This is a genomic window from Pantoea sp. Nvir (assembly GCF_009829915.1).
Taxonomy (GTDB): Bacteria; Pseudomonadota; Gammaproteobacteria; order Enterobacterales; family Enterobacteriaceae; genus Pantoea.
The window spans coordinates 230,685-288,355 of record NZ_SZZW01000001.1; the positions used below are offsets into that span (position 1 = coordinate 230,685).

At 41.2% G+C, this 57,671-nt stretch carries 41 protein-coding genes, 5 tRNA genes and 2 pseudogenes (1 of these 48 only partly in view); 30 read left to right on the forward strand and 18 right to left on the reverse strand.

Annotation, left to right across the window (positions count from 1 at the left end; translation table 11 throughout):
• Window positions 1-72: 72 nt before the first annotated feature.
• From odhB to sdhC, 6 genes are all read right to left on the reverse strand, one after another.
• A complete protein-coding gene (odhB, locus tag FD729_RS00830) occupies window positions 73-1,299 on the reverse strand; it encodes a 2-oxoglutarate dehydrogenase complex dihydrolipoyllysine-residue succinyltransferase (RefSeq protein WP_159931407.1) in 1,227 nt (408 codons plus the stop codon).
• 16 nt (window positions 1,300-1,315) lie between these two features.
• Window positions 1,316-4,123: a 2-oxoglutarate dehydrogenase E1 component gene (gene sucA, locus FD729_RS00835; protein ID WP_159931408.1), complete on the reverse strand. Its 2,808-nt coding sequence runs from the start codon at window positions 4,121-4,123 to the stop codon at window positions 1,316-1,318.
• Between the two features lie 165 nt (window positions 4,124-4,288).
• The gene (locus FD729_RS00840) at window positions 4,289-5,005 is read right to left on the reverse strand and encodes a succinate dehydrogenase iron-sulfur subunit (protein WP_159931409.1); all 717 of its coding nucleotides are present in this window, start codon (window positions 5,003-5,005) and stop codon (window positions 4,289-4,291) included.
• A 14-nt stretch (window positions 5,006-5,019) separates the two neighbouring features.
• Window positions 5,020-6,786 carry a succinate dehydrogenase flavoprotein subunit gene (gene sdhA, locus FD729_RS00845; RefSeq protein WP_159931410.1) on the reverse strand — a complete coding sequence of 589 codons (1,767 nt, stop codon included), beginning with the start codon at window positions 6,784-6,786 and terminating at the stop codon, window positions 5,020-5,022.
• Complete coding sequence (gene sdhD / locus FD729_RS00850; protein ID WP_159931411.1) at window positions 6,787-7,134, reverse strand: succinate dehydrogenase membrane anchor subunit; 348 nt, start codon at window positions 7,132-7,134, stop codon at window positions 6,787-6,789.
• On the reverse strand, window positions 7,128-7,517 hold the full coding sequence (gene sdhC, locus FD729_RS00855; RefSeq protein WP_159931412.1) for a succinate dehydrogenase cytochrome b556 subunit: 390 nt from the start codon (window positions 7,515-7,517) through the stop codon (window positions 7,128-7,130). The genes sdhD and sdhC overlap by 7 nt, the downstream gene beginning before the upstream one ends.
• A gap of 571 nt (window positions 7,518-8,088) precedes the next feature.
• Here sdhC and FD729_RS00860 point away from each other — a divergent pair.
• Window positions 8,089-9,372, forward strand: coding sequence for a citrate synthase (locus FD729_RS00860; protein WP_159931413.1), 1,284 nt, complete (start codon window positions 8,089-8,091; stop codon window positions 9,370-9,372).
• Window positions 9,373-9,822: 450 nt separating this feature from the next.
• On the opposite strand, the gene pgm is transcribed toward FD729_RS00860, so the two are convergent.
• Window positions 9,823-11,466, reverse strand: a complete 1,644-nt coding sequence (pgm, locus tag FD729_RS00865) for a phosphoglucomutase (alpha-D-glucose-1,6-bisphosphate-dependent) (RefSeq protein WP_159931414.1) — start codon at window positions 11,464-11,466, stop codon at window positions 9,823-9,825.
• A 1,225-nt stretch (window positions 11,467-12,691) separates the two neighbouring features.
• Between pgm and fldA the strand changes: the two genes are divergently transcribed.
• A complete protein-coding gene (gene fldA, locus FD729_RS00870; protein WP_159931415.1) occupies window positions 12,692-13,222 on the forward strand; it encodes a flavodoxin FldA in 531 nt (176 codons plus the stop codon).
• Window positions 13,223-13,478: 256 nt separating this feature from the next.
• Window positions 13,479-13,932 (forward strand): annotated as a pseudogene (fur, locus tag FD729_RS05250) (ferric iron uptake transcriptional regulator).
• Between the two features lie 455 nt (window positions 13,933-14,387).
• Here the strand turns inward: fur and glnS are convergent.
• Complete coding sequence (glnS, locus tag FD729_RS00875) at window positions 14,388-16,061, reverse strand: glutamine--tRNA ligase (RefSeq protein WP_159931416.1); 1,674 nt, start codon at window positions 16,059-16,061, stop codon at window positions 14,388-14,390.
• A 1,004-nt stretch (window positions 16,062-17,065) separates the two neighbouring features.
• Between glnS and nagB the strand changes: the two genes are divergently transcribed.
• The 21 genes and pseudogenes from nagB (at window position 17,066) to lipA (ending at window position 40,854) form a co-directional block, all read left to right on the forward strand.
• Window positions 17,066-17,866 (forward strand): glucosamine-6-phosphate deaminase, encoded by an 801-nt coding sequence (gene nagB / locus FD729_RS00880; RefSeq protein ID WP_159931417.1) that lies wholly within the window; start codon window positions 17,066-17,068, stop codon window positions 17,864-17,866.
• Window positions 17,867-17,926: 60 nt separating this feature from the next.
• Window positions 17,927-19,081: an N-acetylglucosamine-6-phosphate deacetylase gene (gene nagA, locus FD729_RS00885; RefSeq protein WP_159931418.1), complete on the forward strand. Its 1,155-nt coding sequence runs from the start codon at window positions 17,927-17,929 to the stop codon at window positions 19,079-19,081.
• A gap of 519 nt (window positions 19,082-19,600) precedes the next feature.
• Window positions 19,601-21,268, forward strand: a complete 1,668-nt coding sequence (gene asnB, locus FD729_RS00890) for an asparagine synthase B (protein WP_159931419.1) — start codon at window positions 19,601-19,603, stop codon at window positions 21,266-21,268.
• A gap of 203 nt (window positions 21,269-21,471) precedes the next feature.
• Window positions 21,472-21,545 (forward strand) — tRNA-Met (locus FD729_RS00895).
• A gap of 12 nt (window positions 21,546-21,557) precedes the next feature.
• Window positions 21,558-21,642, forward strand: a tRNA-Leu gene (locus tag FD729_RS00900).
• 21 nt (window positions 21,643-21,663) lie between these two features.
• A tRNA-Gln gene (locus FD729_RS00905) sits at window positions 21,664-21,738 on the forward strand.
• Between the two features lie 41 nt (window positions 21,739-21,779).
• Window positions 21,780-21,851: transfer RNA gene (locus tag FD729_RS00910), tRNA-Gln, on the forward strand.
• 654 nt (window positions 21,852-22,505) lie between these two features.
• Window positions 22,506-23,952 (forward strand): annotated as a pseudogene (gene miaB / locus FD729_RS00915) (tRNA (N6-isopentenyl adenosine(37)-C2)-methylthiotransferase MiaB).
• A gap of 938 nt (window positions 23,953-24,890) precedes the next feature.
• A complete protein-coding gene (gene ybeY, locus FD729_RS00920; protein WP_159931421.1) occupies window positions 24,891-25,364 on the forward strand; it encodes an rRNA maturation RNase YbeY in 474 nt (157 codons plus the stop codon).
• Window positions 25,365-25,436: 72 nt separating this feature from the next.
• Window positions 25,437-26,318, forward strand: coding sequence for a CNNM family magnesium/cobalt transport protein CorC (corC, locus tag FD729_RS00925; protein WP_159931422.1), 882 nt, complete (start codon window positions 25,437-25,439; stop codon window positions 26,316-26,318).
• Window positions 26,308-27,849, forward strand: coding sequence for an apolipoprotein N-acyltransferase (lnt, locus tag FD729_RS00930; protein ID WP_370461850.1), 1,542 nt, complete (start codon window positions 26,308-26,310; stop codon window positions 27,847-27,849). The genes corC and lnt overlap by 11 nt, the downstream gene beginning before the upstream one ends.
• 901 nt (window positions 27,850-28,750) lie before the next feature.
• The gene (gene leuS, locus FD729_RS00935) at window positions 28,751-31,330 is read left to right on the forward strand and encodes a leucine--tRNA ligase (RefSeq protein ID WP_159931423.1); all 2,580 of its coding nucleotides are present in this window, start codon (window positions 28,751-28,753) and stop codon (window positions 31,328-31,330) included.
• Between the two features lie 14 nt (window positions 31,331-31,344).
• Window positions 31,345-31,896, forward strand: coding sequence for an LPS assembly lipoprotein LptE (gene lptE, locus FD729_RS00940; protein WP_159931424.1), 552 nt, complete (start codon window positions 31,345-31,347; stop codon window positions 31,894-31,896).
• A 40-nt stretch (window positions 31,897-31,936) separates the two neighbouring features.
• A complete protein-coding gene (gene holA / locus FD729_RS00945) occupies window positions 31,937-32,968 on the forward strand; it encodes a DNA polymerase III subunit delta (protein WP_159931425.1) in 1,032 nt (343 codons plus the stop codon).
• Window positions 32,961-33,605 (forward strand): nicotinate-nucleotide adenylyltransferase, encoded by a 645-nt coding sequence (gene nadD / locus FD729_RS00950; protein ID WP_159931426.1) that lies wholly within the window; start codon window positions 32,961-32,963, stop codon window positions 33,603-33,605. Before holA ends, nadD begins: the two co-directional genes overlap by 8 nt.
• A 120-nt stretch (window positions 33,606-33,725) precedes the next feature.
• Window positions 33,726-34,043 (forward strand): ribosome silencing factor, encoded by a 318-nt coding sequence (rsfS, locus tag FD729_RS00955; RefSeq protein ID WP_159931427.1) that lies wholly within the window; start codon window positions 33,726-33,728, stop codon window positions 34,041-34,043.
• 509 nt (window positions 34,044-34,552) lie between these two features.
• Window positions 34,553-36,469 carry a peptidoglycan DD-transpeptidase MrdA gene (mrdA, locus tag FD729_RS00960; RefSeq protein ID WP_159931428.1) on the forward strand — a complete coding sequence of 639 codons (1,917 nt, stop codon included), beginning with the start codon at window positions 34,553-34,555 and terminating at the stop codon, window positions 36,467-36,469.
• Window positions 36,460-37,578 carry a peptidoglycan glycosyltransferase MrdB gene (gene mrdB, locus FD729_RS00965; protein ID WP_370461852.1) on the forward strand — a complete coding sequence of 373 codons (1,119 nt, stop codon included), beginning with the start codon at window positions 36,460-36,462 and terminating at the stop codon, window positions 37,576-37,578. The genes mrdA and mrdB overlap by 10 nt, the downstream gene beginning before the upstream one ends.
• A 1,225-nt stretch (window positions 37,579-38,803) precedes the next feature.
• Window positions 38,804-39,067 (forward strand): DUF493 family protein YbeD, encoded by a 264-nt coding sequence (ybeD, locus tag FD729_RS00970; protein WP_159931429.1) that lies wholly within the window; start codon window positions 38,804-38,806, stop codon window positions 39,065-39,067.
• Window positions 39,068-39,139: 72 nt separating this feature from the next.
• On the forward strand, window positions 39,140-39,799 hold the full coding sequence (gene lipB, locus FD729_RS00975; protein ID WP_159931430.1) for a lipoyl(octanoyl) transferase LipB: 660 nt from the start codon (window positions 39,140-39,142) through the stop codon (window positions 39,797-39,799).
• A 107-nt stretch (window positions 39,800-39,906) separates the two neighbouring features.
• Complete coding sequence (lipA, locus tag FD729_RS00980) at window positions 39,907-40,854, forward strand: lipoyl synthase (protein WP_159931431.1); 948 nt, start codon at window positions 39,907-39,909, stop codon at window positions 40,852-40,854.
• 44 nt (window positions 40,855-40,898) lie between these two features.
• Here lipA and tatE read toward each other — a convergent pair whose 3' ends face one another.
• The 3 genes from tatE to FD729_RS00995 form a co-directional block, all read right to left on the reverse strand.
• On the reverse strand, window positions 40,899-41,102 hold the full coding sequence (gene tatE / locus FD729_RS00985; RefSeq protein WP_159931432.1) for a twin-arginine translocase subunit TatE: 204 nt from the start codon (window positions 41,100-41,102) through the stop codon (window positions 40,899-40,901).
• Between the two features lie 441 nt (window positions 41,103-41,543).
• Window positions 41,544-41,753, reverse strand: a complete 210-nt coding sequence (cspE, locus tag FD729_RS00990; protein WP_033751857.1) for a transcription antiterminator/RNA stability regulator CspE — start codon at window positions 41,751-41,753, stop codon at window positions 41,544-41,546.
• A 1,814-nt stretch (window positions 41,754-43,567) separates the two neighbouring features.
• A tRNA-Arg gene (locus FD729_RS00995) sits at window positions 43,568-43,641 on the reverse strand.
• Window positions 43,642-43,646: 5 nt separating this feature from the next.
• Between FD729_RS00995 and FD729_RS05335 the strand changes: the two genes are divergently transcribed.
• Together FD729_RS05335 and folD are read left to right on the forward strand one after the other, a co-directional pair.
• Window positions 43,647-43,769: a hypothetical protein gene (locus tag FD729_RS05335; protein ID WP_255456211.1), complete on the forward strand. Its 123-nt coding sequence runs from the start codon at window positions 43,647-43,649 to the stop codon at window positions 43,767-43,769.
• A gap of 52 nt (window positions 43,770-43,821) precedes the next feature.
• The gene (gene folD, locus FD729_RS01000) at window positions 43,822-44,700 is read left to right on the forward strand and encodes a bifunctional methylenetetrahydrofolate dehydrogenase/methenyltetrahydrofolate cyclohydrolase FolD (protein ID WP_159931433.1); all 879 of its coding nucleotides are present in this window, start codon (window positions 43,822-43,824) and stop codon (window positions 44,698-44,700) included.
• A gap of 612 nt (window positions 44,701-45,312) precedes the next feature.
• On the opposite strand, the gene cysS is transcribed toward folD, so the two are convergent.
• Entirely contained in the window at window positions 45,313-46,704 is a 1,392-nt protein-coding gene (gene cysS / locus FD729_RS01005) for a cysteine--tRNA ligase (RefSeq protein WP_159931434.1), read from the reverse strand.
• Window positions 46,705-46,910: 206 nt separating this feature from the next.
• On the opposite strand from cysS, the gene FD729_RS05370 reads away from it, so the two are divergent.
• The 4 genes from FD729_RS05370 to purK all read left to right on the forward strand — a co-directional run bounded on the left by FD729_RS05370 (window position 46,911) and on the right by purK (window position 49,683).
• The gene (locus FD729_RS05370; RefSeq protein WP_370461858.1) at window positions 46,911-47,111 is read left to right on the forward strand and encodes a peptidylprolyl isomerase; all 201 of its coding nucleotides are present in this window, start codon (window positions 46,911-46,913) and stop codon (window positions 47,109-47,111) included.
• A 153-nt stretch (window positions 47,112-47,264) separates the two neighbouring features.
• On the forward strand, window positions 47,265-47,984 hold the full coding sequence (locus FD729_RS01015; protein WP_159931435.1) for a UDP-2,3-diacylglucosamine diphosphatase: 720 nt from the start codon (window positions 47,265-47,267) through the stop codon (window positions 47,982-47,984).
• A gap of 128 nt (window positions 47,985-48,112) precedes the next feature.
• Window positions 48,113-48,622: a 5-(carboxyamino)imidazole ribonucleotide mutase gene (gene purE, locus FD729_RS01020; protein WP_159931436.1), complete on the forward strand. Its 510-nt coding sequence runs from the start codon at window positions 48,113-48,115 to the stop codon at window positions 48,620-48,622.
• A complete protein-coding gene (gene purK, locus FD729_RS01025) occupies window positions 48,619-49,683 on the forward strand; it encodes a 5-(carboxyamino)imidazole ribonucleotide synthase (RefSeq protein ID WP_159931437.1) in 1,065 nt (354 codons plus the stop codon). Before purE ends, purK begins: the two co-directional genes overlap by 4 nt.
• A 1,084-nt stretch (window positions 49,684-50,767) precedes the next feature.
• Here the strand turns inward: purK and hemH are convergent.
• The 6 genes from hemH to dnaX all read right to left on the reverse strand — a co-directional run.
• Window positions 50,768-51,727: a ferrochelatase gene (gene hemH / locus FD729_RS01030; RefSeq protein WP_159931438.1), complete on the reverse strand. Its 960-nt coding sequence runs from the start codon at window positions 51,725-51,727 to the stop codon at window positions 50,768-50,770.
• Between the two features lie 56 nt (window positions 51,728-51,783).
• The gene (adk, locus tag FD729_RS01035; RefSeq protein WP_159931605.1) at window positions 51,784-52,428 is read right to left on the reverse strand and encodes an adenylate kinase; all 645 of its coding nucleotides are present in this window, start codon (window positions 52,426-52,428) and stop codon (window positions 51,784-51,786) included.
• 943 nt (window positions 52,429-53,371) lie between these two features.
• On the reverse strand, window positions 53,372-55,246 hold the full coding sequence (htpG, locus tag FD729_RS01040) for a molecular chaperone HtpG (RefSeq protein WP_159931439.1): 1,875 nt from the start codon (window positions 55,244-55,246) through the stop codon (window positions 53,372-53,374).
• Between the two features lie 419 nt (window positions 55,247-55,665).
• Window positions 55,666-55,800 (reverse strand): hypothetical protein, encoded by a 135-nt coding sequence (locus FD729_RS05340; RefSeq protein ID WP_255456212.1) that lies wholly within the window; start codon window positions 55,798-55,800, stop codon window positions 55,666-55,668.
• Entirely contained in the window at window positions 55,797-56,126 is a 330-nt protein-coding gene (locus FD729_RS01045) for a YbaB/EbfC family nucleoid-associated protein (RefSeq protein ID WP_159931440.1), read from the reverse strand. The genes FD729_RS05340 and FD729_RS01045 overlap by 4 nt, the downstream gene beginning before the upstream one ends.
• A 56-nt stretch (window positions 56,127-56,182) precedes the next feature.
• On the reverse strand, window positions 56,183-57,671 hold the 3' portion of the coding sequence (dnaX, locus tag FD729_RS01050) for a DNA polymerase III subunit gamma/tau (RefSeq protein ID WP_159931441.1). It continues 428 nt past the right edge of the window; only the last 1,489 of its 1,917 coding nucleotides appear in the window; its start codon lies off the right edge, out of view; it ends in the stop codon at window positions 56,183-56,185.

The window sequence follows — 57,671 nt, forward strand, 5'->3', positions numbered from 1 at the left end:
ATGCTCTATCCATTTATGGTTGAAAGAATTAACTGAGGTTAGGCATGTTGTAGACAGGCATGTCTGTGATAATTAGACATCCAACAGCAGTCGTGCTGGATCTTCCAGAAGCTCTTTGATCGCTACCAAATAGCTAACTGATTCGCGACCATCAATCAAACGGTGATCATAGGAAAGTGCTAAATACATCATCGGTAGCACTATAACCTGGCCATTTACCGCTACCGGACGATCTTTAATTGCGTGCATTCCCAGGATGGCGCTTTGTGGCGGATTAATGATTGGGGTCGACATCAGCGAACCGAAAATACCTCCATTAGTGATAGTAAAATTACCACCCGTGAGTTCTTCTACAGTGAGCTTACTGTTACGAGCTTTCACTACCAACTCTTTAATTTTCTTTTCAATATCTGACATGCTTAGGGTATCAACATCTTTCAGCACTGGTGTTACTAGGCCTCGCAGAGTAGAAACTGCAATGCTGATGTCGAAGTAGTTATGATACACTACATTGTCTCCGTCGATTGCAGCGTTAACTTCTGGGAAACGCTTAAGACCTTCAACGACAGCTTTAATATAAAAGGACATAAAGCCCAAACGTACACCATGACGCTTCTCAAAGGCTTCACCATATTGTTTACGCAGATCCATGATTGGCTTAATGTTCACTTCATTAAAGGTCGTCAGCATGGCGGTGTTCTTTTTCGCTTCTAGCAAGCGCTCCGCTACGCGCTTACGCAGACGGGTCATCGGTACATATTTTTCACTACGGTTAGTATTAGCAGGATTCGGTATGACTCCAGAGGCATCCTGTACCTGTGAGACTTTATTATTTTTTAGTTTTATTGCTAGAAGTTTATCCACGTCTTTACGCGTGATACGGCCACCCACATTATCACCTTTAATCTGAGATACGTCTAGGTCGTACTCAGCTATAAGACGACGGATAGCCGGACTCAATGCGTCGTTTCTTTCATTTTCCATCGACGCTGTCTGGCGTTGTTGTGCCAAAATAAACTTTTTATCATCTATGTTGTTGTCACTAATTTGTTTGCTATTAGCCTTGTCTAGATATCCTAGAATTTGACGGGAGGTTACGGTCGTTCCTTCGTCTTTTAGCACGGCCTCCAACACGCCGTCTGCCTGTGCTGGCACTTCCAGCACCACTTTATCAGTTTCTATCTCTACCAACACTTCGTCGCGGCTTACCGTATCGCCTGGTTTTTTATGCCAAATTACTACGGTTGCATTGGCAACAGATTCAGGCAGCTCAGGAACGAGAATATCTACGCTACTCATTATCTTTCCTTTTAAATTAACCAAGGTTCAGCGCGTTATTAACCAAGTCTTGCTGCTGTTGTTGATGTACAGACATATAGCCTACAGCCGGAGATGCTGAAGCAGGACGACCCGAATAGCGCAGAGAAGCGCTAAACGGAATCACTTCAAGCAAATGATGCTGACTACAATACCATGCGCCCTGATTTAGGGGTTCTTCCTGACACCAAACGAAATCTTGCACATGGGCGTAATCTTTTAATACTTCTTGCACTATTTTATGGGGGAACGGATAGAGCTGCTCGATACGCACGATAGCCACATCTTTCTGCTTATGTTTACGACGTTGTTCAAGAAGATCGTAATAAACTTTACCAGAGCAAAATACTACACGTTTTACCTGCTGTGGATAGAGAGGGTCGATCTCTCCGATAGCAGGCTTGAAACTACCGTTCGCTAGTTCGTCTAAAGAAGAGACAGCTAGTAGATGACGCAGCAACGATTTTGGCGACATGACGATCAACGGGCGACGCATACTACGCAACGCCTGACGACGTAACATATGGTATACTTGTGCCGGTGTAGAGGGTACGCACACCTGCATATTCTTTTCTGCGCATAGCTGTAGATAGCGTTCAAGTCGCGCCGAAGAGTGTTCTGGGCCTTGACCTTCATAGCCGTGTGGTAGCAACATTACCAAACCGCACATACGCCCCCATTTTTGCTCACCGGAGCTAATGAACTGGTCAATTACCACCTGGGCACCGTTAGCAAAGTCGCCAAACTGTGCCTCCCAAATGGTCAACGTGCGCGGTTCCGCCGTGGCGTAGCCATACTCAAACGCTAACACCGCCTCTTCAGACAGGGTGGAGTCCCAGACACTAAAGTGCTTTTGATTACCATGAATATGGTGTAATGGCGTATATGTAGAGCCATTACACTGGTTGTGGATCACCGCGTGACGATGGAAAAAGGTGCCTCTGCCTGAGTCTTCGCCGGAGAGACGTACCGAAATGCCTTCATCCACTAATGTGGCATAGGCTAAGTTCTCAGCACCGCCCCAATCAAAAGGCTTGTAACCTTCGGCCATCTCCTTACGGTCATTATAAATCTTCGCTACAAGTGCCTGCACTTTAATCTCTTCTGGAAGATGGCTGATACGGCGTGCTAGGTCCTGTAAACGCTTTAGATCAACCATCGAAGAGTAGCTTTCATCCCACTCATGATTAAGATAAGGTGACCAAGTAAGGGAATGTAAGCTCATCGGACGCCATTCTGACACTACACATTCACCCGCATCTAGTGCAGAGCGATAAAGGTTAACCATTTCAGTGGCTTCTTCAAGTCTGATTACACCTTCTTTTTCTAAGCGATCTGAGTAAATCTTACGTGACGTCGGATGATTTTTGATTTTCTGGTACATCAGCGGCTGGGTTACACTCGGTTCATCAACTTCATTGTGTCCACGACGACGATAGCAAACTAAATCTATAAAAACATCGCGCTTGAAAGTGTTTCGATAGTCCAGTACTAGACGAGTAACAAACACCACTGCTTCTGGATCGTCGGCATTAACGTGAAAAATAGGCGCTAATACCATTTTACCAATATCAGTACAGTACGGTGTTGAACGCGCGTCACGCGGGTTAGAGGTAGTGAAGCCCACTTGGTTGTTAATAACGATACGCACAGTACCACCGACTTCATAGCCGCGTGCTCGTGACATATTTAGAGTTTCTTGCACGACTCCTTGGCCAATAACCGCTGCGTCACCGTGAATGGTAATTGGCAAAACTTGGTTACTGCCCAGCGCATTTCGACGATCGAGACGCGCACGCACTGACCCCATAACCACGGGGCTAACAATTTCCAAATGCGATGGGTTGAATGCCAGCGCTAAGTGCACTAAGTTACCTTCAGTCTCTACGTCAGACGAAAAACCCATATGGTATTTTACATCGCCGGTGCCGAGATGATCTTTATGTTTTCCTACGAACTCTTCGAAGAGAGTCTGCGATTTTTTACCTAGTACATTAATCAGTACATTGAGGCGGCCACGATGCGCCATACCCATCACTATTTCACATGTTCCGCTTTTACCTGCATATCGAATTATTTCGCGTAGCATCGGGATCAGTGATTCACCACCTTCCAACGAGAAGCGTTTTGCGCCTGGGAATTTTATGCTAAGATATTTCTCCAATCCCTCTGCTGCTGTTAGATCTTTCAGTAAACCTTTTTTTTCTTCATTGTTACATCTGATTACACCAGCCGCTGATTCCAAACGTTGCTGAATCCAGAGCTTCTCTTCGGTGTTATTTATATGCATATATTCTGCACCAATGGAACCACAATATGTCTGCTGAAGAGCTTTGTAAAGATCATTCAGCTTCATGGCTTCTTGACCGATAAAGAAAGACCCTACGTTAAAAATTTCTTGGAAATCAGAATTAGTTAGACCATGAAAAGATGGGTCAAGGTCAGCAACGCGGTCCTGTTTCCATAGACCAAGCGGGTCAAGGTTAGCGTGCTGGTGTCCAAGAAAACGAAAGGCATTAATCAGCTGTAATACCTTAACCTGCTTTGGATTAGCAGAGGGATTTAAGACATGAGCGTTATAACGAGATGGATTTTTTGCTAAATAACGAAAGTACTCTCGTGTAATGGAGTGAAACTGTTCAGGGCTCACGCCGGTGTCTGGTAGTTGTTGGAACTTTGTGTACCACTCTGCATCAACAGAGTCTGGATCGGTCAGGAAATTCTCATAGAGGCTCTCTATGTAAGACTGGTTCGCGCCGGCTAGCCAAGAGGAGTCCAGCCAAGGCTTCATCGCGCTATTTTGCATCGTGATTCCCTAAGCATTACTGTGCTTTTTTTAGGTTTCATTTGTTGCCACTGTTGCCACTTTAACTGCTTACTCTAGTGATTTTAGAGAAATGAGCACTATGCGCTCACACGCGCCCTTGCTTCCGGGAAATTAGAGATTTCCAGAGTTCTTTATGATAAGACTTTATGCACCCCTCTGCAGTAGCATTGATTTGATATGTCCAATGGCACGCGTTGGGTTAAGCCCCTTGGGGCACACACTCACACAGTTCATGATACTATGACAACGGAACACACTGAAAGCATCGCTTAAATTGTCTAAACGTGCCTCAATTTCAGTGTCACGGCTATCTACTAGAAAGCGGTATGCCGCCAGCAGACCAGCCGGACCCACAAATTTATCAGGGTTCCACCAAAATGATGGACAAGCTGTTGAACAGCATGCGCAGAGAATACACTCGTACAAACCATCTAGATCCTTACGTTCAGCAGGAGTTTGCAGGCGTTCACGCACCGGAGGATGATTTTCATTATTTAACAGATAAGGCTTAATTTTCTCATATTGTGCGTAAAATTGTCCCATATCTACGACTAAATCACGAATAACGGGTAAGCCGGGTAATGGACGAATAACAATTTTTTTGTTGCCATTACCCAAAGCGGAGAGCGGAGTGATACATGCTAGAGCGTTTTTGCCGTTCACATTGAGGCCATCAGACCCACATACACCTTCACGGCATGAGCGACGAAAAGCTAACGTCGTATCTTTCTCTTTGAGGCGGATGAGAGCTTCTAAGAGCATTATATCTCGCCCATTTTCAAATTCTAGGGTATAATCCTGCATGTATGGTGCGACATCAATACCAGGATTATAACGATAAATGAAAAATTCAAGTCTCATGATCGTCTCCGTAATTAGTAGGTACGGATTTTTGGTGGAAAAGCTGCACGCAGTTTTGGCCGCATATTCACCTTACGTCGTGTCATACTTTCAGTTTCAGGGAGGTAGAGACTGTGACACAACCAGTTTTCATCATCGCGATCAGGGTAATCAAATCTATTATGCGCACCACGGCTTTCAGTTCGGAAATTAGCCGCAACCGCGGTAGCATAAGCAGTTTCCATTAGGTTGTCTAACTCTAAACATTCAATACGTTGGGTATTAAAATCAGATGAATAGTCATCAAGACGTGCTGTTTTTAAACGATCGCGAATTTGTTTCAGCTCTTCCAGACCCCGCCGCATTGCATCGCCTTCACGGAATACTGAGAAATTGTTCTGCATACAGCACTGTAGCGCTTTACGAATTTCAACTGGATCCTCGCCAGTAGTGTTATTTTTCCACCGGTTAAAACGTGCCATAGCAGCTCCGATCTCTTCCTGAGTAGCGTCAAGTAGTGGACCCTGTTGCTGCCTACATTCCATCAATTGAAGGCCGGCTGCGCGACCAAATACTATTAGATCCAGCAATGAGTTACCGCCAAGACGATTGGCACCATGCACCGATACACAGGCGATTTCACCGACGGCAAACAGTCCTGAAATTACTTCATCTTCGCCCTGCTCATTAACGCGTAACGCCTGGCCGCTAACTGTAGTCGGGATACCACCCATCATATAGTGGCAGGTCGGAATAACCGGAATTGGATCTTTTACCGGATCGATATGTGCAAAAGTACGCGACAGCTCTAAAATACCTGGAAGACGGGACTCGAGTACTCCCGATCCCAAATGGTTAAGCTTTAGTTTGATATGCGTACCCCATGGTCCGTCGTAGCCGCGGCCTTCCCGAATCTCGATCATCATTGAACGTGCTACTACGTCGCGTCCTGCTAAATCTTTAGCATTTGGTGCATAACGCTCCATAAAACGCTCACCATACTTATTAAGCAAATAGCCACCCTCACCGCGGCATCCTTCTGTCACTAAGACGCCAACTCCAGCAATGCCGGTTGGATGGAACTGCCACATCTCCATATCCTGTAAAGGTACGCCTGCACGAACCGCCATTCCAATACCGTCGCCGGTATTAATGTAAGCGTTGGTGGTAGATTGATAGATACGACCTGCGCCACCGGTCGCTAAAATGGTAGCTTGTGCTTTAAAGTAAACCATTTCACCGGTCTCGATGCAGATGGCAGTACAACCAACGATGGCGCCTTCCTGATTTTTTACCAGATCGAGCGCATACCACTCGGAAAAGATGGTAGTTTGATTCTTCAAATTTTGTTGATAAAGCGTGTGCAGCAACGCATGGCCAGTGCGATCAGCAGCAGCAGCGGTCCGTACCGCTTGCTCACCGCCGAATTCTTTCGACTGGCCGCCAAATGCACGCTGATAGATGCGGCCATCCTCGAAACGGGAGAATGGGAGTCCCATGTGTTCTAACTCAAGGATAGCTTCAGGACCAGTTTTGCACATATATTCGATCGCATCCTGATCTCCGATATAGTCAGATCCTTTGACTGTGTCATACATATGCCATTCCCAATTGTCTTCGTGGAAGTTACCGAGTGCAACTGTGATGCCGCCCTGTGCAGAAACAGTGTGGGAGCGGGTCGGGAAAACTTTAGATAATAAGGCACAAGTCTGGCCAGATTTAGAAATTTGCAGGGCGGCGCGCATGCCTGCTCCGCCTGCACCGATTACCACGGCATCAAATTTTCTGGCAGAAAAATTCATTTACACACCCCACAATACAACAGTTCCATAAATTGCATACGAAAACAAAGTAATTACGATAACTAGCTGTAAAATTAGACGAATAGTTAAACCTTTGACGTAATCGGTCAATACCTGCCACATTCCGATCCAGCCATGCACTAGAATTGAGAAAAGAGTCAACAAGGTGAAAACTTTGGTAAACTCAAGGGCAAAGAAGCCGCTCCAAACGTCGTACGTTAGCATATCGGTCAAGGCAATGAAGCTAAAAAGATAAAAGATATAGAACGCAATGAGGATTGCCGAAGCTCGTAGCAGTAGCCAGTCTTGAATACCGCTACGACCCAACGCGGATGCATTGCTTACCATACGAGTACCCCAAAGAAAATAGAAAACACAAAAGTAATGCCAAAAATAATCCAAGTAGATTGTCTGCCGACTGCTAAAGTCTTATCGAGGTAACCAAAGTCCATTAACATATGACGAATTCCACCTATAGTATGGAACGCAAGTATCGTCATAATACCCCACAGAATACACTTTACGAAGAAGCAGTCCATAATGACAACAGCGCGCTTGAATCCTTCTGGGGAAGACAGAGAAAGGTCCAGTAACCACAGCAGAATACCAAGTGCCATGAAAACAATAACGCCGGAAACCCGGAAGAGAATGGACGATATTGCAGTAATAGGAAATCGGATCGTTAAGAGATCTAAGTTGACAGGTCTTTGTTTTTTCACTTTTTTTCCCACAGAACTCTTTTGGTAAGGCAGATACGATTCGTAGGTGTGCTGAGCTTTGAACCATTACCAAATTAGTAACATCCGGTGTTTAATTGACATAGCAAAACCCTGGGTAGCTCCTGGCCTTAGAGAGCTTCCAGAGACCTTGCAGGAGTATAAAACTATCATATTCTTATTACAATTACCCTGTAATTTCTTTGGGTACATTTGACTGAAACAGTGAAATCACTCACAAATATAATATTTAATAATAAATTAAATAATTTCATTAAATAATTCGTCTACAAAATAAGAGATTGCATTCCTTAGTGCATGTAAGGTTACGAAAACATATGATCCTCCAAACACATGTTATATCAAATTGCGAATGTGAATATCTTTATAAAACATTTTGTTGATTACTAAAAACCAATAGTTAAAATGGATCTTTAAAAATCGCGAAATACAAATCTTTATAATGACCACATCCCCCCTTGCAAGGATGAACTGTGCCCTCTATATCTGCACCAAATTTATCTGTGTACCAAATTTGTTAATGCCCTTGCTTACATGACACAAGACTCTGGGAATGGAGACGAAAATGACAGATAAAAAAGTGACACTAACTCTACAGGATGATGCACGTATTGAACTGGATATTCTGAAAGGGACGCTGGGTCTAGACGTAGTTGATGTCCGCCCCTTAGGCGCTAAGGGGTTGCTCACCTTCGATCCGGGTTTCACTTCTACAGCTTCCTGCGAATCAAAAATTACATATATTGACGGTGATGAAGGTATTTTACTATATCGAGGTTTTCCTATCCACCAATTAGCTACACACTCCAATTACTTGGAAGTTTGTTATATTTTGCTAAACGGCGAAGCCCCGACACAAAAAGAACATGACGAATTCCGCGAAACAGTAATCCGTCATACCATGATCCATGAGCAAATTACCCGTCTATTCCATGGTTTTCGTCGCGACTCGCATCCAATGGCAGTCATGTGTGGTGTGACAGGTGCATTAGCGGCCTTCTATCACGATTCTTTGGATGTGAACATCCAGAGTCACCGTGAAATTGCTGCTTTCCGCTTATTATCGAAAATGCCAACCATGGCAGCAATGTGTTACAAGTACTCCATTGGCCAACCTTTTATCTATCCGCGCAATGACCTTTCTTACGCTAGTAACTTCCTATATATGATGTTCTCCACACCGTGCGAAAAATATTTAGTAAATCCGGTCCTCGAGCGCGCTATGGATCGCATTTTGATCTTGCATGCCGACCACGAACAGAACGCCTCTACATCAACGGTACGTACCGCTGGATCTTCCGGCGCAAATCCATTCGCCTGTATCGCAGCTGGTATCGCCTCGCTATGGGGACCGGCGCACGGAGGTGCTAACGAAGCATGCCTACGTATGTTGGAAGAAATTAGTACCGTTGAGCATATTCCTGAATTTGTGCGCCGTGCAAAAGATAAGAATGACTCTTTTCGACTGATGGGATTTGGCCACCGTGTCTACAAAAACTACGACCCGCGTGCCACTGTGATGCGTGAAACTTGTCATGAAGTCCTGAACGAATTAGGCATGAAAGATGACCTGTTGGAAGTTGCAATGGAGCTAGAGCATATTGCATTGAACGATCCTTATTTTATTAATCGTAAACTTTACCCAAATGTCGATTTCTATTCTGGCATTATTCTAAAAGCGATTGGTATTCCCTCTTCCATGTTTACCGTTATTTTTGCCATGGCACGTACTGTAGGATGGATTGCACACTGGAAAGAGATGCATGACGAAAAAATGAAAATCGTACGGCCACGCCAGCTCTACACTGGCTACACCGAACGCGAATTTACCTCTGAATTGAAAAAATAAGATTGAAGTCAGAAAAAGCGGAGATTGCTCTCCGCCTATTTTTTTGATAACGACTCCAATTTTATCCTGTTACTAACATTCTTGAATACGAGTTAATAGAGCGTCGTTTCATTCCTTAACATGATGAGGTCAACATTATTACTACCACCAAGACCACAACGGTAATAGTAGGATAACTCATGTTCCTCAATAGTTCGTTGGCGAAGAGGATGTAGATCACACAATACTAGAAGATCGCTATGCTAGTATTCCACCCTGTGGGGCCAGGGCACCCGGATGAACAAGGCGATGAAACCCTTTAATGAAAAATCCCTTCAAAAAACTCCCGTTTCTTGTTTTTTCATAGATACAGGGTGTTTTGTGTGGCTCATGTATTAATATGACTTACTACATAACTAAAGTTTGTAGCTTGCAAACACTCTTTGGCACAGCTATCTGTCAAGGTACCCATTAATTAGCTGTCTTCAGTACTTTTCTTACGATTTGAAACGCTTCTTCCTCGATTTGTGTACGATGTTCAATTCCAAGAAAACTTTCTGAATAAATTTTGTATATATCTTCAGTGCCTGATGGCCGCACAGCAAACCAGCCATTTTTAGTCATTACTTTTAGGCCTCCGATCGAGGCACCATTGCCTGAAGCCGCCGTGAGACGTGCAGTAATAGGATCGCCTCCTAGTATGTCGGCACCTACCATTTTCGGTGATAAATTAGAGAGAACTGCTTTTTGCGCTGAAGTGGCTGGCACTTGTAAACGATTATAACTTGGCATACCAAAACGTACTGTCAACTCGTTATAATGCTGCTGTGGATTTTTGCCAGTCACAGCAGTAAGCTCTGCTGCCAGCAGGCAGAGAATAATGCCATCTTTATCCGTTGACCAAGCTGAGCCATCGAAACGTAAAAAAGAAGCGCCTGCACTCTCTTCACCGCTGAATCCAAAACTACCTTCAAATAAGCCGTTAACGAACCATTTAAAGCCTACTGGAACTTCTACTAGCTTGCGGCCTATGTCGTGAACTACACGATCAATCATTACGCTGGAGACCAGCGTCTTACCTATAGCGACTTTTCTACCCCACTCAGGACGATGCTGAAATAAGTAATTGATAGCAACAGCCATATAGTGGTTTGGGTTCATCAGACCAGCAGTAGTCACGATACCGTATCGATCACAATCCGGGTCATTTCCGAACGCAAGATCAAACTTATCTTTATATGCTAGCAGCCCGGCCATTGCACATTCAGAGGAACAGTCCATACGCACCACACCATCTTTATCTAAATGCATAAAGCGGAAGGTCTGGTCAATAGCGTCGTTTACAATGGTTAGATTTAGTTTGTAGCTCTCGGCAATACGCTTCCAAGATTCCATACCAGAACCGCCTAACGGATCGACACCGAGCTTTAAACCTGCTTTTTGGATAGACGCGAAATCAATTACTTGTGCTAAACCTTCGACATAAGGCTGAATAAGATCTTTCTCAATAATCCGATCACTCGCCCATGTTTGATTCAGCGGTAGGCGTTTTACTTCTTTTAAGTTTGCTTTAATTAGCTGATTAGCGCGATCTTCTACTATTTTTGTAAGGTTGGTATCGGCTGGTCCTCCATTGGGAGTATTATATTTAAGGCCACCATCTTCCGGTGGGTTATGTGATGGTGTAATGATAATACCATCCGCCTGCGTGATATATCGCTTATTATGTTCTAGAATGGCGTTCGAGATGACGGGAGTTGGGGTATACCCGTTGTTGTGTTGTATAATAACGTCTACGTCATTGGCGGCTAGTACTTCAAGTACGGATAGAATCGCTGGCTCAGAGAGCGCATGCGTATCTTTGCCAACATAGCAAGGTCCAGTAATACCATTTTTCTTACGCTTTTCTGCAATTGCTTGAGTAATAGCTAAAATATGATGCTCATTAAAGCTATGACGTCCTGCGCTACCGCGATGACCGGAGGTGCCAAATTTTACTGCATGGTCATGATTACCTATATCGGGATGCAAGACATAGTACTCTAAAATTAACTGTGCAACGTTAATCAAGTCACTCTGTTGGACGAGTTGTCCGGCACGAGGATGACTAACCATTGGCGTTTCTCCCTGACGCGTCGTTTTTAAATAGTATTGAAAACTTTATGTGCTATCTTTTAAAATAAAAATTTAATATTTTACTTATAAAAGTAATAGCATGATTGCATCATGATACCTGTATGTCTAATATTACTGTTTATAGAATATAACGTTTTCAAGAATATCTTCGGATTTGGATAAGTGCCATTTTAAAGAGTATAATTATTGCCCTAAAATTGAATTATCGGCCAGATAGACTTCCTTGATGAAGTTATATATTGCTATTTCAATACTTGAAAAGATATATGTACATTAATTTAAGTTGATATGCGCAACTACTACCTGCAGCTATGCACCTTACAATGTGTTAAAATTTTTATGGCACAGGATATATTTGATACTACCAGTTATGATAGTATATTAATTGGATTAATGTCATTACCACGAAATTCTTAGCAATAATTCGTATCTGAAGTATTAGTGTAGTTAAACATCGTGTGGTATATGCAATACATCAAAGCACTAACTATTGGTTGTGTCATTCTTTGACGATAGTAAGTAACCCTTGAAGATTATGGCTTTTATGGAGAGGATAGTAGTGTTGCTGAGTTAATTTTCGGTGTTCTATAGGTGCAGGTTTTTAGCTATGGTGAAAAGCAATGATTCATCTCTTAAAAAAATGAAGACAAAAAATTATTTTTCTATTTTTAGCATTGGAGCTCATCATCTTTTGTAAGATGAATCGTACGATAATGCACTAATGTTTACAGCCTCCCATTTTTTAAGTCGTAGCAGTCTATTACGTTATAGAACGTCCTATTTATTTCTTAGGATGCATAATCCATAGTAAAAGAATCTTTTAATATGTACCATATGGTAGATGTTTTTCAAAAGATTATTATCTCCATCTACCAAAAAAAGTCTGTTAGTGTGCAATGAGATACTCTACTACACATCAATAAAGCACAGTCCATGAAACAACGTGCAAAGACCAGCAAAATTGTAGATGCGATTAATAATAAACCCAAAGATAGGCAACACACTATCCACTATAGTGCACTTATTGCACAAATTTTACTGTATGGCTTACACTAAACCAAATCGAGTAAAATGCACGCAAGAACACATTTAGAAAATTTTAAAAATTTTAAATTTTACCTTGTTGACTTCTCTGCTATCACTCGTTTACTTGTGCGAACTACGCATAGATCTCATTATTAGCATTTTAAGAGGCTATTATCCTATGGCAATCGTAGGCATCTTTTTTGGTAGTGATACCGGAAATACAGAAAAAATTGCAAAGATGATCCACAACCGACTAGGTAAAAATATCTCTAAATTACATGATATTGCAAAGAGCACAAAGGAAGACATTGAAGCATTTAATATGCTTTTTTTAGGTATTCCAACTTGGTATTATGGCGAAGCCCAGTGTGACTGGGATGATTTTTTCCCAACTCTAGAAAAGATAAATTTTAAAGGCAAATTAGTCGCACTTTTCGGCTGTGGCGACCAAGAAGATTATGCCGAATATTTCTGCGATGCGATGGGAACAATCTACAACATCATTAAACCAAATGGTGCAGTAATAATAGGTCATTGGCCGATAGAAGGCTACTCTTTTGAAGCATCTAAAGGCTTAGCTGACGACAAACATTTTCTTGGCCTGACTATCGACGAAGATCGTCAGCCGGAATTAACTGATCAGCGTGTTGATACCTGGGTTAGTCAAGTTTATGAAAAATTACAGCTACAAGAAATTTTCAATACCTGATTACCCTCTACAAATCTTATGACTTATCTTACAATAATGTTATGATGGTTAGAAAGATAACAACGAAAATCCTGTCCGTCTTACCCGACTTATTATGTATTTACTTACAATCTATGTTCATAGTGGATATTTTTACTTACCCTAATTTTTTATTTCAAGTCTCTATTTTTATAAATAAAACGTAAATGAGGATAGATAATGAAAGACATTTCAGAAAAGATGCTGTCATTAATCTAAAAAATAGGATGATGTACGCATTAATGAAAATGATTCTGTATTAAAGAAAGCTGGTCTGAAAGTTACGTTGTCTAATCTCAAGATGCCGGTAGTACTTCAGGAATATCCGTGCCATCATACCAGCGCGGAAGATTTATATAAAATAAACGTATAATTGATATAAGAAAAAATATGTCTAGCAACCGTTTATCGTGTACTCAATCAGTTTGAGGATGGAGGGAGGCATGGTGATGCGTCACAATTTTGAAAGCGGGAAATCAGTATTCGAATGAACGCAGTAGCAATATCATGATAATTTGATCTACCTTGACTGCGGTATAAGGTAATTAAGTTCCGCAACGAATCGATTGAAACTTGTCAACGTGATATTGTTAGTTATCATGGAATTAATTTGACTAACCATAGCGATGTATTTTTATGGGCATTGTGCTATAGGCAATTGCTGTACAAAAGATGAAAAACTCCATTATTAGGCGTATTATGCAGTATCTTTAAAAGCTGATATACTTCCACTTTTTATATATTGTAGATAGTTATTTTTCTATATACAAAACCAGTATCAAATGACATTTTGTATACTACAATTAATAATTAATAATAATATACACTCGGAATCGTGTTTTATACTTTTAACTAAAAATAAAAACTTATTAATCAATCGTTTGATATTCATTCTTCATGTTTCTACTTAAAACTAACTTAGCAACCCCCCCTCGATATGATTTAAATCGAGGGTGTGGTCACTATAAAAAATCCCCCAATAAAAATAAGATAAGATCAAAAATTTGATCCGGATCATCATTTTTAATGAAAGATGCTTTTAATACAACTTTTATAAAAAATCAGGCTAATATCTTACTTCTTAAGAGGATACAAATTATAGCTATAAAAATAAATGTAGCCTACTAGTTTATAGTTCATCTTACGATTAATTATTAATGTTCGCTTCTGCCCAAGTATCGCGTAATCCCACAGTACGGTTAAATACCAGCTTATCTGGTCGAGAATAGTGGCTGTCAGCACAGAAATAGCCCTTACGTTCAAACTGGTAAGAAGTATCAGGCATAGTGTTCTGTAGAGATGGCTCAACAAACCCTTGGTGAATCTCCAGCGAATTTGGATTAATGGTGGTTAGAAAATGTTCTGCCGATCCTGGATTTGGTACGTTGAAGAGACGATCATAAAGACGAAATTCTGCTGGCAATGCTTGGGTGACCGACACCCAGTGAATAACCCTCTTTACCTTGCGACCGTCATCTGGATCTTTGCGTAATGTATCCATGTCGCAACTGCAGTAAATACAAGTGATGTTACCCTCTTTGTCCTTCACAACACGCTCAGCACGGATCACGTAAGCATTGCGTAGGCGTACTTCTTTGCCTAATACCAATCTTTGGTAGTGCTTGTTGGCTTTTTCGCGAAAATCAGCTCGATCGATCCATATTTCACGACCAAACGGCACATCTCTAGTACACATTTTCATCTTATTGGGGTAATTCAGCATAGTAATGGTTTCATTATACCCTAATGGTAGGTTTTCAATAACTATCTTTAGTGGATCAATTACTGCCATAGCACGTGGCGCGTTTTCATTTAGATCTTCACGAATACAGGACTCTAGTAAAGCCATTTGCACCACATTGTCCTGCTTAGTTACCCCTATCCGGCGACAAAATTCGCGGATTGAATTTGCTGTATATCCACGGCGACGCAGCCCAGATACGGTCAGCATACGCGGATCGTCCCAGCCTTCAACAACTTTTTCACTAATCAACTGCAATAGCTTACGTTTGGACATCACTGCGTATTCAAGATTAAGTCGCGAGAATTCATACTGGCGCGGATGTACCGAAATGGTAATATTTTCCAGCACCCAATCATAAAGATGACGGTTATCCTGGAACTCTAGCGTACAAAGTGAATGGGTAATATTTTCCAGCGCATCGGAAATACAGTGTGTAAAGTCGTACATCGGATAAATGCACCACTTTTTACCGGTCTGATGATGTTTGGCGAACTTAATACGGTAAAGTATTGGATCACGCATCAAGATAACACTAGAGGCCATATTAATTTTCGCACGTAGGCAGGCTTTTCCCTCGGAGAACTTGCCGTTGCGCATCTTCTCAAAGAGAACTATATTTTCTCTCACGCTACGATCACGATACGGACTATTTTTGCCTGGAGTGGTTAAAGTACCACGATATTCGCGAATTTTTTCAGGTGGCAGTTCATCAACATAAGCTAGACCTTTTTTAATAAGTTCAATTGCATAGCAATAAAGCTGATCAAAATAATCTGAGGAGTAACGTACTTTACCATCCCACTGAAAGCCCAACCATTGTACATCACGTTTAATGGATTCAACAAATTCCATATTCTCTTTGATTGGATTTGTATCGTCGAAACGTAAGTTACACTGCCCCTGGTAATCATGAGCGATACCGAAATTTAGGCAAATGGATTTCGCATGACCAATATGCAAGTAACCATTAGGTTCAGGTGGAAACCGAGTATGCACGCTATTATGCTTGCCACTAGCTAAATCTTCATCGATGATTTGACGAATAAAGTTAGTTGGACTGGCTCTAGATTGACTCATCTTTTAATCCTCAATACATCATATAGTGGGGGATTTGTACCACATAGTAATGAAATAATCTCCAACAATGCTTTAAAGGAAAACAGCCATTTTAAAAATGATAAAACAGAATATAGTACTAATTTCACATCTACTTTATGTTGCTACAGCAGCTGGGGTATAACCAGTTCATAACGCTATGTTATCTGTTTCTTTTCCATAGGGGGATTATGTATCCTTCTAATACACAAAGAGAGGAAGCACTGGCTACGGTCTAACACAATGACTACTATTTTCGAGGCCCATAAACAATTAAAGCTTCATTATTATCATTGAACTAATCATCGAACTTGCACTTGCATTTGCACTAAGAAAATTTAGACTTACATTCAGCACGGACGTATCTGTTGTCACTATTGCACAACCTTTACCCTCAACTACCGAGTAACGGTTACTACTTATTTTTATCAAGAATTTTTCATTACTGGTTTCCAGATAAATAAGCCATGACCTTAATCCCTTATGTGAGAAGGTTTCATCAAATATTATTAAACCCAATTATTTTGTCCTGATCTACGTCACCAGTATTCTCATCATCGATACTTGTAATTTTAGATGTCGATACTCACCTACAAGCTCTACTTTTCCAATTAACGCACCTTCGTTTAAAGTGGACAGTTAACATAAGTGTCAATTTACTTTACTGCTATGATGGTAGTTTGTAGTTTTATTTCCACTTATTCTATATCGTCATTAGTGAACGTGTCATGGACACTATACTGCACGTTGCAAGATGCACAGGAAAATAAATTTTCATTTAAAATGATGAAAATTTATGATGTGTTAGTTTTTACTAAAAAAAACTGATAAACAAAGAGGTATATAGTGATTCTTCACACTTTATTTCATGATATAAAAATATGCTGAAACAGCAGCGACCACATAAAAAAATGTCCTGAAACATTCAGGTTAAATAACACTCGTAATCACTGCTATATCATTCTCTTTTCAGAATGAGGTGAAATATGCGACTTATTCCCTTGGCTACCTCTACGCAAGTCGGTAAGTGGGCAGCTCGTCATATTGTAAATCGTATCAATGCGTTTGCCCCTACTGCGAATCGTCCGTTTATTTTAGGACTACCGACAGGCAGTACTTCGCTAGAAGCTTACAAACACCTTATTAAAACACATAAAATGGGCCAGGTTAGCTTCCAGCATGTTATTACATTCAATATGGACGAATATGTCGATCTGCCGAAAGAACATCCGGAAAGCTATTATAGCTTCATGCATCGTAATTTTTTTAATCATATTGACATTAAACAAGAAAATATCAATATTTTGAATGGTAATGCATCAGATATTGATACTGAATGTCTTCAGTACGAAGAAAAGATTCGCACTTTTGGTAAAATTAACCTATTCATGGGCGGCGTCGGTAACGATGGGCATATCGCTTTTAATGAGCCTGCCTCTTCACTAGCGTCCCGTACCCGTATTAAAACATTGACACAAGAGACACGTATAGCGAACTCACGATTTTTTAATTGCAATGTCGATCAGGTACCAAAATATGCACTAACCATTGGCGTTGGCACGTTGCTGGATGCAGAAGAGATAGTAATTTTGGTGACCGGGCAAGCCAAAGCACAAGCGCTACAGGCAGCTGTCGAAGGTAATATTAATCACATGTGGACTATCAGCTGCCTACAGCTGCACGAGAAATCTGTAGTGGTATGCGACGAACCTTCCACTATGGAATTAAAAGTTAAAACTATCAAATATTTCCTAGAAATGGAGAAGAAAAATATGCAAGGCGTGTGAATTAATCTTATAAATTTCTACCTGAAACATTAGAAAAATTCTAACCAGGGAGAAATTAAAATGTACGCATTAGTGAATGGCCGAATCTATACTGGTTATGAAGTTCTGATTAATCATGCTGTGGTCATCTTCGATGGTCTAATTGTGCGCGTTTGCCCATACGGTGAACTACCTAGTCATGTAAGGTTACTGGATGTTTTAGGAGCAATTATTGCTCCCGGATTTATCGATTTACAGCTCAACGGCTGCGGCGGCGTTCAATTTAACGATGATATTGATGCCCTAAGCGTGGGAACGCTGGAAATTATGCAATGTGCTAACGCAAAATCTGGTTGTACCAGTTTTTTACCAACACTCATCACTAGTAGAAATGCATTAATTCAACAAGCGATTCATACCATGCGCGCTTACAAAATAAAACATAATAATCAAGCACTTGGATTACACTTAGAAGGTCCATGGTTGAATAAGATTAAGAAAGGAATCCACAATTCTGATCTAATCAGACCACCCAATCCGGAATTGGTGTATTATTTATGTGATAATGCTGACGTGATCACCAAAGTAACTTTAGCGCCTGAAAAATCCGGCCTGCGTGTGATTCGCCAGCTAACAGAGGCAGGTATTATCGTATCTGCAGGCCATTCCAATGCCACTTATGAGCAAGCCAAAGCAAGCTTCCGATCTGGTATCACTTTTGCGACCCATCTCTATAACACAATGCCCATATTAGTCGGCCGCAAGCCAGGTCTAATCGGTGCGCTGTTCGATTCACCTGAAGTATACTGCGGTATTATTGTAGATGGTTTACACGTCCATTTTGCTAATGTGCGCAACGCAAAACGCATTAAGGGTGATAAACTAGTGCTAGTTACCGATGCCACAGCACCTGCTGGTGGTAATGTTGATACGTTTATTTTTTCCGGAAAAAAAATATACCATCGCGATGGGGTTTGCGTAGACGAGCAGGGTATACTAAGTGGTTCCTCTATTACCATGATAGAGTCAGTATGTAACAGCGTTGAAGATGTAGGCATTCCACTAGATGAAGCACTGCGTATGGCAACGCTTTATCCAGCACAGGCAATAGGCGTAGATAAACAGTTAGGCTCTATTAACGCAGGGAAAGTTGCTAACTTAACTGTTTTCAACCGTGATTTTGAAATACTCAGGACATTTGTCAATGGCGATGATGTCTTAGAGAGTAAAAACTAAATTACTGTTATCGATAATATACAAATAGCAGGCCCCTTTCGTCTTCTGTAACGGCCCCTGCTCCGAAGAAAAATTCGAACAGAATAATAATTCTATGTATGCGATATCTAGCCCTTATTTATTGCTTCATTGCATACCTTAAATGAATATAATAGTGATTTTCCCCAGGTGGGATCTTAGAGTGATTGAGAATTAGAGACGTTACATTGATAATGTAACATTTTATTTCAACTGATTCTACGCTTGATCACTCATATATATTTTTAGTACTTCTATCTCACCTCCCTCTTTATTAGGCACTTTGCGTCATCTATTTATGATCCTTAAGATTTCATTTAGATTAGAGAATATTTAAGATAACAGCATTATCAATAATATTGATGTCAGTAACAGAGCTGCATCTGATTGCATTAAATGCATTGAATAACACATTTTCTCATACATCATGTAGTTATCTATTACTCCCTTCCCATATTAAAAATAATATCGTCTACAAGAAGCAAGTTCAGGAGTCAAAATATGTGTTCTATTTTTGGTGTGTTAGATCTGAAAAGCGATCCGGTTGAATTACGCAAGAAAGCACTAGAAAGTTCTCGCATGATGCGTCACCGAGGACCAGATTGGTCCGGTGTATTCTCTGATGGAAAAGCAATCCTAGCGCATGAGCGTTTGTCTATCGTTGACATTGATAACGGTGCACAGCCGCTGTACAACGCTGATTGCAGCCATGTTTTAGCAGTTAACGGTGAGATTTACAATCATCAGTCGCTACGAGCCGAACTAGGAAATCATTACCAATTTCAAACCGGTTCAGACTGCGAAGTTATTTTAGCACTCTATCAGGAAAAAGGTATCGATTTCCTTGACGACCTACAGGGCATGTTTGCTTTTGTGCTGTGGGACAGAGTTAAGCAGGAGTATCTGATAGGACGCGATCATATCGGCATTATCCCGCTATATATGGGAAATGATGATTACGGCAACTTTTATATTGCTTCTGAGATGAAAGCCCTAGTGCCAGTTTGCAGTTCAATTAAAGAATTCCCACCTGGAAGTTATCTTTCCAGCACTGATGGTGAAATTCGTTGCTACTGGAAGCGTGATTGGATGGAATATGCTGCCGTAGAACATAATATCACTAATACTGCCCTTCTGAAGAGAGCGCTGGAAAATTCTATAAAAAGCCATCTAATGTCAGATGTGGCTTACGGTGTGTTACTCTCAGGTGGTTTAGATTCCTCCATCATCTCAGCAGTTACTAGGCGCTTTGCATCGAAGTGCATCGAAGATCAGAGCAATAGTGAAGCTTCTTGTTTTCACCTGCACTCCTTTGCAATCGGCTTAGAAGGTGCACCGGATCTAAAAGCGGCAAAAACCGTAGCCAATTATCTTGGCACCGTACATCATGAAATACACTTCACTGCGGAAGAAGGTCTGGATGCAATACGTGATGTAATTTACCACATTGAAACATATGATGTTACTACCATTCGTGCTTCGACACCGATGTATTTGATGTCACGTAAAATCAAGGCAATGGGAATCAAGATGGTACTTTCTGGCGAAGGTGCGGACGAAATATTTGGCGGTTATCTTTACTTCCATAAAGCGCCAAATGCCAAAGAATTTCATAAAGAGAATGTACGTAAATTGCAGGCATTGCATCTGTATGACTGCGCCCGCGCCAACAAAGCCATGTCAGCATGGGGTGTAGAAGCACGTGTACCTTTCCTAGACAAGGAATTTCTCGACGTTGCAATGCGCATCAACCCACAGGATAAGTTGTGTGGCAAAAACGGTAAGATGGAGAAACATATTTTACGTGAATGCTTTTCCTCCGATCTCCCAGAAGGGATTCTCTGGCGTCAGAAAGAACAGTTTTCTGACGGTGTTGGCTATAGTTGGATCGATAATCTGAAAAAGGCAGCATCAAAGAAGATAAGCGATCAGCAATTAGTGAGTGCACACTTCCGCTTTCCTTATAATACACCGACATCGAAAGAAGCCTATCTTTATCGAGAAATCTTCGAAGATCTATTCCCATTGCCTAGTGCGGCGGAATGTGTTCCGGGCGGTCCTTCTGTAGCGTGTTCGTCGGCCAAAGCAGTGGAATGGGATGAAACTTTTAAAAAAATAAATGATCCTTCTGGCCGTGTAGTTAGTGTGCATCAGTCTACTTATCAATAGATAACCTAATACATACATTACTATTTCTTCATTTTTAAAGTAATTATGATATAAAAGTCTTATGACGAATCATTCAATGATGAATAGTACTTAAAGACATAAGTAAGCTAAAAATAAAATCAGTCAAAAATATATTGACGTTTCAGTGCTCGATACGCATAATGCGCACCATAACTCCAATGGAGGGAACGCGAAAAGAAGATGGCTACGTAGCTCAGTTGGTTAGAGCACATCACTCATAATGATGGGGTCACAGGTTCAAATCCCGTCGTAGCCACCGTGTTTTTTTGCGGGAGTGGCGAAATCGGTAGACGCACCAGATTTAGGTTCTGGCGCCGTAAGGTGTGCGAGTTCAAGTCTCGTCTCCCGCACCATTTAAGTCTTCGGCAGCCGGATGGGGTATAGCCAAGCGGTAAGGCACCGGTTTTTGATACCGGCATTCCGAGGTTCGAATCCTCGTACCCCAGCCATAATAAAGACAATTTGAATAGTTTGAATAGATAGATAATATTGGGGTGTCGCCAAGCGGTAAGGCACCGGATTCTGATTCCGGCATTCCGGGGTTCAAATCCCTGCACCCCAGCTAAATTTCACGACAAGTCCTTTTTACTCATTCTATTTTTGTCGTTTAGTAAAATGCACTGTAGCTTGAGATTTTTATAGCTGAGAAGGGCTTAATGCTTTTCCCAATTCATAAAGGCTGCGTATAGCCTAGCTGTACTTTGAACTTCCTCTTGAAAAAGGAGGATGGCGTTCTGTGCCGTCGCTGAAATTAAACCCTGTATATACACAATGTGATATGACTATACTTTACAAAGCGTACACTGCTCTGGTAGCGCAATTTAGAAAGTGACTCGAGTTATTTAACTCTTTGTGTACAATGGATCAATTGTACATGCTTCTACGTATTTACTAGGTATTTAATCTGTTTTAGCGGTTCACCGAAGTGCTGCTAATTGCAGATATGTGCATCATAGTATTGAATCACAGCGACGCGAAAATACTGAGTATAAGCCACATACGTAAGCAAGACATAGACTGTTCTCCTAAATTACTATACCCCATATTAAAGGGTATTCTGCCGATGCTTTTCTACCATAAAGTCCTGCAAGTAGTCTAGGGTAGTGGGCAGTTAGGTTAGCATTACTCAGTCTCATTAATTGTACAAGTATAATAACTATGCGCTACAATACGTGCATTTCACTTCACTGCACTAAAATAAATGGCTAGTTTGGCGATGGAAAAATTACATATTAAAACCTGGGGCTGCCAGATGAATGAATATGATTCATCTAAGATGGCTGATTTGCTGAATAGTACCCACGACTATATGTTAACCGAAGAAGCTGAAGAAGCAGACATTTTGTTACTGAATACATGTTCCATTCGTGAAAAGGCACAAGAGAAGGTTTTTCATCAGTTAGGTAGGTGGAAAACTCTTAAAGAACGCAACTCTGAATTGATAATAGGAGTTGGCGGCTGCGTGGCAGCTCAAGAGGGGAATAATATTCGTCAGCGCGCCAGCTATGTGGATATTATATTTGGCCCACAAACCCTGCATCGCTTACCGAAGATGATCAATACTGTTCGCAGTAGCAAAATCCCGGTCACAGATATTAGTTTCCCAGAGATTGAAAAGTTCAACTACCTGCCTGAGCCACGCGCTGGTGGGCCGACTTCTTTCGTTTCTATAATGGAAGGGTGCAATAAATATTGCACCTTTTGCGTAGTTCCTTATACCCGAGGCGAAGAAATCAGTCGTCCATGTGACGATGTTTTATTGGAGATTGCGCAGTTAGCTGAACAGGGTGTGCGTGAAGTGAATTTACTGGGTCAGAACGTCAACGCCTATCGTGGCGAAACCTTTGACGGCAAGATATGCACTTTCGCTGAATTACTGCGTTTGGTTGCTGCTATTGACGGCATAGACCGTATTCGCTTCACCACTAGTCACCCGATCGAATTTACGGACGATATTGTTGATGTATATCGTGATACTCCTGAGCTAGTAAGTTTCTTGCATCTACCAGTACAAAGCGGATCAGACCGCATTCTAACATTGATGAAACGAGCATATACAGTACAAGAGTATAAAACTATCATCTACAAGCTACGAGCGGCTCGTCCCGGAATTCAAATAAGCTCTGATTTTATTATTGGCTTTCCTGGCGAAACCCAGCAAGACTTTGAGCAAACCATGAAGCTAATATCTGATATTAACTTCGACATGAGTTTCAGTTTTATATACTCCGAGCGTCCAGGTACACCAGCCGCGGATCTGCCAGATAACGTATCGGAAGAAGAAAAAAAACAGCGTCTTTACATATTACAGAATCGCATTAAACAGCAGGCGATGGCCTGGAGCCGCCGTATGCTCGGTACTGTGCAACGTGTTCTAGTGGAGGGTACCTCGCGTAAAATTTTGATGGAATTATCAGGCCGTACTGAAACTAACCGTATAGTGAATTTTGAAGGCTCTCCGGAAATGATTGGCAAATTTGCCGATGTAGAGATCATCGAAGTCTACGCAAACTCCCTTCGCGGTAGAGTCGTTCATACCGAAGAGGAAAGTGATATGCACATTATAGAAATGCCTTTCTGCGATGATTGCGCATGCATATAAAGAAAATCAAATCAACGTTGATTCGAACCTTCTGACATTTAAATTTCCTTATAATGCTTAATAACGAACGTATTTTGCGGTGCTGCCCTTTCTTTTTTGTCGTATGGCGTGTTACACCGGTAGATCTCTTTTAGTTTTTTATCTCAGCGAGATGCCATCTTTGTGGAATATTTATTGAACCAATTGACAATCACCCATTGTTAGCCTGTCCGTAAGATTGAAAATAAGGTAAAAGAAATTTAACAATTAGCTCGGCTTGTTGGGGTATTGAGATTTATTGTCATAATAACACATCATAACACATTCAAGCTAAGTATCTATTAGGACTATTTTGCGTTAAAGCCTCTAAAAATATTAGCACACGCTCTATATCGATACCTTGTTGGTGCACGACACCACTCCAAATACTGAATCTAGTATAAGGTCTCTATGGGAATTAAAGAAAATCGTATTTTGGAATCATCATAACTACTAATAGCGTGTAGCGTACCAGGTATAGCAAAATTCGTGCGTTAGTACTGTATTGGTACGGATACAAAATCTATCGGAGGGCGTATTGTAATGACGAATCCAGTGATGGTAGAAGGTAGAAACTCTCCCTGCTAAAAGGAAGTGATCTAAAAGGTTGTTCCCTATTTACATCTATTTATACTTAAAGACCAACTGTTGTTAACAAACACTTGGTTTTAATCGCGTTAAGATGACAAAGTGAACGTTATTGAATTAACGCCTTTAATCTATATTATATGCTGTTGCACTTATAATTATCTTTCTTAAAGGTTTAATCATGTCTGCCGTGTAGTATCAATTATGGCATTTATCCATTCATTAAAGTATTAGATGAGCTTAGCTTTAATTTCATTCATAACAGCAGGTACAGAAGTGGTGCTTTATCCGGTAGTAGTGCGTTTTATGATGCCTGTAAAAAAGCATCTCGAAATGCTGCCAGCGCCCAGCTAGTGGAAGCTCTAGAGGCACACATTGAGGTCAGAAGTATAAATGAGTACGGTAATTCTTGATTTGCAGCTAGCTTGTAAGCAGACCAGGGGGTTGCCTGATAAAGCTGTTTTTCAACGCTGGCTTGAAGCAGTAGTGATTCCTTTTCATTCGGAATGCGAAGTTACTATTCGCTTAGTAGACGAGGTAGAGAGCAATGATCTTAATATGACTTATCGAGGACAAGATAAGCCGACTAACGTACTTTCGTTTCCTTTTGAAATGCCGTTAAGTATTGATATACCTCTATTAGGCGATCTGATTATTTGTCGTCAGCTCGTTGAGCAAGAAGCAGCCAAGCAAGGGAAAAGCACCGAATCGCACTGGGCTCATATGGTAGTACATGGCACACTACACTTGCTCGGTTATGAGCACATTGAAGATCATAAAGCCAAAGAAATGGAAGCGATGGAGACAGAGATAATGCTTGCTCTTGGTTATCCTGATCCCTACTTGTTAGAAACAGAAGACTCATGAACCGCTGCTTTAGATTATCCTTTTTTCACCTACAGCAACCTACCTTCACCAGAGAGATCTATAAAAAATGCCATGAGTGAAGAACATTCTCCAAACAGCGAGGCGCCCAATAGTAAAAAAGGATTTTTTTCTGATCTTATTAAGCAGATTTTTCATAATGAACCACAGAACCGTAATGAACTGATTGAGCTGATCTACAATTCCAAGCAAAAAGGACTTATTGACGAAGATACATGCGACATGCTTGAAGGAGTACTGGACATCTCAGAGCAGCGCGTACGCAGCATTATGATCCCACGTTCGCAAATGATTACCCTAAAGAGTAGTCAGACGCTGGATGAGTGTCTGGACGTCATTATCGAGTCAGCGCACTCACGGTTTCCGGTAATTAGTGAACACAAAAATCATATTGAAGGCATTTTTATGGCTAAAGATTTACTGCCGTTTATAAGAAATAAATCTGAACTTTTCGGTATAGAAAAATTATTGCGACCAGCGGTGGTAGTACCTGAAAGTAAACGGGTTGACCGTATGCTGAAAGAGTTTCTTTCCCAGCAATATCATATGGCGATTGTAATTGATGAATTCGGTGGCGTCTCTGGCTTAGTCACTATCGAGGATATTCTTGAGTTGATCGTAGGAGAAATCGCAGATGAACATGATAATGCAGAAGATCATGATATCCACCGATTAAACTGCCAGACATATACAGTGCATGCTCTTACGACCATCGAAGATTTCAATGATGTATTCGGTACGCAGTTCAACGATGAAGAAGTAGACACAATTGGTGGGTTAGTCATGCAGGGATTTGGTCGCCTTCCCGGACGAGGAGAGAGTATTGACATACACGGATATCACTTTAAAGCTGTAATAGCTGACAGCCGTCGTATTATTCAACTTCATGTAAAAGTTCCGAAAAAATCCTTATTACCCAAGCTAGATGACGAATAAATTTATTTTTTTGTTCTCACTTTACCAACAACAACATATACGGTTATTGCTGGCATTATTCACAGGTGCCGTTGGTACGCTTTCTTTCTCGCCTTATGATTCCTGGCCTACTGCGCTATTATCGCTGGGCGGTCTGCAATGCTTGACCCTCGATCGCCTCAAAGGGCAAGCGGTTGCTATTGGCTTCTCTTGGGGTTTTGGTCTTTTCATTACCGGCGTTCACTGGGTATACGTTAGTATCGCTACCTTTGGTGGCATGCCAGTTCTGGTTAACGTTTTTCTAGTGATTTTACTTACGACCTATCTTTCGCTTTATCCAGCGTTATTTGCAGGCATGCTAAATCTTTTATGGCCGCTCACTACACTATGTCGTCTGACGCTGGCAGCTCCTGCTTTATGGCAACTCAGCGAGTTTTTACGCGGCTGGCTATTGACTGGTTTTCCTTGGCTACAATTCGGCTATAGTCAGATTGACGGCCCTCTAAAAGGTTTAGCTCCTCTGATGGGTGTGGAAACACTTACTTTTGTACTAATGATTGACTCAGGGCTACTAGTCTATGCTCTTCGCAAACGTAGTATAAAAAGTGCAGTCGCTGCAATAGCACTGTTGGTACTGCCTTGGCCGCTACGTTATGTCCAGTGGACACAGCCACAACCCGAACGTACCCTTAAGGTTGCTCTGGTGCAGGGTAATATTTTACAATCGATGAAGTGGGATCCACAACAACTTCTTATAACACTCAATATCTATAATAGTCTTAGCCAACCCTTAATAGGTAAAGTACCGCTAATCATCTGGCCGGAATCCGCTATTGCTGATCTTGAAAGTAGCCAGCAGCCTTTTCTACGCTCTTTAGATGCACTGTTACACAAGCATGGCAGTTCGCTTATCACGGGTATTGTTGATTCCCGATTAGAGCAAAACCGCTATCATGACTATAATTCTGTGATTGTTCTCGGTAGTGGCGCATCTTACTCTCACCAGAGCATGAACCGTTACCAGAAAAACCATCTAGTACCTTTTGGGGAGTTCGTGCCGTTAGAAAGCCTACTGCGTCCTTTAGCACCATTATTCGATCTGCCGATGTCGTCATTTAATCGCGGCGACTATCTGCAATCGCAGCTCAGTGCCGCTGGTTACCATATTACCAGCGCTATCTGTTATGAGATTGTGCTAGGCGAGCAAATACGTAGTAACTTCCGTCCGGATACTGATTTTTTACTAGCTATCTCCAATGATGCATGGTTTGGTCACTCTATAGGACCGTGGCAGCACTTCCAAATGGCACGGATGAGAGCCCTGGAATTAGGACGCCCGCTACTACATAGCACCAATAATGGCGTCACTGCTGTTGTGAATGCGCAAAGTAAGGTCGAAAAGATCCTACCACAGTTTACCCGTGCAGTTTTGTTGGATAAGGTAGTACCTACCACTGGTAAAACACCTTACGCACAAGCTGGGTTATGGCCAGTCTGGTTATTGACTTTGTGCACAGCGCTAAGTGCACTATGGCAGTACCTTAAATCATAGTATATTGCGTATCAAATAGCGTTTTGTCGTTGCTCCTTCCTCACTCTTAGATAACTTTTACGCCTTTGTCCCTCTATTTCTGATGTATTAGCTAACTGGCATTATGCCTTACTATTTGTGAAATATTTACCTCCCATAAAACTTTTGAAAGATTTATTAATCGAATAATGTATTACGTTGACTACAGTTCTGTCATTATGGCTATGCCTTGACCTTATGAACAGCATGGTGATGTAGATGTAGAAATGATTTCTTTTTTAGTCTATTCTAAAATTAATCTAATAATTTCCCCATTTCAGCGATCTAATATAAAAAATAAAGAGTTGAATGATTCATTTAAAATTAATCTCGATATTAGCATTTTTAAGATGCTCCTTGCTTATATAATTAAAATTCAAAAAAAAAGGAATGTGTAGGGATATAAGGATCATACATCTTAAATAAATCTAACCTGATTAATTTTAACAGACAGAATGTATTTTGGTTAAAGATACAAAAACAGATAATCAAAAACCAATTTTTCTCAGATGATATTGCTGTAGCGTGATAAAGCTACCACTAATAAAATGAGATTAGTCTTTGTTAAAAATTTTATAAATGTAAAGAAGAGTATTGAGAATAAATTCAAAGATACTTTCTTTAAATATTCTAGAAAATTTTGCGTTACGCTATTTTTTAATATCAATTTTCTTTCTGCTGGAATAAGCCATTATTAATGGCTATCCGCTTTGTCCTCTTCTTTAACAAACTAAATCGGAAGCAGATAATGGGGTTAGGATACGTCGTTACGTGAGAAATTACTACAATAGTACTGGGAAGTATTGTTGACTGACAGCCATATAGGTATGCTATGTGGATCTTGACGCTAAGCGTTATTTATTAACGATCACAGGCTGCTGCCATGCAAGAGCAATACCGCCCAGAAGAGATAGAACCCCGCGTCCAAAAGCACTGGGATGAAAACCAAACATTCAAAGTAACCGAAGATAAAAATAAAGAGAAATATTACTGCCTCTCCATGCTACCCTATCCTTCAGGCCACCTACATATGGGCCACGTACGTAACTACACTATCGGCGATGTAATTACCCGATACCAGCGTATGCTTGGCAAAAATGTTCTGCAACCTATTGGCTGGGATGCGTTTGGCCTACCTGCAGAAAGCGCCGCAGTGAAAAATAAAATCGCTCCGTCAACCTGGACGTACGATAATATTAAATATATGAAAAAACAGCTTAAGGCACTGGGATTCGGTTATGACTGGAGCCGTGAATTAGCAACTTGCAAGCCAGAATACTATCGTTGGGAACAGTGGTTCTTCACTAAGCTTTATGAAAAAGGTTTAGTGTATAAAAAAATATCAGCAGTGAACTGGTGTCCAAATGATCAGACGGTGTTAGCTAACGAGCAGGTGATCAACAACTGCTGCTGGCGTTGCGATACACAAGTTGAACGTAAAGATATTTCACAGTGGTTTATAAAAATCACCAAATATGCTGATGAGTTACTTAATGACCTTGACACACTGGAAGATTGGCCAGAGCAGGTGAAAACCATGCAACGTAACTGGATTGGCCGCTCAGAAGGAATTGAGATCACCTTTGACGTCGCTGACAGCGTAGAGAAAGTCACTGTCTACACTACGCGTCCAGACACCCTACTTGGTACTACCTATATTGCGGTTGCGCCTGGCCATTTTCTCGCGCTGAAAGCCTCAATAGGCAATCCGGTGCTGGCTGAATTTATCGCTGAATGCCGTAATACCAAAGTAGCTGAAGCTGATGTATCTACTATAGATAAAAAAGGGATAGCGACGAGCCTGTATGCAATTCACCCGCTAACTAAAGAGAGAGTGCCAATTTGGATCGCCAATTTTATACTTATGGAGTACGGTACAGGCGCTATTATAGGAGTGCCAGCACATGATCAGCGCGACTGGGAATTCGCTAATAAATACGATCTACCAATTAAGCCGGTTGTACTGAATCTGGACGGCAATGAGCCTAATACTAGCGTCGCCGCGGTAACAGAAAAAGGAACTTTGTTTAATTCAGGTGAATTTAGCGGTCTAAACCATGAACAGGGCTTTAACGCCATTGCTGATACGCTGTCGGCCAAAGGTGTAGGTGTTCGTAAGGTTAGCTACCGCCTACGTGACTGGGGTGTTTCTCGTCAGCGTTATTGGGGAACACCAATTCCGATGGTAACAATGGAAAATGGTACTGTGATGCCGACACCGGAAGAGCAGCTACCCGTCATTCTGCCAGAAGATATAGTTATGGACGGTATTAGTAGCCCTATTAGAACTGATCCTACGTGGGTAAAAACTATTATAAATGGCCAGCCTGCATTACGTGAAACGGATACTTTTGATACCTTTATGGAGTCTTCTTGGTACTACGCACGGTACACCTGTGCTCACTATAACGAAGGCATGCTGAATTCAGATGCGGCTAACTACTGGTTGCCGATAGATCAATATATCGGTGGCATTGAACATTCTATAATGCACCTAATGTACTTCCGCTTCTACCACAAGCTGTTGCGCGACGCAGGCTTAGTAAACTCAAATGAGCCAGCGAAGCGCCTACTGTGTCAGGGCATGGTGCTAGCAGACGCATTCTATTTTCTCGGTTCCAATGGAGAGCGCCACTGGATTTCTCCTGTTGATGTTACGGTGGAGCGTGATAATAAAGGAAATATTATCAAAGCGAAAGATAATCATGGCCGTAAGGTAATTTACGCCGGTAGAAGCAAAATGTCAAAGTCGAGAAATAACGGCATCGACCCACAGTTGATGGTAGAGCGCTACGGCGCGGATACAGTACGTTTGTTTATGATGTTTGCTTCGCCAGCAGAAATGACACTAGATTGGCAAGAATCTGGTGTACAAGGCGCTAACCGCTTCCTGAAACGCTTCTGGAAATTAGTCTATGACCACGCTAAAATAACAACCGTGGCGCTAGACATTAGCAACCTTAATAATCGCCAAAAAAATCTACGTCGTGCGTTGCATAAAACAATTGCCAAAGTTTCAGATGATATCGGCCGTCGTCAGACCTTCAATACTGCTATTGCGTCAATCATGGAATTGATGAATAAACTAGCACGAGCACCGAAGAAGAGTGCACAAGATCATGCACTCTTACAGGAAGCGTTACTAGCCATGGTTCGCATGCTCTACCCATTTACCCCACATGCTAGCTATGTGCTATGGCAGGCCCTGGGTGGTGAAGGTAGTGTAGATGATGCCGTCTGGCCGGTAGCTAATGAAGAAGCTATGAGGGAAGATTTTTTGATGGTAGTAGTACAAGTAAACGGCAAGGTACGTGGTAAAATTACCGTTGCCGCCGATGCAACACAGGAGCAAATTCAGGCTCGTGCTGTGAATGAGAACTTAGTCACTAAATACTTGGAAGGAGTGACTATCCGTAAAGTGATTTATGTACCTGGAAAACTGCTTAACCTAGTAGTAGGTTAAGTTTAGGAGGCATTATGCGATATCTGATTATCAGGCTGTTTATTTTGCTGATAGTCATGATTAATACTGGATGTAATTTTCACCGACATGGTACCACCCAGGTAACCAATAATAAACTGAAGACCCTTATTTTAACCAGCGCCGACGTTTATGGGCCGTTAGCCCGCACGGTAAGTCAGCAACTACGTATTAACAACATCATTCTTGTTGAAGATAATAAGCAAAATAAAAATAATACCCCTATATTAAGACTTGATAAGGAAGTACAGAAAAGCGACACCGCCTCAATGTTTATCAACGGCACTACAGCGGAATATTCTCTGGTCATGAATGTCTCAGCACAAGTTGAGTTCCCGGGAAAAGGCATTTACCCGATAAGCACTACAGTTTATCGCTCGTTTTTTGATAATGCGAACTCTGTGATGGCGCATGATTTTGAGAAAAATATGATGGTGCAGGAGATGCGCCAGCGTGCTGCTGAACAGCTAGTCCGCACACTACTAACAACACTATATACCGTACGAATTAGCAACAATGATATGATACCAGTATCGTCTAGTGCATGAGTGATGCCAGTGGACCATTTCTTCTTCCTACCATCTTATAATGATTAAGATCTATCCTGACAAACTTAGTACACAGCTCTGTAAAGGGTTACATGCCTGTTATCTATTAATCGGAAACGAACCGCTGCTGTTGCAGGAAAGTGCTGATAAGATTCGTGCTGCTGCAACTTCATGGGGGTTTGAGGAACACTTAAATTTTACCCTCGATATTAATACTAACTGGGAGGACCTGTTCGGCAGTTGCCAGTTACTTAGCTTATTTGCCCGACGTCAGATCATTACCTTGTACTTTCCAGAAACCGGGCCCAACTCCGCTATGGCCCATCAATTAAGCAAGCTAGCAAGTCTATTGCACAGCGATATACTATTGGTTTGCCACATGATAAAACTTACTAAAGCTCAGCAGAACAGTGCATGGTTTAAAGCATTTGCAGCATATGCCATCCTAGTTCCGTGCCAGACGTTGGAACATAGGCAACTACCAAGCTGGATTGCCACACGCGCCAAAAGCATGAAGCTATTGGTGGAGGATGAGGTTATCCAGGTACTTTGCTACTACTATGAAGGCAATATGCTAGCTTTGGCACAGGCGCTAGAACGTCTATCACTAATCTGCCCCGATGGGAAGCTTACACTGCCTCGCGTAGAAGAAGCGGTGAGTGATGAAGCACGATTTACAGCATTTCACTGGGTGGATGCGATGCTAGGGGGAAAAGGTAAACGAGCTTTGCATATTTTGCATAAGTTGAAAAACGAGGATAGCGAACCGGTGATTTTAATGCGTACACTACAGCGTGATGTGATGACACTGCTACATCTGCAGCGCTATCAAACGCATCAACCGTTACGCCTGTTAATGGATCAGAGGTGCATATTGCAAACTCGTCGCACACTTTTTATCAAGACCCTACAAAGGGTGGATAGTACACGTCTGCAACAAGCGATTCATCTGCTAGCTCAGATTGAATTAATCTTAAAAAAGGATTACGGGCAAGATATCTGGCCACAGCTGGAGACTCTTTCCCTCATCTTTTGTCATCAACACTTTCCAACGAACTGTGCTTATGTATGAAATGTATGCTGTGTTCGGAGGCACCTTTGATCCAGTGCATTTTGGCCATCTATTTCCAGTTGAAGCACTAGCGCAGCAGGCCAAACTAACGCGCGTATTGTTACTACCAAATAATGTACCACCTCATCGTCCACAGCCGGAAGCTAGTGCTGTACAGCGTATGAATATGCTCCGCTATGCCATTCGCAATCGACCACTTTTCGAAATTGATTCCCGCGAACTCATGTGTGACACTCCATCGTGGACAGTGGCAACGTTGGAGGTTCTACGTAATGAGCGTGGTCCGCAGGCGCCTTTAGGATTAATCATTGGTCAGGACTCGCTATTATCCTTATCAAAATGGTACCGCTGGCAGGATTTGCTGTCACTTTCTCATCTACTAGTTTGTAAACGTTCAGGCTACTCTGTGGAGCTGGGATCTCCGGAGATACGGCGCTGGCTGGATAAACATATCACCACTCAAATAGAGCAATTGCACCAGCATCCCGCCGGTTTTATCTGGATGGCTAATACGCCGCTTGTTAATATCTCTGCCACTGGAATTCGTCAGCGCCGTCTTCAAGGATTGGACTGCAATCACCTCTTGCCTGCTGATGTTTTTGATTATATCAATCGCGCAGGACTCTACTTGAAATAACTTCACCTTGGTTATATATCGCTTAGATAAAGGGCGTGCTATACTATTTAGCTTAATTTTTAGCTACTTTATCAAGGTCAGAGAACAGGCAATCACTTATCCGAATAAAAGGGGAACCTTTTGCAAGGCAAAACTCTACAAGAGTTCATTATTAATAAAATTAATGATCTTAAAGGTCAGAATATCGTCTCACTTAATGTTCAAGGTAAATCTAGTATTACCGACTGCATGATTATCTGTACAGGTAAATCTATGCGTCACGTGATTTCAATTGCTGATCATGTGGTGCATGAATCCCGTACAGTAGGCATAGTGCCATTGGGCGTAGAAGGTAAAAATACGGCTGACTGGGTAGTGGTTGATCTGGGGGATGTTATCCTGCACGTGATGCAGGATAACATCCCCCAAATTTATGAGCTGGAAGAACTTTGGAGCTAATATATAAAATTACGGCCTATATCCGTAGATACTAAAATGTTTGACTGATTAAAAAAAGATACCTTATATTCCAGTCGCTTTTCCACAGATATATAGACGAACCTGTAGTAAGATTGCCTGTGATAAAACATGGCAAGGGTACTAATATCAAGTGTATTCTGGAAAAGAGAGTGAAGAGATGCCAGCTGCAATGTACAAATATAACGGCATCCCGTGTTACATTGAGGCTTCTGAAATACAAGTGGAAAACGTCTCTGATCGAGTATCAGAGCGGAATTCTAGTAATTTTAGCTTTTAGCAATGAGATGGCTTCCACTGAGTTAGTTTGCTGCTCAGTAGAAAAGCTTAGCTAACAATAATTTAAGATCCTTTAAATGCTCCCTGTACCCCGGTTACACTTACAATTTGTTATTAAGAGCATTTATCAAGCATTGTTGAATGCATCACCACCAATTATTCTTATTATCGTGAATAAACAGTGAGACTAACCCCGATATTTTAAGTAGCGGATGAAATTACAAAGCAACGCCTTTCGCGATTATAGTACTGAACAGAAAATCTTTGTCCGCCGGGCATTAATTGCTTTTTTTGGAATTTTAGTGCTTTCTAGCATATTAGTAGTCAATCTTTACCACCTACAGATTATACGCTTTAAAGATTATAGTACCCGTTCTAATGAAAACCGCATTAAGTTAGTACCAGTAGCACCGAGCCGTGGCATTATTTACGACCGCAACGGTACTGCACTGGCGCTTAATCGCACTATTTATCAAACGGAGCTTTTACCAGAAAAAGTTAATGATATTAAGCAAACACTACAGGATCTTCGGCCCATCCTCGATCTCACTGAGGAAGATATAGACTCTTTTGAAAAAGAACGCAAGAGATCACATCGCTTTACCGCGGTCCCTGTCAAAATCGGTCTTAATGATGTACAGGTAGCACGCTTTGCCGTTAACCAGTATCGTTTTCCCGGCGTCGAAGTTAAGGGATACCAACGTCGCTATTACCCTTACGGTGCTACCTTGACCCACGTTGTTGGATACGTCTCCAAAATTAATGACCGCGATGTTATGCGACTCGAGAAAGAAGGCAAGTGGCCGAACTATGCTGCAACACATGATATCGGCAAGTTAGGTATAGAAAGTTACTACGAAGATATTCTACATGGTATTACTGGCTATGAAGAAATTGAAGTTAATAACCGTGGACAGGTGATCCGTCAGCTACATGAACAGTCACCACACGCGGGACGCGATATATGGCTGACCATCGACCTCAATCTTCAGCAGTATATTGAAACCCTACTATCTGGTAGCCGTGCTGCGGTGGTAGTCAGCGATCCGCGTACTGGTGAGATTCTAGCAATGGTCTCTACGCCCAGTTATAATCCCAATTTATTTGTCGATGGCATTTCAGGTAAAGATTACCGCGCATTGCTCAACGACGAGAATCACCCACTTTATAACCGCGCCATTCAGGCTTCTTATCCTCCTGCTTCTACGGTAAAACCTTATGTGGCTATCTCTGCACTGAGCACAGGAGTGATTAACCGTAACACCACACTATTTGATCCTGGTTGGTGGCAACTGCCAGGCTCGGAAAAACGCTATCGCGACTGGAAAAAATGGGGCCATGGACGTGTGAACGTAACAAAATCGCTAGAAGAATCTGCTGATACCTTCTTCTACCAAGTAGCTTATAATATGGATATTGATCGTTTATCGGAGTGGATGAACAAGTTTGGCTATGGCCAGCGTACAGGCGTCGATCTACCGCAGGAGAGTGCTGGCAATATGCCAACTCGCGAATGGAAGATGAAGCGTTTTAAAAAGCCATGGTATCAGGGAGATACAATTCCGATCGGTATTGGTCAAGGCTACTGGACAGCAACGCCACTACAGATGAATAAGGCTCTAATGATTCTAATTAACGATGGTGTAGTAAAAGTGCCTCATCTGTTGCGCGCTATACGCGAAGGATGCAGTATAGTACCTTGGCGTCAACAGCTGATTGAGTCGATCGATGATGTTTATTCCGGTTACTGGGAAATTGCCAAAGATGGTATGTACGGGGTCGCTAATCGCCCTAATGGCACGGCACATAAAAGTTTTGCCGACGCACCTTATAAAATAGCCGCTAAATCTGGTACGGCGCAAGTTTTTCGTCTTAAAGAAAATGAAATCTACAATGCGAAAAAAATCGCAGAGCGATTGCGCGACCACAAACTAATGACAGCTTTTGCTCCTTACGATAAACCACGTGTCGCCGTTACCATGATTCTAGAGAATGGGGGCGCTGGAGCGGCAGTGGGTACTATGATGCGGAATATTCTCGACCATATTATATTGGAGAATAAAAATACGGATCTTTCGGATGCCTCCCTAACGCCCCGTACTACGAAGGTAAACAAGAGATGTCCATAAACGACAATACGCAGAAAAGATCTATGTGGATTCGTATCCATATCGATCCAATGTTTATGCTGATAATCCTTGCGTTGCTCACCTACAGTGTCGTAGTTATCTGGAGCGCCAGTGGGCAAGATTCGAGCATGATGCAGCATAAGATTATTCAGATTGCGATTGGTCTGGTGATAATGCTATTACTTGCACAAGTACCGCCGCGCGTGTATGAGGGCTGGGCTCCCTATTTATATATTGTTTGCATGACACTGCTTATTACGGTGGATGCCTTTGGACATGTCAGTAAAGGGGCACAGCGCTGGCTCGATCTAGGAATAATACGCTTTCAGCCATCGGAAATTGCGAAAATCGCTGTCCCTCTCATGGTGGCTCGCTTTACCAACCGCGATATTTATCTACCAACTTTTAAAAATACCAGTATTGCACTCATTTTGATTGCTATACCGACGCTGCTAGTAGCAGTACAGCCCGATCTTGGGACTTCGTTTCTGATTGCTGCATCCGGGCTCTTTGTGCTATTCCTTTCTGGTATTAGCTGGAAACTAATTGGTACATCGGTGTTTCTGGTGGCGGCTTTCATTACTGTGTTGTGGTTTTTTCTCATGCACGACTACCAGCGTGACCGTGTCATGATACTGTTCGATCCAGAAAGCGACCCACTCGGTGCTGGCTATCATATTATTCAGTCAAAAATTGCCATCGGCTCTGGGGGGCTACGAGGAAAAGGATGGTTGCACGGTACTCAATCACAGCTGGAATTTTTACCTGAACGGCATACTGACTTTATTTTTGCCGTACTTGCCGAAGAGCTCGGGTTGGTAGGCGTACTGATTCTACTCGTGCTTTATCTTCTACTGATTCTGCGTGGGCTAATGATTGCTACACGTGCGCAGACTACTTTCGGACGTGTGATGGCGGGTGGGTTAATGCTGATTTTGTTTATTTATATTTTCGTTAATATCAGCATGGTAAGTGGTATTTTACCGGTGGTTGGCGTGCCTCTGCCCCTAGTCAGCTATGGAGGGTCTGCTCTAATCGTGCTTATGGCGGGATTTGGCATCATAATGTCGATCCACACTCATAGAAAAATGTTATCTAAAAGCGTTTAAGAAGATGCATATGTATAAAAAATAGCCTCGCTATTACTACATATTGTTGGTTTTGTCTGTTTGTACACACTCGAACCTTATAATTTATAGTATCGTTACCAACCTAGAATAGCGGCAGGCTTGTTCCAGATATGAAAATTCTAAGGGCGATAAAAATAGTGAATGATTAATCGAGGAATATCTAAAATGAGAGTGAATATAATGGATATTAGCTTCTCATGGAAGATTTCACTAGTGCTAGCGAAAAAACATAGATAGCTACCTGGTGCAACCTTAGGGAGTACTGGGACACTGCAAAGTAATCGATTGTAAAAGATAAGATTCCGAATGAGCTAATCGACAGTGGAATACTTTCCAAGTTTCTATTTTTTAGTGATGTATATACGACGTTATTTGTTAACGTTATTTGTTAAAAGTCATGAGATCGTAGCGCGTGTTAAAAATTGATGGATATCCCTATTGATATCCAGTACATCAGTAACTTATAGGACATACGCAGATTGTACATGGTAGCAATTTCTAAACTTCAGCAACTAAGCATAGTAGATTATTAGCTTATTCTAGGTATCTCTATTAAAAATAGAGATTCTACGATAAGACATAGTAAAATAAGTAGTTATTATGGTGAATTATTTTCCTAACTTATAACTCATTGCCATAAATATTATGTTCCATAATATAGAACAGTACATAAATGTATGTAGTATTTTCAAATACCTAACATAAGAGTACACTCTCTTTCTTATAAGAAAGTTCACTTCAATACTATAATCCAAAGTATGTCGGAGATTAATTCCTAAAAGTGCCTTTTGAAAAACTATAAGGCTAGAAAGTGCTTGTTAAAAACAATGCAGACGTAATTCACTATCCTCCTCATTCTGCCATAATAATAACCAACTAATGTATGTATGCATTGGGCGATTAAAGAGCAAAGAATATTCACCAAGACGACTCTTCAAAGTAGGCAGAGACTCTTGAAATATCCTAACAATGTTATTTAAAAGTTTCTTACTAATGTTCTTCAATTCTAGTTACCGACTCACTAGTTTCCCAACTGACGTGAGATCTTAACTCTAAATTACGGTAATAATGCTTGTTTAATAAAAATGGATTACTTTATTGTGCGGTAGGATGCTTTTATCTACATAATTAACGACCACATTAACATTAATATGATAGTCCTTTTACTTCGATATTAGCCTGTTTTTATTCATACGGATTTAATATGAAAACAAAACTAAATGTACAGCTTGAATTTCCTACCCCTTTTACTTATAAAGTACTAGGGTTAGCGCAGCAGGAGCTTGTTGATCGAATAGTTGAAGTAGTGCAACACCATGTACCGGGTGACTATTTGCCAAATATAAAATCGAGTAGTAAAGGTAATTACTACTCGGTCTCAATCACAATTCATGCTACCCACATAGAGCAGATAGAAACCTTATATGAAGAGCTGGGCAAAATTGATATCGTGCGGATGGTGTTATAAGCGCCAACCTTAGCAAAAGAGATCTTCTTGCCATTTTTTTCTAACATCCTAACCTTTATTAGGACTGCCGTTTTGTTAGCGAATAAGCTTTTAATTCGAAAACTAGGTAAACGCAGCTGGCAACCCGTTTCCGATGCAATGCATGAATTCACTGATCGTCGCAATGATAAAAATCACGACGAAGTTTGGTTAGTCGAACATCATGCAGTTTTTACCCAGGGCCAGGCAGGCAAGGCCGAACACCTGCTAATGCCAGGCGATATTCCGGTAATGCAAAGTGATCGCGGTGGTCAGGTAACTTATCATGGCCCTGGCCAACAGGTCATGTACGTATTGATTGATATCAGGCGACGTAAGATAAGTGTTCACCAATTGGTAACCGTGCTGGAAAAGACAGTACTGGCCACTCTGGCACAATTCGATGTAAAGGCGCACACGCGTCTTAATGCGCCAGGTATTTATGTGGGAGAAAAAAAAATCTGTTCTCTTGGCCTACGTATCCGTAAAGGCTGCTCTCTTCATGGCTTAGCGCTCAATGTGGCGATGGATTTAACACCATTTCTGCGCATCAATCCCTGTGGCTATATCGGCATGCACATGACACAACTGAGCGCCTTTCAAACTAACGTTAGTCTTGCCGATGTCCAATTGCTACTAGTAGCAGCCTTCGCACAATATCTGGGTTTTAGCCAAGTAGAATGGCTGACAGCTGAAACGAAGTCCCTACCTTAAACTTACATAAAATATTACAAAATGATAAACTTTTCGTTACGGAATAGTTGCTTCTTCTAAGCAGAACTGATGTAATTATTAATGTTTTTTTAAAAAAAGTTTTTCAAATGGAACGTAACATTAAATATTCTGACATAGATAAGACGGCGCTTATCCCAGTACAACCTGTTTTGCTTGAAAAGCAAAACCTATTACCTAAACCTGAATGGTTAAAAATTAAGCTACCTGCAGATTTTAAGCAAATACAAAAAATTAAAGGAGCAATGCGCAAAAACGGCCTGTATTCAATATGTGAAGAGGCCTCATGCCCTAACCTAGCTGAATGTTTTAACCACGGAACCGCAACTTTTATGATCCTTGGTTCTACCTGTACTCGCCGATGTCCCTTCTGCAACGTGGGGCACGGCCGCCCCACCATGCCAGATGGTAATGAGCCACTTAAGCTCGCGCAAACAATTTTTGATATGGAGTTACGCTACGTAGTTATTACTTCTGTAGCCCGTGACGATCTTCGAGACGGCGGTGCACAACACTTTGCTGACTGTATTACTGCCATTCGTAAAAAAAATCAGTCAATCAAAATTGAAACACTATTACCCGATTTTCGAGGCTGTATGGATCGTGCTCTGGACATCCTTCAAACCATACCGCCTGATGTTTTTAGTCATAATCTTGAGACTGTACCGCGTATATACCCCAAAGTCCGTCCTGGTGCAAATTACAAGCAATCACTAAAATTGTTAGGGCGTTTTAAAGAAATACATCCTGGTATCCCAACCAAATCGAGTCTGATGCTCGGACTAGGAGAAACCAATATGGAAATTATGGAAGTTATGCGTGATTTACGTTGTTATGGTGTCAATATGCTAACTTTAGGTCAGTATTTGCAACCAAGCCGCCACCATCTTCCAGTCCAGCGTTACGTCAGTCCTATAGAATTTGAGAACATAAAAAAAGAAGCGTTAAAAATGGGTTTTACCTATGCTGCATGTGGTCCTTTTGTTCGATCTTCCTATCACGCAGATATGCAGGCAAAAGGGCTGGCAGTAAAATAAACCAGAAGATTACACTCTTTAAGACCTTATTTATATCACTCTTTTTATTTTTTATGCGTCACGCGCTCTGCTGGAACATCTTCAACAGCTGTTTTAGTCGCTGTAGATTCATCATCTTTCATAGCTTTTTTAAACCCTTTAATTGCAGAACCTAAATCGCTACCTAATGAACGCAACTTATTAGTACCAAATAACAGTACAATAAGCGCACCAATGAGCAGTAATTTTGCAAAACTGATACCTTCCATACTTTACCTTTCGACCTCAAAAAAAATAATACTTCCATTTACGCTTAGATCAGCAAAAAGCTCAACAAAAAATTGCAACAACTTAAGAAGTTTGTGTTGTATTAAATACATCCGTTCACCCATGAACCTTATCAATACGTAATTGCAGATACTGTGTCATAGTTGTGAATTTAAGCTTGGTTCAAAAACTATTTCTGTAATAGAGCTTTGTGAATTCATGTTATCTTTGCACGTGAGATAAACCTAGTAGGTTAGAGATATATTATTTTTTTTACGTGATTAATTTGGAAGATTTGATAACTTAATCTGGCTGCTAACTTTAGCATGATGCTGCTACTCTATGTACAAAATATTGTATATTGATTATGGATGAAACTAATTTTGTTTTTTAGTAATAAAAAAACCCGCCATATGGCGGGTTTTTGAATTCTGACTGTTAACTTACAAGCTGATAACGTTAGCAGCAGATGGGCCTTTAGCTCCTTCGGTGATTTCAAACTCTACACGCTGACCTTCAGCCAGAGTTTTAAACCCGTTGCTTTGGATAGCAGAGAAGTGTACGAATACATCCTTGCTCCCATCTTCTGGAGTAATGAAACCGAATCCCTTAGACTCATTAAACCACTTAACGTTACCTTTGATCTTGGACATCTACATTACCTTTACATGAAAAATGAACACTAAAACTGTGTCAACGCCTAGTACAGCAATTGCTGTGCCATTTGTCCAGCAACAATTGATGAAAAAGTGATAAATCTAGTTCTTTTGTCGTTACTACGCATTTTTTTGGCGGAGATATTTATATTGGGACTATTACAGTTAATAAAATAAGTACTTCCGTAGTTATAACGCTATAAAACATAGATAATCCAGCAGATGATAATGCTATTCTTTTAACAAAACGAGAGGAAAGGCCCACACCCATACAGCAAGTTCAATTGCTACGTGCCTTTGCACCTAAAGTAAACTTTATACTAAGATGAGGATGTTGATCGCTCATTAACTAAGGTGCTTTTAAGCAGCCATAGTGAACAAAATTAGTACTAATTAATAAATCTTTAAATCCATCGGATATGGGGTTAATTGCTCCTAGTACTGTAACCTAATAAATTATTTTATAATTTATTAGGTTGCTCTTTCTCGTTGCAGATGTGCTCGTCATATTAAGAACAACACTGTAGAATCATTATGCACACAAAAATAAAATAATGTCAAATGAAGTTTCACAGCTAGTTTAAATTAACTAGATTTTAGTAACATTAAAAAAATAGCGTTAACGTGTTTTTAACAAAATGGGCGACACACTACTTTTTTAGAAAAAACTAGATTAGTTAGTAAAAGATTAAATAAAAACTACAAAAGATTAGGTATATTAATTATTAATGATTTTAGAGAGGGTTAAGGGAATTTTTTGCCAAAAAATCACCTCCTGGGTTCAGAAAAAAAGAGATTATATGGTAATGAAAATTTGATTTACTATCTACGGGAACGTAAAGTTCACTTTTGTCTATGAATCTTTGACACCAGTAACCTTTCATGGGGCGCACTCTAGTAACTGTTTTAAACGCCTCCATGCACGGGTTCTAGCGCTGCTATCACTACGTACGTTACTTAATTTCATTTTGTGCTCATCTTATTTCACAAATGAAAAAAGGATACGAACAAAGGTACAGCAGTATCCATGTACTATGTTGATTAAAAAGTTAATTTAATACCTTCGATCGATAATTCTAAGATAAAACCAATTATTTTTTAAAAAATCATAATTTCTTTGTAACAAAAGACTCAATAATTAATCTTTTAGAGACTTTATATTTTATTCAATACTATTTTTATTTATGGAGAGGGTGTTGACTGAGCGAATAGAAAAAGTTTGAAGAATACTTGTATGAATTTGATATTACTCAGTAAAATATGTATCATAAATTTTACGGAATATTATTATTGATGTACTCGATACGGTAGAAGGTAAGGAAGAGGGGCTATACTATCTAAATATAATCAATTTTAAATAATTAAGATATAAAAAAGGAAGATTGTTAAATACATCAAAAAATGTAAAGGAAAAGAGCGATTAGCATTATACTAAGGGATCTTTCTTTCAACGATCTAAAAAAACACAGTTTTTTACAATCATGTCTGCTTTACTCATACTACAGTGAGACACAAAACAGAAGGAAATATTAGAATCTAAGAAACTTAGCACGGCTGATAACCTATCCGGAATATACTGACTAAACGCGCTTAAATGTAAAAATTAGTGATATGTGTCATAGTGTGTCAAACTAATAGTAGTCAGAATTCTATTATCTAATTTTCAACAAATGAAAGGCTAAAAATCTATTACAAAGTAGACCTTTACGCACCAGAAAAATTAATAGTGTGGTAACAATCCATGTCATTAATCTGACTCTTTTAAAAAGAGTCGCGGAAAATTAACATACATTGTAACATATTTATTAAGGTACGCCCTATAGGACTTGAACCTATGACCTACGGCTTAGAAGGCCGGTGCTCTATCCAGCTGAGCTAAGGGCGCAGAGAATGACAAGAATTATACAATCAGTGCTTAATCAGTCAATGATTTTGGCAGTTCATGCCATCACAGATCCTAAAGATTTAATGACAGTAAGCGATGTAACAACTGACAGCGTATCACGTTTCTGACAGAATTATTGCCTTTCTTAGATGTAATATCGTATAGTGGATTTTCTATCTGATGGCAGCAAAAATTATTGACGGTAAAAAGATTGCGCAGCAAGTGTGCCTTAAGGTAGCGGAAAAGGTAAAGCAGCGTCTAGCATTCGGTAAACGCGCGCCTGGTTTGGCGGTTATTCTAGTAGGTGAAAATTCCGCATCGCAAATCTATGTTGGCAACAAATGCCGAGTCTGCAAACAAGTGGGCTTTGTGTCACGCTGTTATAATCTACCCGTAACTACCAGAGAAGACGTGTTACTACAGCTAATTGATGAACTGAACAACGATAGGGAGATCGACGGCATCTTGGTGCAACTGCCGCTGCCAGCTGGCAGCAATAACGTCAAAGTACTTGAGCATATTAGACCAGACAAAGATGTCGATGGTTTTCATCCTTACAACGTAGGACGTCTCTGTCAGCGTGTACCAACGCTGCGTCCATGTACCCCATTCGGTATCATTACTCTTTTGAAGCGTTACAATATTGACACCTACGGCTTGAATGCGGTTGTAGTAGGCGCATCTAACATAGTAGGACGCCCTATGAGCATGGAGTTATTGCTGGCAGGCTGTACCACCACTGTTACGCACCGTTTCACCAAAGATTTATATCATCACGTTAAGAACGCTGATCTACTAGTAGTAGCAGTAGGTAAACAGGGCTTTATTTTAGGAGAATGGATCAAACCTGGCGCAGTAGTCATAGATGTTGGTATCAATCGACTGGAGAACGGAAAATTAGTGGGCGACGTTGATTTTAATGTGGCTTCAGAACGTGCCTCTTATATAACGCCAGTGCCAGGAGGTGTGGGTCCTATGACCGTTGCTACACTAATCGAGAACACGATGCAAGCGTGCGAAACTTACCATGATAGTGAGGCGGCAAATAATAATTGGTAAACCTAGAGTTATAGAACTGGCTTTGTTGGTCTAAACCTCTAGTACTGGTAATAAATCCTCATATATGCTGTTTCATAGCTAGGTAAGCGCCACGAAAATGTAACATGCTATCAACAAAACTCGGGTACCATCGCTCAGACATGAAAAGTCTACTACTTCGATGTCGGGAAATGTTTGAGAAAGTCATTCGTAGATCAAATCATAATAACCGAATTTGAAACATTTACCTAAGAAGTATAGGTAGCATACAAGGTTGCTCTTATCATGCACCAGAGTAGTATTAGTACACAAATACTACTCTATCTGTGGCGTGGACATCTCGGAGAAAAGGCCAATCCCTATCTATATGTATATTTATTGTGTGCACTTACTATAGAGAAACAGCCACCGGCACAATTATGACAACTTTATGAAAACTTAGGATAACAATTTAGATTACCTAAACGATCAAATGGGGTTTCTACAAGATGTAGACACCCATATCAATGTATATATACAAGCTGTTAGGCTGATGCATAGATTATAGAAGAAGTTAAATTTATTAACCTTTTAGTCTTATAATCACCTTTGGCTACTTACTTTAAATACAACTATACAACCTCTTTTAACATTTTACTTTCGACGCCAAGTAGAGCATTCTGGCCTATCTTCCACAATCACACCCAGTTTATTGAGCTGATCGCGTGCAATATCAGCTTGCACCCAATTTTTTTCTTCACGTGCCACTGCGCGCTCTTTCATCCACTTTTCGATTTCAGCAACAGTATTGAAACTAGACTGTACACTTCTCTGCAGGAACTGCTCTGGATTTTGTTGCAGAATACCCAGTACGTTAGCGAATTCGCGCAGCTTCACGGCTAGTACACTAGCAGCTAAGGCATCTTCTTTTTTTAGACAATTCACTTTGTGTGCCATATTAAAGAGCACAGAACATGCTTCCGGAGTGTTAAAATCGTCGTCCAACGCTGCGCGGAAATAGCTATTAAATTCTTCCCCGCCGCCTGCTGCTACCACACTGAGATCTGTATAACGTAGTGCAGTGTAGAGACGTTCCAGCGCTGTTCGCGCCTGATTCAGGTTGCTTTCGCTGTAATTAAGCTGGCTACGGTAGTGTCCTGAAATTAGAAAGTAGCGTACTGTCTCTGCATCGTAGTGTTTTAGTACTTCACGTACAGTAAAGAAGTTTGCGAGAGATTTAGACATCTTTTCACGATCTACCATTACCATACCTGAGTGCATCCAGTAGTTAACGTAGGGACAATCATGAGCACAGGTTGATTGAGAGATCTCATTTTCATGGTGTGGGAATATTAAATCTGATCCGCCGCCATGAATATCAAAGTGTGCACCAAGATATTTGAAATTCATGGCCGAGCACTCAATATGCCAGCCCGGCCGACCACTGCCCCACGGAGAAGGCCACGCTGGTTCGTTCTCTTTCGACATCTTCCACATCACGAAATCCATTGAGTTGCGTTTAACAGAAGAGATCTTAACTTCCATGCGTGCCCTGTGCAGCTGTTCCAAATCTTGGCGCGACAGCAGACCATAATTAGGGTTACTTAGCACGTCGAACATTACGTCGCCATTTTCGGAAATATAAGCATAATCACGTTCAATGAGACGCTCTATCAGAGCAATGATCTCAGGAATATGGGACGTAGCGCGTGGCTCCTGATCTGGCGGTAGAATGTTGAGGGCAGAGAAATCGTTTTGCATCTCATCAATCATACGGTCAGTCAATGTCTTAATACTCTCGTCGTTCTTTTGAGCGCGTTTGATAATTTTATCATCGATATCAGTGATGTTACGAACATATCGCAAGCGATATCCGATATATCGTAAGTAACGGGATATTACGTCAAACGCCACGAAAGTGCGCGCATGGCCGATATGACATAGGTCATATACAGTGATACCACACACGTATATGCCGACTTCACCAGCATGAATAGGTTTAAATTCCTCTTTACGTCTACTCAAGGTGTTATAAATCTTTAGCATTTGAAGAATTCCATTCCCTTTTGTTAGATGATTTAGTTTTCATGCCGCTTTTTGCACTAGTGCGATACTTTTATAATAACAGTAGCACTGTACGCATAAAGCATAATCAGAACGAATGATATTTGAACAGGGCGCTTTATGAAGCAGTCAGAGGAGATGATTGAAGGTATACTATTTGTAAAATAGTAATAATTGTTAACTTCAAAATCAACTGCAGCAACATAGTAATTAAAAAATTCGAAGATAAATCACCTACTAAAGTACAAAAATTTCTTGAATGCTGCTGTGAAGCTTTTTATAACAGCAGTATTTTACAATTTATTATCAATGGTTTTATCATATATGATGGTTATCATAATCTAGGTACGACAGAAAAAGGTGCTAAAGCGAAAACAATAAAAAGATAATAAATTCATAAAAATAATCGAAGCACTTTGAATATTACACGTAGTTCCGGTACTTAATTATCTAGCGTGCAAGTCTTTATAAATATGTCTAGCAAACATCAAAACGCACCGAAAAGATCACATTGACATGCAGAATCTAATTGTTAACGAGTAATGTCGCGCATACTGTTTATTTCAGATTTACATTTATGCCAAGAAAAACCGATGATTACTGCAGGTTTTTTAAGTTTTCTAGCACGTGAATCACTAAACTGCGATGCGCTATACATTCTTGGTGACCTCTTCGAAGCTTGGATTGGAGATGATGATTCTGACTTACTCCATAAACAAGTTGCTAGCGCGCTGCATGATCTGCCTTTCCAGGTCTTTTTTATTTACGGCAATCGCGATTTTCTAATTAGCAAAGATTATAGACGTGCCAGCGGCATAACTCTTTTACCAGAAGAGTATGTACTAGATTGTTATGGCCATCGAGTATTGATCTTGCACGGCGATACTCTCTGCACTGACGATACCGGCTATCAGCGCTTTCGAGCCACAGTACATCAATACTGGATACAAAAACTCTTCCTCGCGTTGCCTCTCTTTATTCGAAAATTAATTTTATCGCGCATGCGCGATGGTAGTAACCAGGCGAATCAGCATAAATCCCTAACTATTATGGATGTCAACGCAAAGACGGTAGAAACGATGATGCTACGCCAACATGTCAGGATAATGATCCACGGTCATACTCATCGTCCAGCCATTCATTACTTTGAACTAAACGGCACGCTCTGCGAGCGTGCCGTTTTAGGTGCATGGCATCATACATGCGGCTCAATGATTCAACTTGATAATAACGGCATTAGCCTTATTGATTTCGAATTTTAAATTTCGACATAAATTAAGGAACCTGAGGAGCACAACCATTTTTCCTTATATCTTTCTCATGATATCCTATGTGCCATTCTTGATTTTACTAGACGGTTTAGATTTGTTTATTTACAGGAGTGAAAAGCATGTCATCCAACGCTGTCCCGGTCTACATTGCGATTGTAATGGGTTCCAGAAATGACTGGTGCACCATGCAGTTTACTGCGGACATTCTCACCAGTCTAGACGTAGCCTTCCATGTTGAAGTGATTTCCGCCCATCGCACTCCGGACAAACTTTTCAGCTTTGCTGAAGCAGCGGCTGACAACGGTTATCAAGTAATCATCGCGGGAGCAGGCGGTGCGGCACATCTCCCAGGTATGCTCGCGGCAAAAACTCTAGTGCCGGTGCTAGGTGTGCCTATACAGAGTGTAGCGCTGAGTGGTATCGATAGCCTCTATTCTATTGTACAGATGCCTCGTGGCATTCCAGTAGGCACTTTAGCAATCGGTAAAGCAGGCGCGGCCAATGCTGGTCTACTGGCAGCGCAGATTATAGCAATTCACGATACACAGTTGACATTCCGACTTGGTAAGTGGCGACAAGCGCAAACTGATGAGGTGCTAAATAGCTCCCTCTTAGGAAAGGAATTATGAAAACAGTGTATGTGCTGGGCAACGGCCAGTTAGGCAGAATGCTACGTCAAGCAGGAGAGCCACTAGGTATCACTGTTTATCCAATCGGCTTTGATGCCAAAGCGGACACATTGCCGATTGCACAGAGTGTGATCACTGCTGAGATTGAACTCTGGCCGGAAACTGCGCTGACGAGTGAACTAGTGCAGCATTCCAATTTTGTAAACCGCGATATCTTTCCTTACTTAGCCGACCGCCTAACGCAAAAACAGCTGCTTGATAGGCTTCAACTTGCTACTGCACCTTGGCAACTGCTTAAAGATGAAAACGAGTGGCCGCATATATTCTCCTCACTCGGTAATTTAGTGATCATTAAACCTCGCACCGGAGGCTATGACGGCCGCAAGCAGTGGCGGCTGAGTAAGGATAAAACTACCTTACTGCCAAACAAATGCTACGGAGAATACATTGTCGAAAAAATCATTAACTTTTCCGCTGAAATATCACTAATAGGAGCACGTGGTTATGATGGATGCACAGTATTCTATCCACTGACACACAACCTACACCAAGAAGGCATATTGCGTACTAGTGTCGCCTTTCCACAACCAGATCAAATGCAACAGGCACAGGCCGAAAGGATGCTAAGTACTATTATGCATGAACTGAAATATATTGGTGTAATGGCTATGGAATGTTTCGTAACACCGAACGGTTTGATAATTAATGAACTGGCGCCGCGTGTACATAACAGCGGTCACTGGACACAGAACGGTGCCTCCATCAGCCAATTTGATCTACATCTACGCGCCGTGCTAGGTCTACCTCTTTCACAACCGGTGATATTAGCGCCATCGGTGATGTTAAATTTGATCGGCGTATCCATAAATAACGATTGGTTAAAGCAGCCACTAGTACATCTGCACTGGTATGATAAAGAGGTACGACCCAATCGTAAAGTCGGCCATTTTAACCTTACTGATAGCGATAGCAAGCGGCTTACCATAGCGTTAAAAGAATTGGTGACAATACTACCTCCAGAATACTCTAGCAGTATTTCTTGGGCAATAGATAAGTTCTAAAAATTAGACGTATTACGCTTTATCATATTTGAAATACACGGATATCGATTTGCCATATCTAGAACGTAAAGCTATGTCGAAACTCACTGTCAGTGAGTTGAATTAACTCTCTTTTTATCCGGAGTACCAAACTAGGAATATATATGAACGAACTAATTAAAACGTACCTGTTAGATTTGATATATCAATAATGTATGAATATTTTCCGATTTTACTTAGTCGCTGAACGAATATGACCTACGATATCTTGGCGCTAATCAGGTTACCTATTGGTGAATAAGAAGAGAATATGGGTGCTTACTCAAATGGAAATGTACTTGAGTTTTCGCCGGTTGCGTGCACAGACTCTCATGCAGGTCATGTCGTTCTAGACGAAATTTAATATTTCTGGCCATTCAAATTACTATTGAGGTGCTCCCGTATATTTATGAATGTATTGCTCATAAAACATACCTCTATGTTTAGCTATCATTGCCATTTTTAATTTAGTGTTTCCAATTTGCCGGTTCTAGTTAGTAAAAATCTAATAACAACTCGCTGGTTATGTTACATAAGATCTCCCTGTTGCCGACGAATCCTTTGCGAATCGTTACCAATAATCTTGACACTACTCACGGTTGTATACTGGAAAATCAGTATCTGATTTTAAATCTTTTTTGTTCAAGCAATCTCAATCCATGTTAGTAAAAACACTACGGTTATCACTGGCTCAGTAACACTTTCAGTACGCATATAAGGTGTTACCTATTTGTCTGATGGATGACAAAGGAGCACTTCATATCCCCGCCACTTCTTAAGATAAGACAGTGGATAGAGTTCCTAAACACAGCCCTAAAAATACTTAATATTTAAATTTATTTAAAATCTAAAATTAACTAGATTCTAGTGACTCTCAACTACTTATCTTCCCTTTTTTCACACCATGACAAGAAATATGCACATACAAACAAATAGTGATACTAACAGAAAACAGTTTTAGACTGATGTTTAATGCGTGCCATAAAGTGCAATGTCAAATAAAAAAGCACTGAATTTTATCTATAAGTGGTGGGCCATACCTAAGTATTTAGACTGTGCTAAAATGTCAACTACGCCCGTTCACTAGTTGTACCATCATGTCGATGTGCTCGGTATTGGCATTTAGCGCTGGGATATACTCAAACTTTTCACCTCCGCTGCGCAGGAAAAACTCGCGGTTCTGTACACTGATTTCTTCCAAAGTTTCTAAGCAGTCTGCCGCGAAGCCTGGAGCTATTACCTGCACATGCTTAATACCATTCTTCACCAATGTCTGTATAGTTTTGTCGGTATATGGCTGGAGCCAAGGCTCACAACCAAAACGTGATTGAAAAGTCATTATGATTTGATCATCCCGCAGCCCCAGGGCCTTCTGTAGCAAGATAGTGGTGTCGGAGCAACGCTGTGGATAGTCGTCGCCCTCGTTAGCAAAACGCTGTGGAATGCCATGATAGGAGAACACCAGAAGATCCGGTTTCCCATGCACTACAAAGAATCGTTCTACTGATGCTTTTAATGCAGCTATATAAGCTGGATGTTCGGCATAATCACGAATAAATTCGATATCCGGCAGGGTGCGTGTCATTTTAAATGCTCGGTACAGGCCGTCCCATACCGCCGCAACAGTAGAGCAGGAGAACTGTGGATAAAGCGGCAGCACAATCATACGCGTTACACCTTGTATCATTAGGCGAGTGACCGCACTTTGTAAGCAAGGATTACCGTAACTCATGCCCAGTTCGACTGGCATATCGACCCGCGCTGTCAGTGCCTCAAGCTGCTGCTTGCTGTAGACCATTAATGGAGAACCACCGTCCATCCATACAGAAGTATAACTTTTTGACACACGAGGTGCACGAAATGGTAGGACGATACCGTTAAGGATCAGCCACCAAAGCCAGCGTGGGGTATCAACAACTCGGGGATCACTAAGAAATTGTTTTAGGTAGCGCTTTACCGCAGCCGTATTAGGCGCGTCTGGAGTACCTAAATTAGTCAGTAATACGCCAGGTTTATTTTCCCTCATTGTGCATCCTTGATAGCGTACATATGCTAGGTATTAGCAATACCACCTAAGTAGCGTTAACTGAGGATATTAACTAGTTGCTTGCTAACATCAGCAACTGGTTGAGCGCCATCGATTTTGCGGTAAATAATATTACCCTCTTCTGCTTCTTGACTGTAATGAGCGATTAGCGGCGCAGTTAATTGATGATATTCAACTAAACGCTTACGCACAATTTCCTCCTGATCATCTTTACGAGTAATCAATATCTCACCGGTCACATCATCCTTACCTTCTATTTTGGGTGGATTATATTTCATATGATAGACTCGGCCAGAAGGGCTATGGATACGCCGACCAACAATACGGTCGATGGTTAAATTATCGGGTACAATTAACTCCAACACATAGTCAATTTTGATGCCGATTTTTTGCATCGCGACCGCCTGCAGAATAGTCCGTGGAAAGCCGTCCAGTAGAAACCCATTTCGGCAATCTTTATCCGTGATACGTTCTTTAACTAATTCAATCACTAACTCGTCATTAACCAATTTACCAGTGTCCATAATTGTTTTTACTTGGTTACCGAGCTCGGTGCCAGCTTTCACTGCCGTACGCAACATGTCACCTGTAGCTACTTGCGGAATCCCATATTTTTTCATAATAAATTGAGCCTGAGTGCCCTTACCTGCACCCGGATTACCGAGTAAAATAATACGCACAGCGTAAATTCCCCTGTAAATCTCTAGATTAATAATCAGAGAAGGTACAGAACGTACCATCATATCATACTTTCCATAAGATAAGGTACGGTGCCATCTCTAGGTACGTTGTGATATTTTTTGCATCCTTGAGATCTGTAGCGTCATGTTAATATGTCTTTTCACTGTCGTAGCAACTTTTTAGCACAAATCAAAGCATTCTCCGCTGTATCTACAATCCCCGGTTCTTAGTTTGCTTGCTGAGTAACAGATCACCTTAATAATAGCACAATTATAAGGAAGAAAGCTCTACTACCTTAGTTACATGATCTCTTCAAGCACCATAGCTTCACCAAAGATATCCCGCCTCTTTTCCCTAATGAACTTATCAGGAAAATCCCATAATCGTTATGGCATAATCTATATACTCATAGAACATTATCCCATAATCTATCTGGCAGAGGTCAAGGAAATTCCATGTTTTTTACCGCAACGGATTATTATTCGTATTAGCAGTACCTTATTTCCAGTACTACATTTTCTTAATTAAAGACGCTTATATCATGTCATCCCCTCTTTTACTGAGCTTATTTACAGTGTGTCTTTACTGCACTCTTTGTAATTTCTACCATCGAAATTTAGGCAGAGATATAATAAATTATAGCTCTGTCTAGTGCGAAAGAGCTCGAAAAAGAATGACTGATTGCTCTAGAAGAATTTTTACTATTTATGGACTCGCTGCGGTTCGATACAACACACAAGCAACCCGTAATATTAAAAACACTACATCAATTCAAATAATTATTAACATAGGGTCAGGAATAAAAAGCTTCCCCCCACTCCATCGATAATATCGACCGAAGAAAAATGAATATTAGTGCACCATTTACAAATGGTGCACATCACACGCAAATGTCTCCATTAGTAGCCAATGTTAGTATACTGGCTGCTTTATTTTAAGTAGTTACGCTATTAGCAACTGATTCATGCGTTGGATAAACTGATTAGGATCATCCAGAGTCCCACGCTCGGCCAGTAGCGCCTGATCAAATAAGAGCTCTACCCATTCACCAAAGATAATGTCATCTTGTTTATCGGCAACGCTCTTTATTAGAGGGTGATCCGGATTGATCTCGAAGATATACCGAACTTCAGGTACTGAATGACCTGCGGTTGCATAGAGTTTTGCCATCTGTGTACTTATTTCTTTAGCGTCGGTGGTAACAATAGACGGCGTATCGGTTAGACGGTGTGTAACGCGTACCTCTTTCACACGGTCTCCCAGTAAACTTTTCACGCGGACTACAAAGGGCTCTAGAGTTTTTTCCATCTCTTTTTGCTCTTCGCTATTTTCATCTGCTAACTTACTCAGCGATTCGTCTACTTTGCTGACTGACTGGAAAGATTTACCATTAAAATCAGTAAGGTGACTCATCATCCATTCGTCGATACGATCGAAAAGTAACAACACCTCAATGCCTTTTTTACGGAATAGTTCCAGATGTGGGCTACTCTTCGCTGCAGCGTATCCGTCAGCTGTAATATAGTAAATTTTCTCCTGACCTTTCTCCATACGTTTTACATAATCGTCCAGAGACACATTTTGCTCGGCACTGTCGTTGTTCGTCGAGCTAAAACGCAGTAGTTTGACAATTATTTGCTGATTAGTAGGATCTTCTCCAGGACCCTCTTTCAGTATCAAGCCAAATTCTTTCCAGAAGTCCTGGTATTTTCCCGGATAGTCTTTCGCGAGTTTCTCGAGCATTTGTAGTATGCGTTTGCTCAGCGCTGAGCGTAAAATCTGGGTGACCCGGCTATCTTGTAGAATTTCACGCGAAACGTTCAGTGGCAGATCGTTTGAATCGACTAGGCCGCGAACGAATCGCAGGTAACGCGGCATAAACTGCTCGGCGTCATCCATAATAAAGACACGCTGAACATAAAGCTTCAGACCATGTTTATAGTCACGGTTCCATATGTCGAAAGGTGCACGCGATGGAATATAGAGCAGAGTTGTGTACTCCTGCTTGCCTTCCACGCGATTGTGGCTCCAAGTCACTGGATCGCTAAAATCGTGTGTAATGTGCTTATAAAACTCCTTGTACTCTTCATCACTAATATCAATTTTATCGCGAGTCCAAAGAGCCTGAGCTTTATTGACTTTCTCCCAACTAGTAGTATTATTCTCTTCATTTGTAGTTTCAATTTCGACCGGCAGTGAAATATGATCAGAGTATTTGCTAATGATACTGCGTACACGCCAAGCGTCGAGAAACTCATCTTCGTTTTCACGCAAATGCAGCTTAATTTCTGTACCGCGATCGGCCTTAGTAATATCAGCGATAGTATACTCTCCTTCGCCCACCGATTCCCAGAAGACTGCTTCATCTTCTGTAGCACCAGCTGCACGAGTACGTACTGAAACTTTGTCTGCTACGATAAAAGCTGAGTAGAAACCAACGCCAAATTGACCAATTAACTGACTATCTTTAGCTGATTCCGGTCCTAGGGACTCAAAGAACGATTTAGTGCCAGATTTGGCAATAGTGCCTAAATTTTCAATCACCTCTTCTCTACGCATTCCTATACCATTATCGGATAGTGTCAGGGTACGTTTTTCCTTATCAACAGAAAGACGTATGCGTAGCTCGCTATCTCCTTCATAGACGCTAGCATCAGACAGCGCCCGAAATCGCAGTTTGTCTACTGCGTCTGAAGCATTTGAGATCAGCTCTCGTAAGAAAATCTCTTTGTTTGAATATAGGGAATGGATCATCAGGTGCAGAAGTTGTTTTACCTCTGACTGAAAGCCATGTGTCTCTTGCCCTTTCATAGTCATTGTTACCTCAAGAAAATCAGGCAGGTTGAACGAATGCTCGCATCGATATTGGGGATAGTGCGGAAAATTTCAAGATAACTTCACTCATGAGGTCCTTCCGCCAGAAACTAGTATGGTTAGCATTTGTAGCGAGCATTGCTTTTTTAATCGACCTGTTTTACAACGGCTGTTTAAATTAATCGAAATCAATGTCTCTAGGACTAAGCCTATTTATTTTCTTCAGAAGAAATACATAATCTGTCAGCAAGATAATACTACCTTGAGAGTAAATTTTTACTCAGTGAGTTTGATAGCTGCTAGACTTTCCACCACGAAAATTTGCTTGTTTTAATGCTATTACAAATTGCCATAGATGGTACAGATATCTTGTTCGGTAAAAGTACGGCAATCTACATAGCGTCTTTTCGACATCACACGTGTCAAACATGTGCTAGTCGTGTTACACGATTGTGATCCCATGCAGCAGCTTGAAATTCATGCGTTACTCTAACTTCAACGCAACTTAAGTTAGGCATCTCCATCAAGGCTTTAAGCAGTGCACTAGTTTGTGTCAAAATGGCATCTTAAAGCCCGGAAGTAACTGCATTCCGTTGGAAACAGAGGCCATTTTCTCTTTCTGTGCTTCATCAATGCGACGAACGGCATCGTTAAACGCGGCGGCGATTAAATCTTCCAGCATATTTTTTTCTTCCTCCAAAAGGCTGGGTTCGATCTCTAAGCGACGGCAGTTATGCGCACCATTAATTGTTACTTTTACCAAACCGGCACCTGACTCTCCGGTTACTTCTAGCGTCGAAATTTCTTCCTGCACTTTGGCCATTTGGTCCTGCATCTGCTGAGCCTGCTTAAGTAGATTACTTAGTCCACCTTTACCAAACATAGTTTTCTCTTTTTAAGTTGGGCCGCATTGCCATCCATCAGACAGCTGCAGCGTGGTCAAACTGGTCGGATACTTTCTTCATCTAAATCGGCATCAAAGAGCCGACATATTGTCTGAACGTGGGTATCTTTAATAATAGACTGACGCGCTCGCATCAGCTTCTCTTCGTAAATGGCCTGCTGCCACTCAAGAGGAGTCAATACACTAGTATTATCATCTTCAATAATAGTCAATTCAACTTTATTACCGCTAACATCGCTCATGGCAGCACCGAGCGCTTGCCGTGCTGCCGCAGAATCAAGGTGGCGCTGATTTGAGCGTAGATGTAAACAGACACCCTGCTTTGTGGTCTCTTTCCAGGCATTAAGAGCTAGCTGCTGCACTAGCTTAGGCAGTTTCAGCATGGCGATCTCCGCTGTCCAAGTATCGCGCTGTTTAGCTTCTTCCATCAAACATTCTACCAGTTCAGTGTTCTTCTCATGCTTAAGCGCTGCATCCCAAAATTTTGATCTTGTGGCCTTAGATGTCGCTTTAAAATCAGTTTGTGCTTTCCAGCGGTATGCCTCCTCTTTTTTCACTATCGTATCTTGTGTATGTTTAGTGACGCAAGTTAGGTGCTTTAACGTAGAATTAACAGGCCGTGTTAGACATGCTACTAGCTTATTTTTTTTTTGTACGTTAGTTTCCTGACGCAGTAGCTGGGTACGTGCCTGTAGTAGTTGACGACCGGTGGTATTAGATGGCAAACTGCTCTGTACAGTAGCTAGGGGCCCAGTACTTTCCGGTGGAAGTAAGGCTACTCCACTATTAACGTGTAAAGGATCTGGTTGCCCAGCCGCTTGCGAATTTACCGTCGAAGGCACTATTGGCTCCATAATCTCCGTTTGAGGATGGAAAACAAGTGCACGCAGCAAGGTCATCTCAACTCCCATACGAAGATTAGGAGCTAGCGACAGATCTTTACGACCCATCAACAGTGTCTGATAGTAAAGTTGAATATCAGCAGGGTGCGTTATACGCGCCAGCTCAAGTAAAAGCGGCGTATGTGCCTCTTCTTCATCACTCATTAAACTAGGCAAAACCTGTAACATCGCAATACGGTGTAGCAGACGTAGCATTTCTACAAGTAATGCATCCCATTCTACTCCATAGGATGCGGCCTTATTGAGCAATGTTATCATCTTTTCAATGCTGCCGTCCACTAGCGCTTTAATTAGGCCCACTGGATGATGATCATCATCCAAATTGCCTAGCATTTGGCTAACGATACTACTGCTAACTACTCCCTGCCCCATCGCGATTGCTTGATCGGCTAGGCTGAGTGCATCACGCATACTGCCGTCAGCGGCGCGCGATAGTAGCTGTAGCGCCCGCGGCTCGCTTCTAATATGCTCCTGCTGCAGAATATAATCAAGTTGATTACTTATCAACTCAACATCTAATGCTTTGAGGTGGAACTGCAGGCAGCGGGACAAGATAGTTACAGGCAGCTTTTGCGGATCAGTAGTAGCAAGCAGGAATTTAACATATGACGGCGGCTCTTCA

Coding starts and splice junctions, on each gene's coding strand:
- odhB (WP_159931407.1), bottom strand. CDS start 1,299: ATGAGTAGCGTAGATATTCTCGTTCCTGAGCTGCCTGAATCTGTTGCC.
- sucA (WP_159931408.1), bottom strand. CDS start 4,123: ATGCAAAATAGCGCGATGAAGCCTTGGCTGGACTCCTCTTGGCTAGCC.
- FD729_RS00840 (WP_159931409.1), bottom strand. CDS start 5,005: ATGAGACTTGAATTTTTCATTTATCGTTATAATCCTGGTATTGATGTC.
- sdhA (WP_159931410.1), bottom strand. CDS start 6,786: ATGAATTTTTCTGCCAGAAAATTTGATGCCGTGGTAATCGGTGCAGGC.
- sdhD (WP_159931411.1), bottom strand. CDS start 7,134: ATGGTAAGCAATGCATCCGCGTTGGGTCGTAGCGGTATTCAAGACTGG.
- FD729_RS00860 (WP_159931413.1), top strand. CDS start 8,089: ATGACAGATAAAAAAGTGACACTAACTCTACAGGATGATGCACGTATT.
- pgm (WP_159931414.1), bottom strand. CDS start 11,466: ATGGTTAGTCATCCTCGTGCCGGACAACTCGTCCAACAGAGTGACTTG.
- fldA (WP_159931415.1), top strand. CDS start 12,692: ATGGCAATCGTAGGCATCTTTTTTGGTAGTGATACCGGAAATACAGAA.
- glnS (WP_159931416.1), bottom strand. CDS start 16,061: ATGAGTCAATCTAGAGCCAGTCCAACTAACTTTATTCGTCAAATCATC.
- nagB (WP_159931417.1), top strand. CDS start 17,066: ATGCGACTTATTCCCTTGGCTACCTCTACGCAAGTCGGTAAGTGGGCA.
- nagA (WP_159931418.1), top strand. CDS start 17,927: ATGTACGCATTAGTGAATGGCCGAATCTATACTGGTTATGAAGTTCTG.
- asnB (WP_159931419.1), top strand. CDS start 19,601: ATGTGTTCTATTTTTGGTGTGTTAGATCTGAAAAGCGATCCGGTTGAA.
- ybeY (WP_159931421.1), top strand. CDS start 24,891: ATGAGTACGGTAATTCTTGATTTGCAGCTAGCTTGTAAGCAGACCAGG.
- corC (WP_159931422.1), top strand. CDS start 25,437: ATGAGTGAAGAACATTCTCCAAACAGCGAGGCGCCCAATAGTAAAAAA.
- lnt (WP_370461850.1), top strand. CDS start 26,308: ATGACGAATAAATTTATTTTTTTGTTCTCACTTTACCAACAACAACAT.
- leuS (WP_159931423.1), top strand. CDS start 28,751: ATGCAAGAGCAATACCGCCCAGAAGAGATAGAACCCCGCGTCCAAAAG.
- lptE (WP_159931424.1), top strand. CDS start 31,345: ATGCGATATCTGATTATCAGGCTGTTTATTTTGCTGATAGTCATGATT.
- holA (WP_159931425.1), top strand. CDS start 31,937: ATGATTAAGATCTATCCTGACAAACTTAGTACACAGCTCTGTAAAGGG.
- nadD (WP_159931426.1), top strand. CDS start 32,961: ATGTATGAAATGTATGCTGTGTTCGGAGGCACCTTTGATCCAGTGCAT.
- mrdA (WP_159931428.1), top strand. CDS start 34,553: ATGAAATTACAAAGCAACGCCTTTCGCGATTATAGTACTGAACAGAAA.
- mrdB (WP_370461852.1), top strand. CDS start 36,460: ATGTCCATAAACGACAATACGCAGAAAAGATCTATGTGGATTCGTATC.
- ybeD (WP_159931429.1), top strand. CDS start 38,804: ATGAAAACAAAACTAAATGTACAGCTTGAATTTCCTACCCCTTTTACT.
- lipA (WP_159931431.1), top strand. CDS start 39,907: ATGGAACGTAACATTAAATATTCTGACATAGATAAGACGGCGCTTATC.
- tatE (WP_159931432.1), bottom strand. CDS start 41,102: ATGGAAGGTATCAGTTTTGCAAAATTACTGCTCATTGGTGCGCTTATT.
- cspE (WP_033751857.1), bottom strand. CDS start 41,753: ATGTCCAAGATCAAAGGTAACGTTAAGTGGTTTAATGAGTCTAAGGGA.
- FD729_RS05335 (WP_255456211.1), top strand. CDS start 43,647: ATGACAAGAATTATACAATCAGTGCTTAATCAGTCAATGATTTTGGCA.
- folD (WP_159931433.1), top strand. CDS start 43,822: ATGGCAGCAAAAATTATTGACGGTAAAAAGATTGCGCAGCAAGTGTGC.
- cysS (WP_159931434.1), bottom strand. CDS start 46,704: ATGCTAAAGATTTATAACACCTTGAGTAGACGTAAAGAGGAATTTAAA.
- FD729_RS01015 (WP_159931435.1), top strand. CDS start 47,265: ATGTCGCGCATACTGTTTATTTCAGATTTACATTTATGCCAAGAAAAA.
- purE (WP_159931436.1), top strand. CDS start 48,113: ATGTCATCCAACGCTGTCCCGGTCTACATTGCGATTGTAATGGGTTCC.
- purK (WP_159931437.1), top strand. CDS start 48,619: ATGAAAACAGTGTATGTGCTGGGCAACGGCCAGTTAGGCAGAATGCTA.
- hemH (WP_159931438.1), bottom strand. CDS start 51,727: ATGAGGGAAAATAAACCTGGCGTATTACTGACTAATTTAGGTACTCCA.
- htpG (WP_159931439.1), bottom strand. CDS start 55,246: ATGACTATGAAAGGGCAAGAGACACATGGCTTTCAGTCAGAGGTAAAA.
- FD729_RS01045 (WP_159931440.1), bottom strand. CDS start 56,126: ATGTTTGGTAAAGGTGGACTAAGTAATCTACTTAAGCAGGCTCAGCAG.